45 protein-coding genes (2 of these 45 cut by a window edge) are annotated in these 57,671 nt (G+C 68.1%); 38 read left to right on the top strand and 7 right to left on the bottom strand.

The window, feature by feature from the left end:
- The 4 genes from DIE21_RS12025 to DIE21_RS12010 all read left to right on the top strand — a co-directional run.
- Positions 1–1,833, top strand: partial view of a tetratricopeptide repeat protein gene (locus DIE21_RS12025; protein WP_124497910.1) — the 3' portion only. 399 nt of this gene lie to the left of the window's left edge; 1,833 of the gene's 2,232 nt are visible here — the last part of the coding sequence; the start codon falls outside the window, past its left edge; the stop codon is at positions 1,831–1,833.
- A gap of 42 nt (positions 1,834–1,875) precedes the next feature.
- Entirely contained in the window at positions 1,876–4,128 is a 2,253-nt protein-coding gene (locus tag DIE21_RS12020; RefSeq protein ID WP_124497909.1) for a tetratricopeptide repeat protein, read from the top strand.
- The gene (locus tag DIE21_RS12015; protein WP_124497908.1) at positions 4,125–6,374 is read left to right on the top strand and encodes a tetratricopeptide repeat protein; all 2,250 of its coding nucleotides are present in this window, start codon (positions 4,125–4,127) and stop codon (positions 6,372–6,374) included. The genes DIE21_RS12020 and DIE21_RS12015 overlap by 4 nt, the downstream gene beginning before the upstream one ends.
- 284 nt (positions 6,375–6,658) lie before the next feature.
- Positions 6,659–19,297, top strand: coding sequence for a filamentous haemagglutinin family protein (locus DIE21_RS12010; protein ID WP_185642761.1), 12,639 nt, complete (start codon positions 6,659–6,661; stop codon positions 19,295–19,297).
- 48 nt (positions 19,298–19,345) lie between these two features.
- Here DIE21_RS12010 and DIE21_RS12005 read toward each other — a convergent pair whose 3' ends face one another.
- Positions 19,346–19,810 carry a hypothetical protein gene (locus tag DIE21_RS12005; RefSeq protein WP_124497907.1) on the bottom strand — a complete coding sequence of 155 codons (465 nt, stop codon included), beginning with the start codon at positions 19,808–19,810 and terminating at the stop codon, positions 19,346–19,348.
- Between the two features lie 130 nt (positions 19,811–19,940).
- A complete protein-coding gene (locus DIE21_RS12000; RefSeq protein WP_124497906.1) occupies positions 19,941–21,257 on the bottom strand; it encodes a substrate-binding domain-containing protein in 1,317 nt (438 codons plus the stop codon).
- A 639-nt stretch (positions 21,258–21,896) separates the two neighbouring features.
- Here DIE21_RS12000 and gspF point away from each other — a divergent pair.
- A complete protein-coding gene (gene gspF / locus DIE21_RS11995; protein ID WP_124497905.1) occupies positions 21,897–23,114 on the top strand; it encodes a type II secretion system inner membrane protein GspF in 1,218 nt (405 codons plus the stop codon).
- An 8-nt stretch (positions 23,115–23,122) separates the two neighbouring features.
- Here gspF and DIE21_RS11990 read toward each other — a convergent pair whose 3' ends face one another.
- Complete coding sequence (locus tag DIE21_RS11990; RefSeq protein ID WP_124497904.1) at positions 23,123–23,566, bottom strand: general secretion pathway protein GspC; 444 nt, start codon at positions 23,564–23,566, stop codon at positions 23,123–23,125.
- Positions 23,567–23,642: 76 nt separating this feature from the next.
- Here DIE21_RS11990 and gspH point away from each other — a divergent pair, with 76 nt between their 5' ends.
- The 5 genes from gspH (at position 23,643) to DIE21_RS11965 (ending at position 27,148) form a co-directional block, all read left to right on the top strand.
- Positions 23,643–24,170, top strand: coding sequence for a type II secretion system minor pseudopilin GspH (gspH, locus tag DIE21_RS11985; protein WP_124497903.1), 528 nt, complete (start codon positions 23,643–23,645; stop codon positions 24,168–24,170).
- 166 nt (positions 24,171–24,336) lie between these two features.
- Entirely contained in the window at positions 24,337–25,077 is a 741-nt protein-coding gene (locus DIE21_RS11980) for a secretin and TonB N-terminal domain-containing protein (RefSeq protein ID WP_124497902.1), read from the top strand.
- A gap of 6 nt (positions 25,078–25,083) precedes the next feature.
- Positions 25,084–25,632 carry an RNA polymerase sigma factor gene (locus DIE21_RS11975; protein ID WP_124497901.1) on the top strand — a complete coding sequence of 183 codons (549 nt, stop codon included), beginning with the start codon at positions 25,084–25,086 and terminating at the stop codon, positions 25,630–25,632.
- 11 nt (positions 25,633–25,643) lie between these two features.
- Entirely contained in the window at positions 25,644–26,639 is a 996-nt protein-coding gene (locus DIE21_RS11970; protein WP_124497900.1) for a FecR domain-containing protein, read from the top strand.
- Positions 26,640–26,896: 257 nt separating this feature from the next.
- A complete protein-coding gene (locus DIE21_RS11965) occupies positions 26,897–27,148 on the top strand; it encodes a DUF4880 domain-containing protein (RefSeq protein ID WP_260432446.1) in 252 nt (83 codons plus the stop codon).
- A gap of 207 nt (positions 27,149–27,355) precedes the next feature.
- On the opposite strand, the gene DIE21_RS11960 is transcribed toward DIE21_RS11965, so the two are convergent.
- Positions 27,356–28,180, bottom strand: a complete 825-nt coding sequence (locus DIE21_RS11960) for a hypothetical protein (protein WP_124497899.1) — start codon at positions 28,178–28,180, stop codon at positions 27,356–27,358.
- Between the two features lie 164 nt (positions 28,181–28,344).
- Between DIE21_RS11960 and DIE21_RS11955 the strand changes: the two genes are divergently transcribed.
- Positions 28,345–30,027 (top strand): type II toxin-antitoxin system Phd/YefM family antitoxin, encoded by a 1,683-nt coding sequence (locus tag DIE21_RS11955; RefSeq protein WP_124497898.1) that lies wholly within the window; start codon positions 28,345–28,347, stop codon positions 30,025–30,027.
- Positions 30,028–30,086: 59 nt separating this feature from the next.
- Here the strand turns inward: DIE21_RS11955 and gspK are convergent, their stop codons facing one another.
- The gene (gene gspK, locus DIE21_RS11950) at positions 30,087–31,082 is read right to left on the bottom strand and encodes a type II secretion system minor pseudopilin GspK (RefSeq protein ID WP_124497897.1); all 996 of its coding nucleotides are present in this window, start codon (positions 31,080–31,082) and stop codon (positions 30,087–30,089) included.
- A gap of 33 nt (positions 31,083–31,115) precedes the next feature.
- Complete coding sequence (locus DIE21_RS11945; RefSeq protein ID WP_124497896.1) at positions 31,116–31,688, bottom strand: hypothetical protein; 573 nt, start codon at positions 31,686–31,688, stop codon at positions 31,116–31,118.
- Between the two features lie 688 nt (positions 31,689–32,376).
- On the opposite strand from DIE21_RS11945, the gene DIE21_RS11940 reads away from it, so the two are divergent.
- From DIE21_RS11940 to DIE21_RS11855, 18 genes are all read left to right on the top strand, one after another.
- On the top strand, positions 32,377–33,534 hold the full coding sequence (locus DIE21_RS11940; protein ID WP_260432444.1) for a TIGR03032 family protein: 1,158 nt from the start codon (positions 32,377–32,379) through the stop codon (positions 33,532–33,534).
- Positions 33,531–34,178, top strand: a complete 648-nt coding sequence (cysC, locus tag DIE21_RS11935) for an adenylyl-sulfate kinase (RefSeq protein WP_185642759.1) — start codon at positions 33,531–33,533, stop codon at positions 34,176–34,178. The genes DIE21_RS11940 and cysC overlap by 4 nt, the downstream gene beginning before the upstream one ends.
- Before the next feature lie 195 nt (positions 34,179–34,373).
- The gene (locus tag DIE21_RS11930) at positions 34,374–35,996 is read left to right on the top strand and encodes a ShlB/FhaC/HecB family hemolysin secretion/activation protein (protein ID WP_124497894.1); all 1,623 of its coding nucleotides are present in this window, start codon (positions 34,374–34,376) and stop codon (positions 35,994–35,996) included.
- Positions 35,997–36,063: 67 nt separating this feature from the next.
- Entirely contained in the window at positions 36,064–37,869 is a 1,806-nt protein-coding gene (locus DIE21_RS11925; protein ID WP_124497893.1) for a DUF2341 domain-containing protein, read from the top strand.
- Positions 37,870–37,888: 19 nt separating this feature from the next.
- Positions 37,889–38,296, top strand: a complete 408-nt coding sequence (locus DIE21_RS11920; RefSeq protein WP_124497892.1) for a biopolymer transporter ExbD — start codon at positions 37,889–37,891, stop codon at positions 38,294–38,296.
- A gap of 9 nt (positions 38,297–38,305) precedes the next feature.
- Entirely contained in the window at positions 38,306–39,004 is a 699-nt protein-coding gene (locus DIE21_RS11915) for an energy transducer TonB (RefSeq protein ID WP_124497891.1), read from the top strand.
- Between the two features lie 92 nt (positions 39,005–39,096).
- Positions 39,097–40,911 (top strand): putative porin, encoded by a 1,815-nt coding sequence (locus tag DIE21_RS11910; RefSeq protein WP_124497890.1) that lies wholly within the window; start codon positions 39,097–39,099, stop codon positions 40,909–40,911.
- 12 nt (positions 40,912–40,923) lie between these two features.
- The gene (locus tag DIE21_RS11905; RefSeq protein WP_124497889.1) at positions 40,924–41,613 is read left to right on the top strand and encodes a hypothetical protein; all 690 of its coding nucleotides are present in this window, start codon (positions 40,924–40,926) and stop codon (positions 41,611–41,613) included.
- Positions 41,614–41,683: 70 nt separating this feature from the next.
- A complete protein-coding gene (locus tag DIE21_RS11900) occupies positions 41,684–42,253 on the top strand; it encodes a YbjN domain-containing protein (RefSeq protein WP_124497888.1) in 570 nt (189 codons plus the stop codon).
- A complete protein-coding gene (locus DIE21_RS11895; RefSeq protein ID WP_124497887.1) occupies positions 42,250–42,690 on the top strand; it encodes a hypothetical protein in 441 nt (146 codons plus the stop codon). Before DIE21_RS11900 ends, DIE21_RS11895 begins: the two co-directional genes overlap by 4 nt.
- A gap of 88 nt (positions 42,691–42,778) precedes the next feature.
- Positions 42,779–43,669: a peptidylprolyl isomerase gene (locus tag DIE21_RS11890; RefSeq protein WP_124497886.1), complete on the top strand. Its 891-nt coding sequence runs from the start codon at positions 42,779–42,781 to the stop codon at positions 43,667–43,669.
- 8 nt (positions 43,670–43,677) lie between these two features.
- Positions 43,678–44,502: a hypothetical protein gene (locus tag DIE21_RS11885; protein ID WP_124497885.1), complete on the top strand. Its 825-nt coding sequence runs from the start codon at positions 43,678–43,680 to the stop codon at positions 44,500–44,502.
- A 56-nt stretch (positions 44,503–44,558) separates the two neighbouring features.
- Positions 44,559–44,921 (top strand): hypothetical protein, encoded by a 363-nt coding sequence (locus tag DIE21_RS11880; protein ID WP_124497884.1) that lies wholly within the window; start codon positions 44,559–44,561, stop codon positions 44,919–44,921.
- 100 nt (positions 44,922–45,021) lie between these two features.
- Complete coding sequence (locus tag DIE21_RS11875; RefSeq protein ID WP_124497883.1) at positions 45,022–46,431, top strand: Do family serine endopeptidase; 1,410 nt, start codon at positions 45,022–45,024, stop codon at positions 46,429–46,431.
- A gap of 52 nt (positions 46,432–46,483) precedes the next feature.
- Complete coding sequence (locus tag DIE21_RS11870; RefSeq protein WP_124497882.1) at positions 46,484–46,969, top strand: YbaB/EbfC family DNA-binding protein; 486 nt, start codon at positions 46,484–46,486, stop codon at positions 46,967–46,969.
- Between the two features lie 180 nt (positions 46,970–47,149).
- Positions 47,150–48,061, top strand: a complete 912-nt coding sequence (locus DIE21_RS11865) for a serine protease (protein ID WP_185642758.1) — start codon at positions 47,150–47,152, stop codon at positions 48,059–48,061.
- Between the two features lie 78 nt (positions 48,062–48,139).
- Positions 48,140–48,619, top strand: a complete 480-nt coding sequence (gene tecA / locus DIE21_RS11860) for a type 6 secretion system effector deamidase TecA (RefSeq protein ID WP_124497880.1) — start codon at positions 48,140–48,142, stop codon at positions 48,617–48,619.
- Between the two features lie 217 nt (positions 48,620–48,836).
- The gene (locus DIE21_RS11855; protein ID WP_124497879.1) at positions 48,837–49,730 is read left to right on the top strand and encodes an IclR family transcriptional regulator; all 894 of its coding nucleotides are present in this window, start codon (positions 48,837–48,839) and stop codon (positions 49,728–49,730) included.
- 117 nt (positions 49,731–49,847) lie between these two features.
- Here the strand turns inward: DIE21_RS11855 and DIE21_RS11850 are convergent, their stop codons facing one another.
- On the bottom strand, positions 49,848–50,927 hold the full coding sequence (locus DIE21_RS11850; RefSeq protein WP_124497878.1) for a porin: 1,080 nt from the start codon (positions 50,925–50,927) through the stop codon (positions 49,848–49,850).
- Positions 50,928–51,376: 449 nt separating this feature from the next.
- Between DIE21_RS11850 and DIE21_RS11845 the strand changes: the two genes are divergently transcribed.
- The 9 genes in view from DIE21_RS11845 to DIE21_RS11805 are tightly spaced (at most 60 nt apart) and all read left to right on the top strand, a layout consistent with a single transcriptional unit that may run on beyond the window.
- Entirely contained in the window at positions 51,377–51,694 is a 318-nt protein-coding gene (locus DIE21_RS11845) for a non-heme iron oxygenase ferredoxin subunit (protein ID WP_124497877.1), read from the top strand.
- Position 51,695: 1 nt separating this feature from the next.
- A complete protein-coding gene (locus tag DIE21_RS11840; protein WP_121857174.1) occupies positions 51,696–52,007 on the top strand; it encodes a recombinase-like helix-turn-helix domain-containing protein in 312 nt (103 codons plus the stop codon).
- Between the two features lie 60 nt (positions 52,008–52,067).
- Positions 52,068–53,138 (top strand): aromatic ring-hydroxylating dioxygenase subunit alpha, encoded by a 1,071-nt coding sequence (locus DIE21_RS11835; protein WP_124497876.1) that lies wholly within the window; start codon positions 52,068–52,070, stop codon positions 53,136–53,138.
- Complete coding sequence (locus DIE21_RS11830; RefSeq protein ID WP_124497875.1) at positions 53,131–53,901, top strand: SDR family oxidoreductase; 771 nt, start codon at positions 53,131–53,133, stop codon at positions 53,899–53,901. The genes DIE21_RS11835 and DIE21_RS11830 overlap by 8 nt, the downstream gene beginning before the upstream one ends.
- A 34-nt stretch (positions 53,902–53,935) precedes the next feature.
- Complete coding sequence (locus DIE21_RS11825; RefSeq protein WP_124497874.1) at positions 53,936–54,463, top strand: cupin domain-containing protein; 528 nt, start codon at positions 53,936–53,938, stop codon at positions 54,461–54,463.
- Between the two features lie 18 nt (positions 54,464–54,481).
- The gene (locus tag DIE21_RS11820; RefSeq protein WP_124497873.1) at positions 54,482–55,393 is read left to right on the top strand and encodes an alpha/beta fold hydrolase; all 912 of its coding nucleotides are present in this window, start codon (positions 54,482–54,484) and stop codon (positions 55,391–55,393) included.
- Complete coding sequence (locus tag DIE21_RS11815) at positions 55,390–56,247, top strand: IclR family transcriptional regulator (RefSeq protein WP_124497872.1); 858 nt, start codon at positions 55,390–55,392, stop codon at positions 56,245–56,247. The genes DIE21_RS11820 and DIE21_RS11815 overlap by 4 nt, the downstream gene beginning before the upstream one ends.
- A complete protein-coding gene (locus DIE21_RS11810; protein ID WP_124497871.1) occupies positions 56,244–57,041 on the top strand; it encodes an SDR family oxidoreductase in 798 nt (265 codons plus the stop codon). The genes DIE21_RS11815 and DIE21_RS11810 overlap by 4 nt, the downstream gene beginning before the upstream one ends.
- Positions 57,034–57,671 carry the start of a thiamine pyrophosphate-binding protein gene (locus DIE21_RS11805; RefSeq protein ID WP_124497870.1) on the top strand. The gene runs 1,033 nt beyond the window's last position, so the window shows 638 of its 1,671 coding nt (coding positions 1–638); the start codon lies at positions 57,034–57,036; its stop codon lies off the right edge, out of view. The genes DIE21_RS11810 and DIE21_RS11805 overlap by 8 nt, the downstream gene beginning before the upstream one ends.

Below are 57,671 nucleotides of genomic sequence, written 5' to 3'. Positions count from 1 at the left end.
ACGCTGATCGGGCTGCGCCGCTACGACGACGCGCTCGCGTCTTTCGATCGTGCGCTCGCGGTGTCGCCGCTCGTGCTCGACGCGCTCTGCAATCGCGGCGGCGCGCTGCGCGCGCTCGGCCGCTTCGACGAAGCACTGGACACCTACGATCGCGCGCTGATGGTCGATCCGCGCTCGTTCGAATCATGGTTCAACCGCGGTCTCGTGTTGCGCGAACTGCATCGGCCGGCCGATGCGCTGTACTGTTTCGAGCGCGCGAACGCGATCCGGCCCGGCGTGGCCGCGATCCTTGCCGAACGCGGTCGCACGTTGATCGATCTCGACCGGCCGAACGACGCGCTGGCTGCCTTCAACGAAGCGATCGCGGCCGAACCCGCGCGGCTCGACGCGCTGTACAACAGCGCGGTCGCGCTTGAACGGCTCGGCCGCGCGGACGAGGCGCTCGCCCGTTGCGAGCGCGTGCTGGCATTCGACCCCGGCCATATGCGTGCGCATGCGAGCCGCGGCAATGCGTTGCTGCGGCTCAAGCGCTACGACGACGCGCTCGACAGCTATGCACGCGCGCTCGCGCTCGACCCGCATTCGGTCGACACGCTGTGCAATCGCGGCACCGCGTTGCGTTACCTGAAGCGCTTCGACGACGCGCTGGCCTGTTACGACGCCGTGCTTGCGCGCGACGACCGTTTCGCCGAAGCGTGGACGAACCGCAGCAACGTGTTGCAGGACCTGCACCGCTACGACGACGCGATGGCGTCGCTCGACCGCGCGATCGCGCTGCGCCCCGACCATGCGACCAACTGGCTCAACCGCGGCAACCTGCATTTCGAAACGGCGCGGCCGGACGATGCGCTCGCCGCGTACGACCGCGCGATCGCGCTGCAGCCCGACCATGCGGAGGCGCATTTCGCGCGCGCGTCGCTGTATCTGATCGAAGGCGACTTCACGCGCGGCTGGCCGGAATACGAATGGCGGCTGCGCGACGCGCAACTTGCGCGGCACTACCGGCCGTTCACGCAACCGGCGTGGCATGGCGACACGCCGCTCGACGGCAGGACGGTGCTGATCCATGCGGAGCAGGGCTTCGGCGACACGCTGCAGTTCTGCCGCTACGTGCCGCTCATGGCCGAGCGTGGTGCGCGCGTGATATTCGAGGTGCAGCCGCCGCTGCGCGCGCTGATGACGTCGCTGCACGGTGCGGCCCACGTGATCGCACGCGGCGAACCGTTGCCGGCGTTCGACTGCCAGGCGCCGCTGCTGAGCCTGCCGCATGCGTTCCGGACCGACGAAACGACGATTCCGCGCAGCGGCGCGTATCTCCACGCAGACCCGCGGCGCACGTGCGAGTGGGACGCATTGCTCGGCGAACGGCGCCGGCCGCGGATCGGACTCGCGTGGGCCGGCAATCCGGAACACCGCAACGATCACAACCGCTCGATCGATTTCGCGCATTTCGCGACGCTGTTCGACCTCGACGTCGACTGGATCAGCCTGCAGAAGCCCGTGCGCGAAGCGGACCGTGCGTTGCTCGCACATGCGCCGGTGCGCGGTGTCGACGATGAACTCGGCGATTTCGCGGATACGGCCGCGCTGATCGGCGCGCTCGATCTCGTGATCGCGGTCGATTCCGCGGTCGCGCATCTCGCCGGTGCGCTCGGCGCGCCGGTCTGGGTGCTGCTGCCCGATCCGGCGGAGTGGCGCTGGATGCGCGCACGCGGCGACAGCCCGTGGTATCCGTCCGCGCGGCTGGTCCGCCAGCCGGCGCCGGGGAACTGGGCCGGCGTGATCGACGCGGTGCGTGTCGCGATCGGCGGCATCGATGCAATCGTGCGATAGAGACCACGCAACAGAACAGAACCACCAGCCAGGGGCCACACGATGACATCGAACGGGGAAGGGACGACCCTCGCGAGCGCGCCGGCCGCGCCACGATCGCCGGATCGCCGTCCGCCCGACGCCGCGCAGCTCGAACGGCTGCTCGTGCGTGCCCGCAACGCGCATCGCGACGGCGCACTGCAGCATGCGGAGCGTGCGTATGCGGAACTGCTCGCACTCGATCCCGACCATCCGGAGGCGCTGCACCTGCTCGGCGCGGTGCGCTTCCAGCAGGGGCGCCTCGACGACGCCGAGCCGCTGATGCGGCGTTCGGTCGAGCGTCAGCCGGTGCCGCTCGCGCTCGCGAACTATTCCGCGGTGCTGGCGGGGCTCGGGCGCGAGCACGATGCGCTCGCGCGCCTCGACGAGGCGCTCGCGATCAATCCCGCGCATCAGCGCGCGCTGTTTCAGCGGGCGGGCCTGCTCGCGCAGCTCGCGCGATGCGACGAAGCGTGCGCGGCCTACGACCGGCTGCTCGAACTCGCGCCCGGTTTCGCCGACGGCTACGTGAAGCGCGGCGACATGCTGCGTGCGCTCGGCCGTCACGACGATGCGCTGGCCGATTGCGACCGCGCGATCTCACTCGCCGGGCGCACGTTCGATGCGATGCGCGGGCGCGGTCTCGCGTTGCGCGAGCTCGGCCGCTTCCGCGATGCGGCGGACAGCTACGGTCACGCGCTTGCGCAGACGCCCGGCAGCGCCGACGTGCTGTTCCTGCGCGGTGTCGCGTATCTGGATCTGCACGATCCGGAGCGTGCGCTCGCGGATTTCAATGCGGCGATCGCGGCGAGCCCGACCTTCGTCGATGCGATCTTCAACAGCTCGGTCGCGCTTGAACAGCTCGGCCGGCACGATGAGGCGCTGGTGCGCTGCGATCGTGTGCTCGCGATCGAGCCGCGCCATGCGCGGGCACTCGCGAACCGCGGCAATGCGGCGAGTCATCTGGAACGCTATCGCGACGCGGTCGACAGCTATGCGCGTGCGCTCGATGCCGAGCCGGGTAGCGCCGGCGTGCTGTGCAACTACGCGAGCGCGCTGATGCGCGTCGAGCGCCACGACGATGCGCGCGACATGTGCGACCGCGCGCTGGCGCTCGATGATAGCTATGCGCCCGCGTGGTTCACGCGCGGCCGCGTGCAGCTCGAGACGCACCGCTACGAGGCCGCGCTCGACGATTTTCTGCGCGCGCTCGATGCGACGCCGCGCGACAAGCTCGCGCATTTCCACAAGGGCAACGCGCTGCGCGCGCTGCGGCGCCACGACGATGCGCGGCAGGCCTATGCGGATGCGATCGACATCGATCCCGACTACGTGCACGCGCACTGCATGCGGGCGTTCCTGTGCCTGTCGATCGGCGATTTCGAAGCGGGCTGGGCCGAATACGAATGGCGCTGGCGCGATACGCAGCTCGATGGCAGCCGGCGCCATTTCGCGCAACCGAGATGGACGCGCGAGATGCCGCTCGACGGTCGGACGATCCTGCTTTACGCCGAGCAGGGGCTCGGCGACACGCTGCAGTTCTGCCGGTACGTACCGCTCGTGAAGGCACTCGGTGCGCGCGTCGTGGTTGAATCGCCGGTCGAATTGAAGGCCATCCTGGCGACGCTCGACGGCATCGATACGATGGTCACGCGTGGCGAGCCGCTGCCGCCCTTTGACCTGCATTGCCCGCTGCTGAGCCTGCCGCTCGAGTTTCGGACGGACCTTGAGTCGATTCCCGCCGGTGTTCCGTACCTGCAGGCCGGCTCCGCGCGTGTCGAGCACTGGCAGGGCGTGCTCGGCGCGTCGGACCGCCCGCGTATCGGACTCGTGTGGTCCGGCAATCCGTTGCATTCAAACGATCGGAACCGTTCGATGACGCTGACCGAGCTGCTGCCGCTGCTCGATGACCGATACGAGTGGATCAGTCTGCAGAAGGTGGTGCGCGACGAGGACCGTCCGGTGCTCGAATCGAGCCCGATCCGATTCGTCGGTGATGAACTTCGGGACTTTGCCGATACGGCGGCGCTGGCTCAATTGATGGACTGCATCGTCAGCGTCGATACGTCGGTTGCGCACCTCGCGGGTGCGCTTGGCCGGCCGCTTGCGCTGATGATTCCGCATACGCCCGATTTCCGCTGGCTGCTCGACCGGGACGACAGCCCGTGGTATCCGTCCGCGCGGCTGTTCCGCCAGCCGGAGGGCGGGCAGTGGGCACCGGTCATCGAGCGGATCGTGGCCGAACTGCCGGCGATCATGGGCGGAGAGCCGCGATGAATGCGCGTCCGGCCGCCGGCATGGCGCTTGGCGCAGGCGCCGGCTCGCTGCGCGCAGCGCTCGACGATGCGTTGCGCAATGCGCGCGCGCGACTGGAGCAACGTGACTTCGCCGGCGCGAGAAGACTCTACGAAGGTGTGCTGACGATGTCGCCGGACAACGTCGAGGCGCTGCATCTGCTCGGACTTGTTCATCTGCGACTCGGCGACACGATGCGGGCGCAACCGCTGATCGCGCGATCGATCCAGCTGGGCCTGAACCAGCCGTGGAATCTCGCGAATCATGCGGCCGCGCTGACCGGCGTCGGCCGTCATCGAGATGCGCTCGAGGCGGCCGATCTGGCGCTCGCGCGGGATGCGGATCATGCGCCGTCCCACGCGGCGCGCGGCGACGCGCTGCTTGCACTCGAAAGGTACGAGGAGGCCATCGCGGCGTACGATTGCGCGCTGACGCGTGCGCGCGATCTTGCGGCATCCTGGATCAAGCGCGGCGAGGCGCTGCGGAAGCTCGGACGGCCCGCCGACGCGCTGATCAGTGTCGAGCGTGCGCTGCACGTCGATCGGAACGATCCGGCCGCGCATGCGGAACGCGGTCATGTGCTGCGCATGCTGGGCCGGTGCGAAGAGGCGCTGCATGGTTACCAGCTCGCGATGGTCGTGCGCGGCAAGACACCGGACCTCGTCTATGCATGCGGGTATGTGCTGACCGAGCTGGGCCGTCCGGTCGAGGCGCTGGCGTGCCTCGACGAAGCGCTCGCCCGCACGCCGAACGACGTGCAGTTGCTGTACGCAAGCTGCGTCGCGCTCGACCTGCTGCATGCGCGCGACGAACTGTTGAAGCGTTGCGACACGATCCTTGGGCTGGATCGCAACCATGTCGCTGCGTGGCTTGGCCGCGGCAACGCACTGCTCGGGCTCGAGCGCCACGGCGAGGCCGCGATCGCATACGGCGAGGCGCTCGCGCGGGTGCCCGACGACATCGATGCGCTGCGCAATCGCGCCGCCGCGCTACGCGCGCTGGGCGCGTTCGACGACGCGCTTGCGCATTACGACCGGGCACTGGCGACCGCCGGCGCTCAGGCGGAACTCCTGTACAACCGTGCGCTGACGTTGCAGCAGCTCGGCCGTTACGACGACGCGCTCGTGAGCCACGCGGCGGCGGCCGACGCACCTGCCGATACCGCGCAGGCGATTGATACGCGAGCGGTTGCACGGCAGCAGATCGGCGAGCACGACGCGGCGCTCGCCGATTACGTGCTCGCGTGTGAGCGTGAACCGCACAACGGCACTGCGCGTCGTTCGGAGGCGTTCTGCCGGCTGCTGATGGGGGATTTCGAAACGGGCTGGCAGCAGCACGAGATGCGCTGGCGTGCGTCTGACGTGGTGCTGCACCGGCGTCATGCCGACCGACCGCTGTGGAATGGCGACGAACTGCTCGCGGGCCGGACGGTGCTGCTTCATGCGGAGCAGGGTTACGGCGATACGCTGCAATTCTGTCGATACGCAAGCCTGCTCCATGACCGGGGGGCGACGGTGCTTGTCGAGGCGCCCGCCGCGCTCGGCGAGCTGCTCGGCACGCTGCGCGGCGTGAGCCGGATCGTCACCGAGGATCAGCCGACCCCCGCATTCGACCTGCAATGCCCGTTGATGAGCCTGCCGCATGCGTTTCGCACGACGCTCGACACGGTGCCGGCCGACGTACCGTACCTGCGCGCCGATGCGCGGCGGCGCGACGCGTGGGCGCAGCGCCTCGATGCGATTTCGCCGCCGGGCCGGCTGCGCATCGGGCTCGCGTGGTCGGGCAATCCGCGCCACGCGAACGACGAGAACCGCTCGATACCGTTTGCCGCACTCGCACCGCTCGTCGCCGCGCACGACGCGACATTCGTGAGCCTCCAGCCGCAGATACGCGCACGCGATGCCGATGCTTTCGCCGCGAGCGGCGTGCTGTCGTTCGCGGACGCGCTGACGGATTTCGCCGAAACGGCCGCGCTGGCCGATACGCTGGATCTTGTGATCAGCGTCGACACGTCGATCGCGCACCTGGCCGGCGCGCTCGGGCGGCCTCTGTGGGTGCTGCTGCCGCGCGTGCCGGACTGGCGCTGGCTGCTCGAACGCGACGACTGCCCGTGGTATCCGTCCGCGACGCTGTTCCGGCAGGCGCGGCCCGGCGACTGGCCGGCGGTGGTCGCGCGGCTGGCCGACGCGCTCGGTACGCGGCTGCGCACGCATGCCGCGCTGGCGTGAACGGCCTTCCATGACAAAAGCTACGGACCATTTCACGGCGGCCGGAATGGTCCGTAACAGTCGCCACGTCGCTGCCATGCGTGCTTCGTATGGTCTCCGGATTCCAGCGGCCTGCTTCAGGCGCAACGACACGCGTGGGGCCCGACCGGCGCCGCGCGCAATTTCCTAGCATCGGGGTGGAAAGAATGGCGGCACGTGCACGTACGGATCGGCAACTTCACGCAGCGGCCTCGCGGCCGGTCCTGAAATCGGAGCTGAGCCCGCTCTACCGGGCGGTCGTGCTGATGCTCGCGGCGGGCGTGTCCGCGCATGCGCACGCGGCTGGCATCACGAACCTCGGGCAGGCCACCGCGCGCGCGTCGGGCGGCGGGGCCGGCGGCGTCGGCGGGATGCCGGGCGTGCCGAATCTCGGCGTGTCGCCGCAACAGGCGCTGCAGGCCAGCCAGCCGTCGATTCGCAACCTCGGCTATGCGGCGCATGCGATCGCGGCGCAGATCGCCGCGCAGCAGAATGCGGCGGCCGCCGCGGCGAAGCTGCCGTCGACCGTGCCGAACGGGCTGGCGCCGGGTGGGCTGCAGGTGGCGGCGGGCGCGTCGGGCGATACGAACAATCCGGTGCTGTGGTTCAACGCGAACGCGCCGACGCAGAGTACCGACGCGAACGGCCACGTGAACGTCGACGTGAAGCAGACCGGGCAGAACGCGGTGCTGACGTGGGAGACGATGAACGTCGGCCGGCAGACCACGCTGAACTTCGACCAGTCGGGCGGCACGCAGACCAATGGCGCGAACAACTGGGCCGTGCTGAACCGGATCAACGATCCGAGCGGGCGGCCGAGCCAGATTCTCGGCAACATCACCGCGCAAGGGGCCGTGTACGTGATCAACCGGAACGGCGTGCTGTTCGGCGCCGGGTCGCAGGTGAACGTGCATTCGCTGGTGGCGTCGTCGCTCGACGTGCTGAACATGAACAACTACAACCAGACCCTGCAGAACAGGATTCCGGTTGTGACGGACAGCACGCTTGCGCAGGATGCGGCGGGGATCGTCGCGAGCAACAAGCAGTTCCTGAGTCTGCAGGCGGGGACGACGGGCGGGCTCGCGTATCCGGAGTCGGGCAGTTCGACCGGGGTGACAGGTTCGTCCTACGTTCCCAACGAGGTGCTTGGTCTCGGCAATCAGGTCAATCTCACGTCCGCGAGCCAGTACCAGCCTTGGGGCGACGTCACCATCGAACAGGGCGCATCGATTACCACGCACGCGAACGGCAACGTCAGCGATGGCGGCTTCGTGATGATCGCCGCGCCGAACGTGACGAACGCAGGGCACATCAAGGCGACGGACGGGCAGGTCGTCCTGGCGGCTGGCGTTGGGGTTAGCCTGCGGCCGAACGCGTCCGGCAATGCGAATCCGCAGGTTCTTCTTCCTGAACTGAGCGGGAAGATCGTGTTGCTGGGGCAGAACGGCGGGACGACCGACATCACGCCGGCCGGCACGCTGACCAATACCGGCATCGTCGAGGCCGCGCGCGGCAACGTGAACCTGCTCGGCAGCCGCGTCGCGCAGAACGGCGTGGTGGGCGTGACGACGAGCGTCAACGTGCCGGGCACGATCACCATCTCGACGGTTGACGAGTACAGTTCGAACAACCCGGCGGGCACTGCGTACTTTGGACTGGGTCGTGTAACCGGTGGTGCAAGCCAGGGCGATGGCGGGAACGATGTGCATCGCGCGGGCCTGCTCAGCTTCGGCCCCGATTCGGTGACGGCGGTGATGCCGGACGGCAACGGCCAGACGACGCCGTCGACGCCCGGCGCGACCTTCACGCCGGGCAGCATCGGGATGACGGCCGGCTCGGTGTGGTTCCAGGGCGGCTCGCTGATCGAGGCGCCCGGTTCGAAGGTCTCCGTCACGGCACTGACGCCGTCCGCATCGGGCGCGCAGGCGCCGGCTGGCCAGACGGCCGTGCCTGGCCGGATCTATGTCGACAGCGGTGCGACGATCGACGTGTCGGGCCTCGCGAACGTCGAGGTGCCGATCGCGCAGACGCTCGTGACGGTCGACCGCATCGGCCAGAACGAACTCGCGGATTCGCCTCTGCTGCGCAACGGCTTCCTGTTCGGATACAAGAATCTCGTGTTCGACAGCACGCTGACGGGCACGCGCAGCGACGGCGTGCAATGGGTCGGTAGCCCGATCCTGAACCTGTCTGGTTATGTGAATCTGATTCCGCGCACGGTCGACCAGCTGTTGACCAATGGCGGCTCGATCACGTTGTCGGGCAACGAAGTGATGACCGCGACCGGTTCGTCGATGAACCTGAACGGCGGCTACGTGCACGTCGACGGCGGAATCGTCAACACGACGCGGCTGGTCGATGCCAACGGTGCAATCGTGCCGATCGACAAGGCGAGCCCGTACGATACCTACGTCGGCATCGCGGGCCAGTTCACGGAATCCCATCCGCGCTGGGGCGTGACGAAGTCCTGGTACAACCCGCTGCAGACCGCGGGTGTCTATCAGAGCGACTACATCGTCGGCGGCAACGCGGGCACGCTCGATATCTACGGGCTGCAGTCCACGGTGCTGGACGGCGACATCAGCGCGCAGGCGTTCGGTGGCGCGAAGCAGATGCAGGGCAACAGCCTGCCGAGCGGCGGGACGTTCAACCTCGGCGCCGATCCGAAACTCGACGGCGCCGCGCTGGTGCATCTGACGTCGAACAACAGTGATGTCGCGTCGGGAACCGCGGGCCTGGTCGTACTGCAGGACAATGCGCCGCAGCTCGCCGACATCGCGCCGGGTTTCTCGATCGATACGCCGCTCGACAAGACGGCGCTGCAGGCGTTGCCCGCGAACGATCCGCGCAACGTGCTGACGACCACCGTGGTGCCGGTCGCGACGCTGAACAACGGCGGTTTCGCGAACCTGAACGTGACCGAGGACAAGAGTGGCGGCAAGGGGGTCGTCGTGCCGCAAGGCACGCAGCTGGCCCTGCAACCGGGCGGTTCCATTTCGCTCAACAGCGTGCCCATCGGCGCGGATGTCAATGTGGCGGGCAAGCTGATCGTACCGTCGGGCACGATTTCGATTGCGAGCGGCGGGAATATCGTTGTCGGACCGCAGGCGGTGATCAGTGCGGCCGGGCAATGGGTCAACAACGACGCGCAGGCCGCACCGGGCACGACGCCGGGCAATAGCCAGTTCATCAATGGCGGCAGCATCGTGTTATCGACCACCGAGCAGACGGTCGGAAACTCGGGCGACGGTTTCAGGGACGCGACGGGATCGATTCTGCTGCGTCCCGGTAGCGTGCTCGACGTGTCGAGCGGCGGCGAACTGCTGGCGAACGGCCAGTTGCTGATGCAGAACGGCATTCCGGTCGGACGCGGCGGCAACGTATCGCTGTCGGCCTACGCGGAGCCGGTCACCCGGCAGTTCGGTCATACGGGCGACGGCGGTCAGGTGATGCCGACCACGCAACCCGTCAGCGGTACGATCGCGCTCGGCGGGACGATCCTCAGCGACGGTTTTTCGGGCGGTGGCACGTTGGCGTTGCAGGCACTCGGCTTCCAGATCGGCGGCGATCCGAAGGCCGCCGCGCCGTGGGATGTCTATTTGCCGGAGCGCTTTTTCGCGCAGCAGGGTTTCGGCAAGTATGTGTTGAACGCATACTACGACGCGACCGTGGCGCCCGGTGCGGCCATCACGCTGACGCAACGCAATCTGATTCCCGATGTGCCGGCGCTTCAGCAAACCGCGACGGGCGCCAACCTGTCGACGTCGGGCCTGACAACGTCGGGTCGTCTCGACGACTATCACCGGCAGCCCACGAGCCTCGTGTTGACGGGCGGCAATGACGCGTCATGGATCACGCCGGCGAATACGGCACCGTCGTATCCGGGGGTGACGGGTGCCGTTACGTTGTCGTCCGGCGCGTCGATTCATGCGGATGCCGGCGCGAACATCGGCTTCGGTTCGCCGACACAGGTGACGGTGCTCGGCTCGATCGTCGCGCCCGGCGGTTCGATCACGCTCAGCGCGGATTCAGGCAGCACGTTCGCGCAGACGGGGCAATACGGCATATTCGTGCCGAGCGACAGTCGATCGGTCTGGCTCGGCTCGGCCGCCACGCTCGACGTGTCGGGCACAGCGCTCGTGAACCCGCTGGCGGCGCCGGTCAGGATCGGCACGGCCGTCGTCGTGCCGAATACCGGCAAGGTCCTGCCGGGTGGCTCGGTCACGCTGTCGAGCGACGCGGGTTACGTGGTCGCTCAGCCGGGGTCAAAAATTGACGTGTCGGGCACCTCGGCCAACTTTGACCAGTTGCAGTCGAACGGGACGTATGCGTCGCAGCCGGTGTGGAGCGATGCGGGTTCGATCACGTTGTCCGCCGGGTATGGGCTCTTTGCCGACGCGACGCTGGCTGCTCACGCCGGTGCCGCACAGGCGCGGGGCGGCGTGTTGACGATTCTGCCGCAACAGAACAGGGCCGGTACCGGTGAGGCTACGCTCGTCATCCGGCAAAGCGGCGAATTGACGCCGGTCGGGCTGGTAGCGGGGCAGAGTTTCAACACGGCGATCGATTCGACGACCGGGTTGCCGATTGGTCAGCCGACCGGTGTCATTCAGTTCGCCACCGACCGGCTGGACGGCTCCGGCATCGCGAATCTCGTCCTGGGCAGCGCGACATCGTCGGCGCCGCTGATTGCGTTCGCCGGAAACGTGAACCTGAGCTTGCCCGAGTCGGTGACGCTGAATGCCGGCCGGATCGCCGCAATCGGGAAGGACCAGCTCGCCACGCTCCTTTCTGCGCCCTCGACGACGCTTTCGACACTGCTCGCGCAGCCGTCGCAGCATATGCCCGGAACGACGGTCGAGATCGATGCGCCATATGTCGCATTGAACGGGCCGACGCTGACGTCGCGGTCGTCGGCGTTCGTGCCGGTCGCGACGGTTTCCGATGCAACGCTGAACGTGAACGCGTCGTTCATCGATCTGACGAACCAGTTTCAGCTCGACAACTTCGGGCAGGCGAACTTCACGAGCAGCGGGGATATTCGCCTCGGCTCGACGAACGCGCCCCAGACGTCGTCGACCGCCCTCGCTGCGGCCGGCATGCTCTATACCTCCGGCAACCTGACCTTCAAGGCGGCGGATCTCTATCCCGCGACCGGCAGCACGTTCATCGTCGATGCGGTCGGGCCGAACGATCCGGCCACGGGGAAGCCTGTCCCGACGACGATCACGTTCGCGTCGAACGGCGCGTCGGGCACGCCGCTGTCGGCCGGCGGCACGCTGCTCGTGGATGCCACGAATATCGTGCAGGGTGGCACGGTGCGTGCGCCGTCGGGTTCGCTCGTATTCGGTGTCGGCGATCCGGCCAGCACGGCGACGCAGGCGCAATTCAACGGCCTGCCGCTCGTTGCGACGGAATCGGTCAGGCTCGCGAACGGCGGCGTGACGTCGGTCTCGAACGACAACGCGGTCATCCCGTATGGCACGACGGTCGACGGCGTCGAATGGCAATTCAACCCGATGGCGGGCAACACCAAAGTCGCCGACCTGACCGCGCCGCCCGCGAAGTACGTCGGCGTGAACGCAGGCAACGTCGCGCTCGACAAGGGCGCGACGATCGACCTGTCGGGCGGCGGCGATCTGCAGGCGGCCGAGTGGGTGCCGGGGACCGGCGGCACGCGCGATGTGCTGTCGCAATACAACGTGAGTTATGCGAGCGGAAAGGGCGCCGCGGCCGTACCGGTCAATGCCGGCGCGGGCAATGTCTACGCGATTTTGCCGGGTGCGCAGTCGCCGGTGGCTGCCTACGATCCGGTGTTTGCGCAGACCGTCCAGCCGGCCACCAGCGCCTCTGGCACGGCGACCACGACGACCGCGACGCTCGGTGTCGGGCAGGCCGGCCTGAGCGACGGGATCGGCAGGGCGGTGTATCTGTCCGGCGTGCCGGGACTGGCCGCCGGCTATTACACGCTGCTGCCGGGCAAGTATGCGACGCTGCCGGGCGCGTATCGCGTCACGGTGGCGAGTACGGCCGGCGCCGTCGTGCCGGGCGCGAGCACCGTGCTGCCCGACGGGACGGTCACGACGGCAGGTTATTTCGCCGACGCGCTGACGGGCGGCCGCAACGCGACGCCGACGCTGTTCAACGTGCAGTCTGGCCCGGTCTGGCAGCAGTACTCGCAGTACACGCTGACGGGGGCGAACAAATTCTTTGCCACGCAGGCGGCCAAGCAAGGCAGCGTGACGCCGCCGTTGCCGGTGGATGGCGGTCAATTGGTGCTGGCGGCGACGAAGGCGCTTACGCTCGGCGCGACGTTGAACACCGCTGCCGGCCCCGGTGGCGCGCCGGCCGAGGTCGATATCGCGTCGCGGGACATTCAGATCACCGGCAGCGGCAGTGCCGCGCTGGCAGGCTATCTGCAGATCGGCGCAAGCGATCTCGATTCGCTGACCGCGGGCAGCCTGCTGATCGGCGGCACGCGTCAAGCGACGGCGCAGGGTGTTGCGATCACGCCGATCGCGAACAGCGTCGTCGTGTCGAACGACGGGAGCACGACGCTGAAAGGCCCCGAGATCCTGCTCGTCACGAAGGCGGACGGCAGCGGCACCGATCCGAACGCGCCGAACGGTTTGCGCGTCGACGCAGGCGCGTCGGTCGCCGCGCAGGGCGATTATCCGGCGGCGAAGGATCAGCCGCTTTCGATCGTCGGCGATGGCGCACTGTTGCGCGTATCGAACGGCGCGATGGCGCCGCTGACGCGCACGGGCGGGACGGGCACGGGCCTGCTGACCGTTGGCGCCGGTGCGACGCTCGCAGGTGGCCAGGCACTGATGCTCGATTCGTCCGGCGATCTGAAGGTCGATCCGTCCGCGGTGCTGTCGGCCAGGGCGATCACGGCTGACGGTTCGGCGATCACGTTCACGAACGCGAGCGGCGGCGCGGCCGCGAGCCTGCCGGGCTTCGTGGTCGATCCGGCCGGCCTGGCACAGTTCGCGAACGCGCAGCAGGTGGCGCTGCGCAGCTACGGTGCGATCGGCTTCGTCGGCGACGTGAACGCGACGTTCGGTAATAGCGTGGACCTGAGCGCGGGCACGTTCACGAGCGATGGCGGCCACGTGACGCTGAATGCGCAGCAGATCGCGTTCACGAACGAGACCGGGGCGCCGAACGGCGTGGCCGCGCCGGGCAACGGCGCGCTGACGGTCAACGCGAAGGAGATCGATTTTGGCACTGGCACGAAGACATTGAGCGGTTTCGGCGCGGTGACGATGAGTGCGACCGGCGGCATCGTCGGTCAGGGCACGGGTACGTTCGATTTCGGCGTACTGCCGGTGGCGCTCGGTGCGCCGGTATATCTCGCCGACACGGGCTCCGCGTCGACCGTGAAGACGACTGGTGCGCTGACGCTGAATGGCGCATCGGGCACGGCGCTGACGAAGACGCCGGTCGGCGGTGCGTGGCATTTCATCGGCGGCACGATCGCCGACAACGGCGCGGCGATTGCCGCGCCGGCGGGCAACGTGAGCCTGGAGGCGACCAGCGGCAATCTGACGATCGGCAGCGGCTCGACAGTGAGTTCGGCCGGCGTGGCGAAGCAGTTCTTCGATGTGACGCGCTATGCGCCGGCCGGATCGATCACGCTGACGGCCGACGCCGGTACCGTCGACGTGCAGGCGGGCTCGACGGTCGATTTTTCCGGCGCCAATGGCGGTGGCGCGGCAGGCAGCCTTGCGCTGTCCGCGCCGCAACAGGGCGTGAACCTGAACGGCACGATCAAGGGCGGTGCGGCGAACGGCTATGCGGGTGGCTCGTTCTCGCTGAATACGGGCGGCGCGGCGGATCTCGACACGCTGTCGAAGACGCTCGCGTCGAGCGGCGTGAACCAGTCGATCGCGATCCGCACGAACACGGGCAACCTGACGCTGTCGCAGGGCAACACGCTCGTCGCGCGTACGGTGCAACTTACGGCGGACGGCGGGGCGGGCAACGCGGCGGACACGGTCAACGGCAACGTGAACGTGTTCGGCACGATCGACGCATCGGGCAAGGCAGGTGGGGAGATTGACCTGTACGGTCGCAATGGGGTGGATATCGAAGGTACGCTGCTGGCGCGCGGCTCCGATCCGAAGCAGCGTGGCGGCAAGGTCGATATCGGCACCAGCGCGATGTTCGATCCGACCGTCGCGAATCCGTACAACGCGGCTTACGGCTACGAGAACATCGCGCGTGCGAACGCGGGGACGATCACGCTGGGGGCAAACGCGCTGATCGACGTGTCGGGCGGCACGGCCGGCGGGCTATCGGGCGGGACGGTGAATTTCCGTGCGCCGCTGCTCGCGGACGGCGGCGTCAACGTCGATCCGCCGGCGGCATTCAACGACGGCAAGGGCATTGTCGGGTCGCGCGCGACGACGCTCGAGGCTTATGCGGTATGGAGCACGACCGATGCGACGACGCATGCGCAGCACTTCGACGGCATCATCGATCCGGCAGGCTGGTACGACGGAAACGGACATCTGGTTGCCGGTACGTTCACGGCGCAGGGCACGAGCGGTGTAACGTTCAGCTTCACGCCGAATGCAAGCGGCGACGGTGGCGGCACGCTGACGAACAACTCGACCGGCGCGCAAGTGGTGCTGACGGGCAGTGCAGGCGATCAGGCGCAATTGCGCAACGGCGTGGCGTCGATCGGTTTCGGCGGGATGAACGGCACGTACTTCGCGCCGGGCGCGGCAAATGCCGATCACCAGACGTTTTACGGCCATCAGGTTGGCGGTGCGACCGCGACGACGCCCGGTACGCTGATGGGCTTCGTTCAGCATGGGCTCGACGCGCTGGTGGATCCGTTCGCGGGGAAGAACGTCGCGAACGTCCATGTGGTACCGGGCATCGAGCTGGACAATCCGAGCCGGGCGATCAACGGTGGCGACATTCAGGTGCTGACGAACTGGAACCTGGGTGCCGGCACGTCGCCGACGGATCTCGCGTTCCGTTTCAACGGGGACGCGCCGGTGGTGACGCTGCGCGCCGAGAACAACGTGAAGATCAAGGCGAGCCTGACGGACGGGTTCTTCCAGATCGCGAATCCGCTTGGCGGCGGGGGTACGATTCCGGTGCCGGCGTTGTCCACGTTGAGTGCGACGCAGTCGATTTACGACATGCCGTCCGGTTCATTTGGATATCACTACGGATACACGCTCGCCTACTTTGGAAAAAACGGATTTGGGTCCAATCGGAATCTGGCTTTTGGGCCTGGTCAGCCGACGGGCGGGACTCCGGATGAAATAGCGGAATACTATGCATTGTATTCAGCGTATGCGAATTATCTGACGGAGACAGCCACTACGATCAATTCCATGTTCCGATGGGATCCGACCAATGACAACATCGACATCATCAGCATTTTTCGAAGCACCGGTCAATCAGTGGCAGGTCTCACTGCTCCGATTGCGCCAACCGCATCGGAGCAGGCGGTCAATCCAGGCTCCTATCTGATCTATTTGAATCAATACAAGACATATCTTTTAGCGGCTGCCAGCTATCGCAACCAGCATCAACTCGATCCATTTCCGTTCGTGGACGTTGTTACACCACCGGCTGTGCAGCCTGTTGCGGTAATCTCGACGTCGACAATCAGCTTGCCAGCCGTAACCGATAACACTCCAGCACCGGTTGCAACCGCAGGGAATCCTGTCCCGCTTCAGTCCGCCTCTCTGGCTGGTGGAGCAAGCAGTTCCTTCCGCGTGGTGGCGGGTGCGGATCTGAGCAGCACGAATCCGCTTGCCGTACAGGCTGTGTCGGCTTCGACGAAATCGCCGGGCAACGGCAGTGTGACCTTCGACGGCCACACCGCTTACGTCGACGCCAACGGTTTGGCATTGATTGCGCCAACAGCGCTACGCACGGGTACGGGATCGATCGACGTGGCGGCCGCGAACGACATCGCACTGTTCGACGCGAGTTCGACGCCGGCGAACGATCCGAGCGTGATGGTTGTCCCCGGTGTCATTTATACGGCGGGTGCTCCGGCTGCCGGAGCGCCCGCGCAGGGCAGCGATGTCGCGATCGTGCATCCGTTGTGGACCGGCAAGCAGGACATTCTGGTGACGCCGGCCGTCAACCCCGACTCCGCCGGCGATATCACCATTCACGCGCAAGGGAACATCGTCGGTGCCGAGCGCTTGACGGATGCGACAGGTGAGGTGACAGGCCAGCAAGGCAGCGATATCAGCCAATTCTGGTGGCAGTGGATGCAGATCGGCAATCCGACGGGAACCGTCGGCGCGACGTTTCCTGCGATACAGACAGTCCGAACGTCGATCAATTTCGGCGCTTTCGACCAGGGCGTGCTGAGTTCTGGCGGCAACATTTCCGTGTCCGCAGGCGGGAATATTTCCGATCTGTCGGTGTCGCTGCCGACGACGTGGTATTTGACCGCGGCCAATACGGATAACCCGACGGTCAATACGGTCGGTGGCGGCAACCTGACGGTACACGCCGGTGGGGACATTCTGAGCGGCGGCTATTTCGTCGCGAAGGGCGTCGGCACGATTGCCGCGGACGGGAAGATCGGCTCGGATATCACGTTGCCGTCGCTGTCCGTCGGACAGCCGCCTGGTGCGCTGGATACGTTGCTTGCGACACAGGATGGCACGCTCGACGTGAGTGCCCGCCAGGGCGCCAGCATCGGACGCGTGTTTAACCCGTCGTATGTGCAGAGTAGCGCACTGTTGAACGCCTATGGGCAGTACGCGGACGCGCAAGGCTATTCGACGAATTCGGCTGTCAGTATCATGTCGACGACGGGCGACGTGGCAATCGGCACGCTGAGCGGGATCGACACGATAGGAGGCGGGGCGTCCAGCAACCTTCCCGGTCGCAACGATATGTCGTTCGTGTTACCGGCCTCGATGAACCTGACCGCGTTCACCGGCGGCATCACGGTGGCGTCCAGCGGCGAACTCGCGCCATCGCCGTCGGGCAATCTGAGCTTGATCGCGGATCAGTCGATCAACGTCTCCAGCCTCAATGGCCTCGCGAGCAGTGCGATAGGGGGTGCCAGCCCGGTGTTCGGCATGCTCGATATGGATCCTGCGTCGATGCCGTCCCCCACGAATCCTCATGCCAATGTGCCGCTCCTGACCGACAAGACGCTGGCCGCTCATGCATCCAGCGCGCTGCACGAAGACGATACCGTTCCGGCGCGCATCTATAGCCTGAATGGCGACATTGTCGACGGGATTGTGCAGACCACCGGCTTTTACGACCAACTCGTTCCTATCTCGATCGACAAGCCCACGTTCATCCAGGCCGGGCAAGACATCGTCAACCTCGCTTTCCAGGGGCAGAACCTGCGCAAGTCCGATGTGACGCGTATCGTGGCCGGGCGCGATATCTACGATACGCCGTACGCGGGTACCGTGAACGCCGTCGTTCCGGCACTGGTACTGGGTGGCCCCGGCACGTTCGACATCGAGGCGGGGCGGAACATCGGACCGCTGACCAACCAGATTGAAGTGAATCTTCAGGGTGTGCTTACCGGGATAAATGCAATCGGTAACGCGAATAACCCGTACCTGCCTCATGAAAGCGCGAACGTCAACGTGCTGTTCGGCGTGGGGCCGGGCGTCGATACTGCGACGTTCGTTTCGACATACATCGACCCGGCGAGCTCGGTGGCAGGGGTGCCCGGCACGACGCCCGCGCTGATCGCATTCGTGCAGCAGTACGAAGCGGGCCAGGCGGTCGACACGGGGCTGGTGAACGATCAGCCTGCAATCGCACCGCTGACGGCAGCGCAAGCGTGGTCGAAATTCAAGGCGCTTCCGCAGTATGTCCAGCAGCTCTTTGCCGAGCAGGTGCTGTTCAACGTGCTGGCCCGGGTCGGGGAGGACTACAACAATCCCGCGAGCCCGTATTTTCAGAAATATGCCAGAGGCTATCAGGCGCTCGATACGCTGTTCCCGGCTTCGCTGGGCTACACGGCCAACAGTCTCGGTGGCGGTAGCAATGGCGCGAACAAGCAGGTCGACACCGGCGATCTGGATATGCGCGGCACGACCATCCAGACGCAGCAGGGCGGCAGCGTATCGATTCTCGGCCCGGGTGGGCAGGCGCTGGTCGGGAGCACGTCCGCGCCGCCGCAGATCGTCAATGACAAGGGAACCGTGATCGCCGGCCCGGGGTCGATGGGTATCCTGACGCTCGAGAAGGGCGACGTGAATATCTTCACGGATCGCAGCGTGTTGCTCGCGCAGAGCCGGATCTTCACCGAGCAGGGGGGCGACATGACGATCTGGAGCTCGAACGGCGACATCAACGCCGGCAAGGGCGCGAAGTCGTCGGCCGATACCCCGGCGCCGCAATATCAGTGCGACGCGAACCACTATTGCACGGTCGATGCGCGCGGGCAGGTGACCGGTGCGGGCATCGCGACGCTGCAGAGCGTGCCGGGTGTGCCGCCGGGTACGATCAACCTGATTGCGCCGCGCGGCACGGTCGATGCGGGCGACGCCGGGATTCGGGCAGGCAACCTGAACGTCGCGGCGCTGCGCGTCGTGAACGCGGACAACATTCAGGTGACGGGAAAGGCGACCGGTATCCCGCTCGTGCAGGCGGTGAACACGGGTGCGCTGACGGCCGCGAGCGCGGCTGCGTCGGCGGCGACGCAGGTCGCGCAGGAAATGGCGAAGAACAACGCTTCCGGTGCGTCGGCGCGGCGCTGGACGATTTCGGTGCAGGTCGAGGGATTTGGTGATGCCGGCGGCGATGGGGCGAAGAAGCACAAGCAGCAGGTTGGCTACGACGCGTCAAGTTCCGTGTCTATTCTCGGTTTCGGACAGGCAGGGCCGTCGCAGCGGGCAGCGCTGACGGACGGTGAGCGTGCGCGATTGGGCAAGATCTGATGATGTGCAGTTGATGCGAGTGGCCGGCTTGATCGGAGGCTCGCTCCTTTATCGAGTCGTCAATGAGGATGTGATACGGACGTAGGTCGTTATGGTTGCAAGCATGAAAGACGCCGCCCGGGGGTGACCCCGGGAAGGTGTCGCGGAAAGCGAGAACGGATCGCAAACTTCCCTACGACCGGTAGCCGTGCCGGTACAGACTCTTCTCGACGAATGTGACGCTCGAAGCTGTGTACAGACCGCGGCTGGATGGCGCGTCAGCATCTTGTTGGCGTCTTCGTCGCCGACGGGAAGACAGATCACCGTGATCGACGTGTTGAACACGTAAGGCGAGCCCGTTTCGGGGTTGATCGCCTGGTTCCAGTTCGTCAATTTGCCTGGGAAGATGCCGCAGAGGTCAGTGTCATTCAGCGCGATGCAGTGGGCCCGATTTGGCGTTGTTTGATGCGTTGTTGTGCTGGGTAGGGTCGGGCCGTTAGCGATCGTGATCGGCGTGATGACATAGTGCGCCATGCGTGCTCGAGCGACGCTCGACCGGGCGCCGATGAGAAATACCGATTGGACGTGTAAACAAAAAAACCGCGCCCTTGACGATCCAGGGGCGCGGTCGAATCAACGGCGGAGTATCCGCCGTTAAATGGACTTAACGACCGGTCACGGTGCCCGTGCAGACGCTCGTGTTGCCGATGTCGAGGTTGTAGCCGCTCGCGTTGCTCAGGAAGTCGTTCGAGATGGCCGTCTGGTAGTTCGACGGAACCGTGTCGAAGCCGTTGCCGTGAACGATCGACGCGAAGCTGGCGTTCGTGAAGTGAGCGTTCAGGAAGTCATGCACGGCCGTCTTGACGTTCGAATCGGCGTAGCACTGGCTGAGGATGATCTGGCTGGTGCCGGAAACCGGATAGCCCGACCCCGGGTTGCCTGCATTGGGCACCCAGTTTGCCTGGTTGGAGGCGGTCAGCTTGGACGCGGGCGGTGCGAACGAACCCAGTGCCGTCGACGCGTTCGCGTACGTCGGTGCATAGTACGTGCCGTTCGTCGTGTTCCGGAGGCTTGCCACCGGCAGTTGCGTTGCGCCGGCCGACGTCGTGACCGTGCTCGACGGCGCGAGGTACGTGTTCGTGTAGTCCGGGCTCAGGTAGCCGACCGCGGCCGTCGTGGTCGCGGTGGTCGTTGCGTAAGTGACCAGTTGGTTGCGCACGCCGCCGCTACCCGAAGCCGCGACGAAATGCGAGCCCGACGGGAAGCCGGTCGGGAAGGAGGCCGTGAAGTTCGTCGAATCGACGAACGTGACGCCTGCGGCGGTGTTGGAGGCCGAGCAGACGGCGACCAGATGGCGGGTCAGCAGTTCGGTCGTGCCGCTGCTGTCCGAACGGTAGACGACGGTGATCGGCGCATTCAGCGCGTAGGTTGCGTTCGTTTCCGGATTCGTGACCTGGTTCCAGTTCGTCAGCTTGCCCGAGAACACGCCGCACAGGTCGTTGTCGTTCAGCGCGATGCTGTGCGCCTGACCCGGCGTCGTTTGCGGCGTCGTCGTGCTCGTCACGGCCGGGCCGTTGACGACCGGCACCGTGATCGGCGTGACGATGTACGGGATCTGGATCAGCGGGCCGTTGGTCGCGCCGAGGCCGGCCTTGTACGACGTGATTTGCGCGGTCGAGAGCGCCGCGTCGCTGTTCGCGAAATGGACCGTACCCGTGACCGTCGAGCCGAAGTACGTCGGCTGGTTGTTCAGGAATGCGTTCTGACCGGCACCCGAGCCGACCGAGTAGTACGTGAACGAGCCTTCGGCCGTGCCGAACAGGCCGATTTCGGTCGCGGTGTTGCCGATCGCGCCGATGGTCGGCGCGACGAGCGACGAACCGCCGCCTTGCACGTTCGGCGAGGCCATCGCGGCCGTGGCACCCAGACCGGAAACGAGGAGAGCGAGGACTTGACAGATCTTGCGCTTGCTGGATTTCATGAGAAATTTCCTTGGACGAAGATAAACGGGAACCCCTGCTACTGCGGTTGGAATACTTGTGGACCGCCGGGTAAATGTAGGGGGAAATCCGAATGACGCGTGTGAATTTTTCATAACGAATGGTGCGTAACATTTTGATCGAGTAAGCCATTGCGTTATTCGGATTGGTAAAGCAGCTATTCGATCTGGATTCAATGCGTATCGGGCATCCCGGATGTTGAGATTGAGCTGGGGAGCTTGCCCGAGGCGCTTGGGGCGGGCAGTTATAGCGTGCCGCAACGCGCTATCCCGACTTCAAGTCAGTTTCGTGGCGGATGCTACGGAACATTTCGCGCGATGTCTGTTGGACGAAGTTTTTGTCGTCACCTCGAAATAGAGTGGATATTTTAAATAATAAATTCAATCCATCTTTATCGAATCTTTAATGTCTGAACGGTAGTTGGTGTCATCAACGATGAAATCGTTTTTGCGTTATATGCACCCCACACCGCAGTAATAAACCCCGCCCAAAAAGGTAGCCCAACATCCGTCACAAATTTGCGCCGGTTCGCTCCTTAGTCTTCCCCGGGCGACTCCATCCGCCATGCCGCGCGAAGTCATCGAAGGAAGCAGTCGCGCACGTGACAGGAGAACTCCGGCATGTCGGCATTCCGCTACGAAGCGATCGATCCCACCGGCCGCACGCTGAAGGGCGTGCTCGAAGCAGACAGCGCGCGTTCGGGGCGTAGCCAGTTGCGCACGCAAGGCCTCACGCCGCTCGTCGTCGAGCTGGCCGCGCAGCGTCTGCACGGCGAGCGTCATCAACGCCTGTCACTCGGTCGCAAGCTGTCGCAGCGCGAGCAGGCGATCATCACGCGACAGCTCGCGAGCCTGCTCGTCGCGGGGCTGCCGCTCGACGAATCGTTGTCGGTGCTCAGCGAGCAAGCCGAGCGCGAATACGTGCGCGAGCTAATGGCTTCGATCCGCGCGGAAATCGTCGGCGGCCATTCGTTCACGAATGCATTGACGCAGCATCCGCGCGACTTCCCCGACATCTACCGCGCGCTCGTCGCGGCCGGCGAGCACACGGGCAAGCTCGGCGTCGTGCTGTCGCGCCTGGCCGACTACATCGAACAGAGCAATGCATTGAAGCAGAAGATCCTGCTCGCGTTCACGTACCCGGGCATCGTCACGCTGATCGCATTCGGCATCGTCACGTTCCTGCTGAGCTACGTGGTGCCGCAGGTCGCGAACGTGTTCACCAGCACGAAGCAGCAGTTGCCGACGCTGACGGTCGTGATGATGGCGCTGTCCGATTTCGTGCGTCACTGGTGGTGGGCGTCGCTCGCGGCGACGGTCGCGATCGGCTATGCGATCGGCAAGGTGCTGTCGCGCGACGGGCCGCGCATGCGCTTCGATCAGTGGCTGCTCACCGCGCCGCTCGCGGGCAAGCTGGTGCGCGGCTACAACACGGTGCGCTTCGCGAGCACGCTCGGCATTCTCACGGCGGCCGGCGTGCCGATCCTGCGCGCGTTGCAGGCGGCCGGCGAGACGCTGTCGAACCGCGCGATGCGCGCGAACGTCGATGATGCGATCGTCCGTGTGCGGGAAGGCTCCGCGCTGTCGCGCGCGCTGGCTCACACGAAGACGTTCCCGCCGGTGCTCGTGCACCTGATCCGCTCGGGCGAGGCGACCGGCGACGTGACGACGATGCTCGATCGCGCATCCGAAGGCGAGTCGCGCGAGCTGGAGCGCCGCACGATGTTCCTGACGAGCCTGCTCGAACCGCTGCTGATCCTCGCGATGGGCGGCGTGGTGCTAGTGATCGTGCTGGCCGTGATGATGCCGATCATCGAGCTGAACAACATGGTGCAGTGAGGCGCGGCTCAGCGCACGAACGCGTTGGCCTTCTCGGTGGCGGGCAGCGCGATCTCGCGTTGCAGCCCGTTGCGGTCGACGACGATCGAGCGTGCGCGCACCTCGGCGAGTGTCGCGGCTTCGCCGATCGCGGCACCGAGCGATACGACGCGCGACGCATCGCCGCCGATGCTGACGATCGCGGCCGCACGGCGCGCGTCGAACGCGAGCACGCCGAGCAGCTGGATCGCGTCGCGGCCGTCGTCGGGTTTCGCGCCGAAGAGGCGTGCGCCGGCCGAGACGTCGACCGGTGCGGGCGGCGCGGGTGCCGTAACCGGCGCATCGCCCGCGCTCAGCACGTGCACGGCCCAGAGCGACACGGCGACGAGCGCGGCCGCGGCGGCGAGCGTCGCGGCCAGAGGCGCGAGATCGAGGCGGGACGGAACGGTGCGGAACAGGGCGAGTGGTTTCATGACGATCGGTTCGGATAACGGATGATGGAAAACAGAACGGAAGACGCGTTCCATTCTTTGACGCAAGGGTGAATGCATGATGACGAGGCACGACGAAGCGCATACCTCGCACGCGAGGCGACCGCATGCAAGCACGCATCGCCGCCTGCAGCGCGGCTTCACACTGCTCGAGATGCTGGTCGTGCTCGTGATCGTCGGGATGCTGGTCGCGGTCGTCACGCTCGCGCCGTCGCGCAATCGCCGCACCGATCTCGCCGAGGAAGCGCAGCGTCTCGCGAACCTGCTCGAATCGGCCGGCGACGAGGCGCAGGTGCGCTCGATGCCGATCGCGTGGCAGCCGGTCGGCGGCGGCTACCGGTTCGTGCAGCGCACCGAAAACGGCGCGTGGGCGCCGATGACCGACGACCTGTATCGCGCGCGCCGCTGGGGCGCCGAGGTGACGGCCGTGTCGGTGCGCTATACCGGCGGCGGCGACGCACCGTCGCGCGTCGTGCTCGGCAGCGAGAGCATCGACGTGCCGGTGACGATCACGCTGTGGTCGGGCGACGTGCGGATGGCGGTCGTCGGCACGGGCATCGGCAACTTCGTCGTGCGCAGGCCGTGAGCGCGCGGCGCGCGAACGTGGCACACCGCATTGAGTCGATCCGCTGCACGCTTCACCTGACTGTCACAGTGCCCGCTCACAATCTGACGTTCGCTTGCGACCGAACCGCTCACGGGGGTGCGCGTTCCGGCACGCAGCGTGCAACTCCATTTCCGACCAGGGATTCATGACTCGTTCACGGGCGCCGACCGGTGTCCTGGCGCTCGTCGCGTGGCTCGCGTTCGTCGTGCTGTGCATGCGCGGCGCGCACGCGCAGGAGACCAGCTCCACCGGCCGCCCGCCAGGCAGCGCCGCGCACTTCGATCTGCCCGCGCAGCCGCTCGCGAAGGCCTTGCAGGACTTTGCGCGGCTCACCGAGCTGATCGTGCTGGCGCCAGCGCCGTTGCTCGACGGGCGCACGAGCGCACCGGTGCAGGGCGACTACGTGCCGCGCGACGCGCTCGAACGGATGCTGGCCGGAACGGGGTTGCGTGCGGAATTCTCGCGTGCGGACGAAGCGATCATCGTCGCGCGGCCGGCCGCCGAGGCGGTGCCCGCCACGGTCGACGCGCCGGCGGACGCCGCGCTACCGATCGACGGGATTGGTGATTCCAGCGAGCGGCGCGCGTTCGCGGGCACGCTGCAGTCGCATCTGATCGATGCGCTGTGCGCGCAGCCGGCGGCGGTGCCGGGCAGCTATCGACTCGTCGCGCAGGTGCGCATCGACAACAGGGGGGCGGTGGTGGCGGTCAACATGGTGGCATCGAGCGGTTCGGCCGCCCGCGACGCGGCGGTGATGCGCGCGCTGCGCGCGCTGAAGCTGGACGACGCGCCGCCGGCGGACCTGCCGCAGCCGGTCACGATCCTGTTGCGGCCGGCCGGCAACGGCGTGCACTTCCGCTGTCCGCCGACGGCGTCGCGAGGCTAGGCCGCCATGTCCGACACCACCCGCACCGGGCTCAGGAAGCTGCTGGCGACGCGCTACGCGTACCTGGTCAGGCGGCTCGAACGCGTGACGGGCTCGAAGGACGGCGCGGCCGACGCGCTGCACGAGACCTGGCTGCGCCTCGAGAATGCGAACGTGTCCACGCAGGTGACGAACGCGGACGCCTATATACTCGGGATGGCGAACAATGTCGCGATCGACCAGCATCGCCGCGAGCGCCGCCATCTGCACGACGACGACGTCGAGACGCTGCTCGAGACGCCGGACGAACTGGCCGATCCGGAGCGCATCGTCGCGGCGCGCCGCAAGGTCGACACGCTGAAGGAGGTGCTGCGCGGCCTGCCGCCGCGGCGCCGCGCGATCCTGCTGGCCGCCCGCGTGGACGGCCTGCTGAACCGCGAGATCGCCGAGCAGTTCGGCATTTCGTTGCGGCTCGTCGAAAGCGAGCTGAGCGCGGCGATGAAGTACTGTCTGCAGCGCATGCAGGAAGACGGTGATTCGTACACGGGCTCGCGAGGCGGGCCGCGTAAATTTTGAGTACCCGGACGATGACGAAAGCCCAGGCCGAACCCGCCCACGACGCACTCGACGAAGCGAGCGCGTGGCTGCTGCGTCTGCGCTCGGGCGACGCGAGCCAGGCCGAGGCCGACGCGTTCGAGCGCTGGTGCGCCGATCGTCCGCAGGCTGCCGCACTGCTGCGCGACACCTGGGGCTCCCTGCGCACGGCGGCGGCCGAACTCGCGCAGGAAGAGCGCACGGCCGCGGCCTGGGCAAACGTTGCAAGGCGCGAGCGCACGATGCGCACGGGCCGCCGCGCGTTCATCGGCTTCGCGGTGGCGGCGGGCGCGTCGTGGCTCGCGGTGCGCCCGCCGCTGCAGTTGTGGCCGTCGCTCGGCGACCTGGCCGCCGATTACCACACGGGCACCGGCGAACAGCGCAGCGTCGCGCTGTCGTCGCGCGTGACGGTGGCGATGAACACGCAGACACGCGTCGACGTGCTGCCCGCGAACGATGCCGCGCACGGCGTCGAAGTCGTCGCCGGCGAGGCGGAGATCGACGCGGCCACGCCGCCGGCCGGCCGCGCGACGCCGATCCAGCCCGTCACCGTGGTGGCGGGCGACGGCCGCATGCAGGCGACCGTCGCGCGCTTCAACGTGCGGCGTGCCGGGTCGCAGGTGTGCGTGACCTGCCTGTCGGGCACGGTCGCGCTCGCGCATCCGCGCGGCGCACGCACGCTGAAGGCCGACGATCAGGTCGTCTACGACGATCGCGGCGTGCAGCCCGTGTCGCGCGCCGATCCGGGCGCGGTCAGCGCATGGCGGCGCGGGATGCTGGTGTTCAACGGCGTGCCGCTGTCGGACGTCGTCGACGAAATCAACCGCTATCGTCCGGGCAGGGTCGTGCTGCGGCGTGCCGCGCTCGGCGCGAACCGGATGCAGGCGCAGTTTCCGATCACGCGGCTCGACGACGTGATCGACATGGTCGGCCGCCTGTACGGCGCGCACATCACGCGTCTGCCCGGCAATATCGTACTGCTGAGCTGAGCGGCTTCTCCCTCTCGTCTTCCTCCTCCTCCTCCGGCAGGCGACCCGTTCGCGCTGCCGCGGGCTGCCGGTGCGCTGCGGGTTGCGGCCCGCCGATACGACCTGATCAATGAGGGCCGGCAAACGCCGGGCTGCCGTTCGCGGCCGCCTGGTGGAGCGTCGTCGGATCCGAGGCGTGGGTGGCAAGCGCCCCGGCCATGCAGCGATGCGCGGTGCGGGGGATGGGTGTCGAGGGAGCTTCGGGCGGTGGCGTGATCATGAACGAATCGCAACGGGATGCGGATTCCGGCGACGCGCGCACGCGCGCCGACGCGATCCGCGAAGGCGCGGTGCGCTGGCTGCTGTGGCTGCGCACCGGCGATACGACGGAAGGCGAACTCGATGCGTTCCGGCGCTGGCGCGCGCAGAGCGACGAGCATGCGCGCACCGTCCGCGAACTGATCTGGATGTGGGCCGTGCTGGAGACGGTCGGTCGCCAGGAACCGGGCGGGCCGACGCGCACGCATTGACCGGCCGGCGATGCGGGCATTCCGGTCTGCGGCGGAATCGTTTTCATCCACGCGCATCCGGGTGCCACAAGAAATTCTGCGGGTTATGCGCGCCCGCTTCGACCTTGTATACGAGAGAGCGAGGGCGCCGTGGAGCGGAACCGGGGGCCGAAGCCGGCCTCCGGATCGCCGCCGGCGTGGGGCGTGGTGTGCGGCGAGGGCCGGCGGTCAGGACGTCGCGCTGCCGTCGAGGCCGGCGCGCGCGCCGCGCCACGCAGCGTCGAGCGGGTCGTCGGCGTCGCGCAGCGGTTCACGCAGAAACGGAAAGCGTTCGAAGAACGGTGCGGATTCTTGCAGGGCCACGATATGGTTGACCATCCATTGCAGCAGTTCGCCGCCGTGCCGGACCTGTTCCGGGCGCCAGTCCGGCATCGTCGCGAAGAGGGCCGCGAAGCCGCTCCAGCGCGACGGGCGGTCGTTGTCGCCGGGCCGGAAATAGGTGTTCATCGCGACGTCGTTCGCGTCGGTGAGTATCCCGACGAACAGCCCGTGCGGCGTCGGTACGCCGGTCTGCCGCCACTGTTCCGCGATCGCGAGCGAGCGCATCACGCGCGCCGCGACGAACGCGATATTCGTCTCGTGCTCGATCTCCGCGAGCGTCATCACGCCGTTGCGCTGCATGCAGCGCGCGACCGCGTGCGGCCGGATCACGTTCGACGCGAAGCTGCGCAGCACGAGGTCGGGCACCGTCAGCTGCAGCTGGAATTCGCGCAGCCCGTGCTCGGCGCTCATCGTCGAGAAGTTGACGAACAGGCCTTCGGCCCGGCCGAGCACGCCGACGTACGGATCGAGGCCGAGACGCGCGAGCTTCGGCGCGATCTGGCGGCCGAGCAGCCGCATCAGGTTGCGGCGGTTGCGCACGCCGGTGAAATCGTCGAGGGCGCGCGTGACGAGGTCGCTGATCTCCCAGCGGCGCTTGTCGGCGAGCAGGCGCGGGGAACGGCTCAGGTCGAACCGGGCGCGGCCGTGCGCCACGCGTGGATCTACGTACATGCCGGGGTCTCGTGCGTCGATTGCGGGCGGAGCGCCGCGACGGCATGCGGCCGCGCGCGTCCGGGTGCTCACGATGCTGCGGCGTCGATTGCGGCCCGTCAAGTGCGATCGTGCGGCGCAGACCGGTTGCGTGTGCGTCGCTGCAAGCGGCACGGGGTGTCCCGATGATGCGCGCGGTAGTGGAACGCTTCGTCGAACAGCGCCCGATGGCGATCATGACGCGGCTCGTACTGCAGTGCGCGCTGCACGACGACTGGCTCGACGCGAGCGCCGATACCGGCGGTGAGCCCGATGACGAGCCGATCCGCGAGGCGCTGTTCGCGCTTGCGGTCGATGCGATCGCGGCGCTCGCGGCGCGCACGCGCGCGCCGTTCGATGCGGCTGGCGTCGCGCCGATGGGCGTCGGGGCCGCCGTTGCCGCGTTGCACGACGGGATGAGCCGGTTGCGCGCCGGGTGGGGGCGCGCGCTCGTGAAGGACAGCGCGGAACTCTTGCTGCCGATCGCGGCGGCGCGTGCCGACGAGCGCGGATTCGGCGGGATGCGGCTGCGTGTGCTCGACGGCGCGGGCGACGCGTGTGCGCCCGGGCCGGCTGCCTGCGATTGCGGGCGGGCCTGCGACGATCCGGCGCGCGCTGCGGCCCTCGGCGGCGGCCCGCGCGTGCTGCCGGTCTACGATCCCGATCTCGGGTTGATCGTCGACCTGCTGCCGGTCGAGCGCGGCCGGCAGCACGCGCGGGCCTTCGTCGCCGCGCTGCTCGAAGCGGTGCGGCCCGGCGAGCTGTGGATCGTCGACGGATGCTTCGATACGGACGCGATTCTGTCGGGCTGGCCGCGTCGCGGCGGCGCGTTGATCCTGCGCGAGTACGGCCGCGCGACGGCGTGCCGGCCGCTTGGCGAATGGCACGACGCGGGTGAGTTCGACGACGGGTTCGTGCGCGAACAACCGGCAGGAATGACGGGTGACGGCGGCGCAACTGGTACGTTGCGGCGCATCGAATGGCGTCGTGCGGCGGCCGGCGGCGAACCGGGCGAACCGGGCGAACCGGGCGAACCGGGCGAACCGGTCGAAGCGGTGACGCTGCTGACGGATTTGCCGGTCGCGCGGTTCGATGCGGTGCAGATCGTGCAGTTATCGCGTCGACGCTGGCATGACGCGTTGCCCTTGCCGCTCGAACCGGTGCGGGAAGGCGCGCCGTTCGGCGATGCGCCGGCGCGTGCGTCGCTGCTCGCCTGCGGGATCGCTGCACTCGCGTATAACGCGTTCAGCGTGATGACGCAGGTGGTCGCCACGGCACTCGATCTCGACGCGCGCGACGCCGAGCGTCTTCCGTCGCATATCGCCGATGGCGCCGCGGCGATCTACGCGGGGATGATGATCGCGCTGCCGCCCGACTGGTGGCGCCGCTACGACCAGTTGCCCGCCGCCACCCTCGGCCAGATCGTGCGGCTGCTGGCCGTGCACGTCGACCCGCGCAGCGAGCGCCGCAAGCGCCGCGACAACCGGCTGTCCGCAAAATCGCAGGCGCTGCTGCGCGCGGCGACGCTCGAGCGGCTGCTGCACGACGACGGCGACGATGCCGCCACGAACGTGTTCAGCCTGCGCACGATCGCGATGGCGACGCGCGACTTCAGCAGCAATCCGTCGAAGGCGCTGCGGCATGCGGGCGAGGCGCTGGTGATGGTCACGAAATACAACCGGCCGATCGCGCTGCTCGTGTCGATCGACGACTGGAACCGGCTGCTCGGCGAAGTGCGCGAGACGAGCCTCACGCGGCTGACGTTCGATTGCGCGGTGACGCCGCAGGGTGCGCGTGCGGTCGGGGTGAGCGAGTCGTCGCTGGTCTAGATCGGCGGTTCCGCTCATGTGCGATTCGCATGCGCTCGCGCAATCCGTGCGGTCGGCATTCAGCTCGTGAGCCGCCGCACCCAGATCACCGACGTCCACGTGAAATTGCCGCTGCCGTAGCGCGCGATCAGCGTATCGACGCGCGCGTTGATCCGCGCCGAATGCACGCGGCAGTGCACGATGAAATAGCCGCTGCCGACGCCCACGGCCGAGCCGTCCGGCAGCGTCGGGTTGCCGCCCTGCGCGGGCAGCAGATACTCGGCGATGTCTCCGGTGCTGACGAAATACGCGGTGCCGCGCCGGTCGACGAGCCGTTTCGCCTGGCTGTTCGACAGCGTCGGAATCGCGGCGACGAGCACCGGCTCGGCCGCCGTGTTCGCGTTCACGACGGTGAGGTCGGGCAGCACCGTCACGAACGGCGCGAGCGCGTCGATCGCATGCGTGTCGTAGCCGGGAATGCGCGCGAGATCGTCGACCGACACGAGTTGCAGCGGCCAGCCGCCGGGGCCGTTCGTGTCGCGCAGCGAGCGCAGCATGTAGTCGGCCGTCTGTTGCGCGAGCGCGGGATCGAGCGCGAGTTCGCCGAGCAGGCGCCGGTAGGCGCGCACGCCTTCGGCATTCGCCTGCCACGGTTTGCCCGGCGCGATGCGTGACACGAGATTCATCAGGTTGAAGCGGGCCTGCGCATCCTCGACGTTTCCCGAGATCGATGCGCGCGCAAGCTCCGCGTTGACCGCGACCGCATCCGGCGGCAGCAGGTCGGACAGCGGCACGTCGGCGAACGGCGCCGACCACGGCTGGCCGACGAAGGTCACGTTCGACGTCGCGTTCTGCGCGCGCAGCGTCGCCCGCGCCCATTCGACGGCGGCGCGCTCGACCCACATCGTCTGCGTCGCGAGCCGCTGGTTTTCGACGTCGCGTGTCGCGACCTGCTGACGCCACAGCACGCTGGCCGCGAGCGTGGCCGCCAGCGCGACGACGAGCAGCACCGTCACGATCGCGATGCCGCGTGCGCGCGGCGCGCGTGCCGCGCCGGATCTTCCGTATCGATGCATTCGCGTGCCCCCGTTGTGTGGGCGCAACCGCATTCAGGCCTCGAACGCCAGCCACGCATGCGCGATGCTCGCATGCGCGGATGACGTGACGCCGAACATCGCGGCGAGCCCCGCGACCCAGAACGCGAGCGTCGCGGGACGCGCGTCGTCGCCGTCGAGCGCGAGCGGGCCGACCAGCGCGGCGATCGAATGCGAGCGCCACAGCAGCAGCGCGAACAGCGTGCAGCCGATCGCCATCGCGACGAAGAACATGCACAGCGCGACCGTCGAGCGCCGCGTGAATGGCACGCGGTGGTGGCGCTGGTTGGTCGCGACGATCGCCACGCCGTTCGCGACGGGCACGATCGCCATCGCGAGCGTCCAGAACAGCGGCTGGTCGCTCGACGCGTTGATCAGCAGCAGCGTGCCGATCGTCCAGATCGGCGGCGCCAGCAGCGTCAGTACGCACCACGACAGCAACTGCCATGCGAGCCACGGCGCGCGCCAGCGCAACGGACGGCGCGGCACGGCACGACCGGCGACGGCCGCGCGCAGCGGGTTCGGCGGCGCGGCCGCGCCGGACAGCCTCCCGGCGAGCCAGCGTACGAGCATCGTGGCGAATGACATGGATCGGACCCCGTCGTCGACGTGTTTTTCTCATTAGCTAGGACGGATCGGGGAGCGCGAAACCGCAGGTTTTCGTGATGTCCGGGCGTTTGCCGCGCTGCGGCCGCGCCGGCGCGGTTCCGCGTAAACGATATCGGGCGCGCTGTCGCACCCGGTCTCGTGAATATCTTCAGCGGAATGTCACAAAAACTTCCCGATAGCACCCGACGATTGTCGGGCCGTACGCGGGTGCGACGCGTTTTCGCGATCTGCCCACGCGGCGGCAACACGTTTGCCGGCGACCCGCGCACGCGCGACGCCGAAGAGCCGACACGGGCCGGGCAGGCGACATGCACACCAAACGGGGGCCACGCACATTCCTGCACGGCGTTCCGCGCGATTCGCGCGCGGGTTGCGCCGTGCGCGCATTGCAGGCCGCACGCTGTCGTCGACGCCGTCGGATCGGCGCCGCCGACAGCGCGTACACGCGGGCCGACCGGCCGGCTGCGCGCGCTCGGCGCCGCACCGGTCGGTCCACGCAAAAAAGTTTGCGGCAATGCGCATTTCGTTCCGTCTAGGTAGGTGAGTGTCGCGACCCGGCACGCGCGATCCGGCTCGCGGCCGGCGCGCGCATGCCGTGCGTGCGGACGGGCGAGTGCGGACTTCACCTTTATTCATCACGCGGCGCGAAGCCGACAGGTGCATCACAGTGGAACAGTTCGAGGAAGGCCGGCAGGGCGGCGACGCGCTCGCCGCATCGGAACGGGCAGCGGAAGCGATGTCGCCGGTGATCAACCTGCGCGACACGGGACGCTTTCTGCAGGTGCTCGAGGCGCTCGGCTGTTCGCTGGCGGTCAGCCGCCGCCCGTCGGGCGTCGCGGTGATCGGCGTCGACGCGGGTGTGCCGACGCTGTCCGCGTGCCTGCTGCCGCGCTCGATGGGGATGGCCGTATCCGGCAACCGGCTCGCGGTCGCGACGATGCATGAACTGATGGTGTTCGCGAACGTGTCGACGCTCGCGCCGCTCTATCCTGAGCGCCCCGGTCACTACGACGCGATGTTCGTGCCGCGCATGGCGTACTACACCGGAGATCTCGACCTGCACGACATGGCGTTCGACAGGCACGTCGTGCTCGCGGTCAACACACGCTATTCGTGCATCAGCGTGATCGACGGCTACTTCAACTTCACGCCGATCTGGCAGCCGCCGTTCGTGACCGCGATGCAGCCCGACGACCGCTGCCATCTGAACGGGATGGCGTTCAGCGACGGCAAGGTGCGTTTCGCGACGGCGCTCGGGATGACCGACGAGCCGTTCGGCTGGCGGCGCGGGATGGCCGACGGCGGCATCGTGATGGAGGTGCCGTCGGGCCGCATCGTCGCGTCGGGGCTGTCGATGCCGCATTCGCCGCGCGTGATCGGCGGTCGCCTGCACGTGCTCGAAGGCGGCCGCGGCCAGGTGCTGAAGATCGATCCGCAAACGGGTGCACGACGCGTGCTCGCGAAACTGCCGGGTTTCACGCACGGTCTCGCGGAATACGGCGGTGTGCTGTTCGTCGGACTGTCGAAGCTGCGCGACAAGCGCGGCCCCCAGGGGCTGCCGATCGAACGCGAGGCCGACGCGATCGTCGCGGGCGTCGCCGCGCTCGACGCGAACAGCGGCGCGGTGCTCGGCATCCTGCAGTTCTTCAACGGCGTCGACGAGATCTTCGACGTGCAGGTGCTGCCGAACGTGCGGCGCGCCGAGATCCTGAGCGCACCTCAATGGGCGGGGACGCCGTCGATCGTCACGATGCAGGGCGGATTCTGGCAAACGCGCCCGCGCGAGGACGACGAGCCCGCGAACCTCGGCGGGCAGGCACGATGAACCTCGATCGTTGCGGGTTTTCCGCGGTCGTTTCGTCCTTATCGATAGACGCGGCCAACGAGGCGCGCGGCGCGGCGCCGCACCATGCGGGCGGTGTGCTGTGGCTGACGGGGCTGTCGGGCGCGGGCAAGACGACGCTGGCCGATGCGCTGGCGCAGCGCCTGCGCGAGCGGCACGGGCAGGCGATGGTGCTCGACGGCGACCGGTTGCGGGCCGGACTGAATCGGGATCTCGGCTTTACCGAGCAGGACCGCTTCGAGAACGTGAGGCGCATCGCCGAGGTCGCGGCGGTGGCGAGCGGATCGGGCGTCGTCGCGATCGTCGCGGTCATCTCGCCGCTCGCGGCGATGCGCGACGCGGCGCGGTCGATCGTCGGCACGGCGTTCCGCGAGGTGTACGTGAGCACGCCGCTCGCCAGCTGCGAAGCGCGCGACCCGAAAGGGCTGTACGCGAAGGCGCGGCGCGGCGTGCTGCCGGGCTTCACGGGCGTGTCGTCGCCGTACGAGCCGCCGGTCGATGCGGATCTCGTGATCGACACCGATCGCGCGTCGCTCGCGGCGTGCGTCGATACGCTGGCGCGGTTTGCGTGCGCGCAGTTCGGTTGTCCGGCGGACGTAAGACCGGAGCAGGCGCGCCGCGACTGAGGCAGAAGCGGCAAGCAGGAAAAAGCATGGCGCACGGCTTGATAAGGATGACGAATAAATCGTCATCAAAGTGAAACGGGCGTTTGATAGCGGAACGGGCGGCTCGGGCAGCGCGACGGTTCCGCGATCCGGAACAACAAAGGGGAATGGCGCATGCCGCCGAGAGTAGACCGCAAGTCACGCGAACGATGGCGGATGGAATGCCGATGCCTGGCCGGTGCCGTGCTGGCCGGAGGATTGTGCGTCGCATCGGGTGTCCGCGCGCAGGAAGCTGCCGCGGCACCGGCCGCGAACGCGGCAGCGTCGGAATCGTCGACGCCGCAGACGTTCGACGTGAACGCGTTCGTCGTGCGCGGCAACACGACGCTGCCGACGCTCGAGATCGAGAAGGCCGTCTATCCGTTCGAAGGGCCGGGCCGCACGCTCGCCGACGTGAACGCGGCGCGCGATGCGCTGCAGAAGGCCTATCAGGAGCGCGGCTACCAGTCGGTCGTCGTCGAGCTGCCGCGGCAGCAGGTGAAGAACGGCGTGATCCTGCTGCAGGTGGTCGAGGCGAAGGTGGGCCGGCTGCGCGTCGACGGCGCGCAATACAACTCGCCGCAGACCATCCGCGACGCGGTGCCCGCGCTCGCCGAAGGCAAGGTGCCCGACTTCAACCAGGCGCAGCAGCAGCTCACCGACCTGAACCGCTCGGCGGACCGGCAGGTGATTCCGGTGCTCAAGCCCGGCGCGATGCCGCAGACGGTCGACGTGGATCTCAAGGTCGACGATCACAGCCCGCTGCACGGCACGCTCGAGCTGAACAACGACAACAGCCCCGGCACGTCGACGCTGCGCACGAGCGCGAGCCTCAGCTACTCGAACCTCTGGCAGCTCGGCCACGTGATTTCCGGCACCTACGTGATCGCGCCGCAGCATCCGAACGATGCGCGCGTCTATGCGTTCTCGTATCTCGCGCCGATCAGGGACACGCGCTGGAGCTTCCTCGCCACCGTCGTGCACTCGGACAGCAACGTCGCGTCGGTCGGCGGCACCAACGTGCTCGGCAAGGGCACGACCTACGGCTTCACCGCGATCTACGCGCTGCCCGCGTCGGACACCTACGCGCACTCGGTCAGCATCGAGATCGACCGCAAGCATTACGACGAGAACGTGAGCCTGGTGGGCCAGACGTCCACCGCGCCGCTGACCTACGTGCCGGTGACGTTCTCGTACAACGGCCAGCTGAGCCTGAAGCACTCGCAGACGTCGTTCTCCGCGTCGCTCACCACCAACATCCGCGGCCTCGGCAGCGACTGGGGCGCGTGGGACAACAAGCGCTACAACGCGACGCCGGATTTCGTGTACGGCAAGTTCGACGTGAACCATACGCAGCGCTTCGCGAACGACATGCAGGCCAACGCGCACGTGAGCGCGCAGATTTCGAACTCGCCGCTCGTGTCGAGCGAGCAGTTCGCCGCCGGCGGGATGAACAGCGTGCGCGGCTACATGCAGGCGGAAGACACGGCGGACAGCGGCGTGATCGCGTCGCTCGAGCTGCGCAGCCCGTCGCTGTCGAAGTGGCTCGGCGGCGCGATCGGCAGCCGCGTGAACGAGTGGCGCTTCCACGCGTTCTTCGATGCGGCGCACCTGTGGCTGCTGAGCCCGCTGCCGGAGCAGACGTCGCGCTTCAACCTGATGAGCGTCGGCGTCGGCACGCGGCTGCAGTTGATGAAGTACGCGAGCGCGGATTTCGAGGCCGGATGGCCGCTGAAGGCGGGCGTCTATACGCGGCAGTACAGCCCGCGGTTCGATTTCTACGTGCGGCTGGGGTTCTGACGGATTTTTTTTGACCGTGCCGGGGCGACGCGACGAGCGCCGCGCCCGCACATTCGGGGAGTGGATCGTGAAGCGAGTCTTGTTTTTCCTGTTGGCGGTGATGCTCGGCGTGCTGCCCGGCATCGCGAACGCATGGTGGCAGAACGACTGGTCGTATCGCAAGGCGATCACGATCGACGCGAGCCCGAAGGGCGCGAACCTTGCCGATTCGGCAGGCCGCGTGCCGCTCCTGATCCGCCTGCATTCGGGCAACTTCCAGTTCGACGGGCTGGCCGACAACGGCGCCGATATCCGCTTCGTCGCGGCCGACGACAAGACGCCGCTGAACTACCACGTCGAACAATACGACCCGGTGCTCGGCGTCGCGCTGATCTGGGTCGACGTGCCGAAGATGCCGGCGGGTGCGGCGGAAGCGATCTGGATGTACTACGGCAACAAGAAGGCGCCTGACGGCGGCAAGCCGGCCGAGACGTTCGATCCCGACTACACGCTCGTGTATCACTTCAACGGCGCATCGGGCACGCCGCCGAAGGACCTGACCGCCTATGCGAACAACGCGCAGAACGCGACGTTCCGCACGGTCGAGGACGGCATCGTCGGCAAGGGCGCGCGCTTCGACGGCAATGCGTCGCTGACGCTGCCCGCGAGCCCGTCGCTGAACCTGGCGGCCGGCGGCAGCTTCACGTTCAGCGCGTGGATCAAGCCTGCCGCGCTCGCGCCGAACACGCTGCTCTACAGCCGCCGCGACGGCGCGAACGCGCTGCTCGTCGGCCTCGACAACGGCGTGCCGTTCGCGCAAGTCGACGGCGCGGCGGGCAGCGCTGCGCCGGTACGCACGCCGGCCGCGGCGCCGGTCGCCGCGAACCAGTGGACGCATCTCGCGGTGACGGCCGACGGCAAGACCCTGACCGTCTATTTGAACGGCAAGCAGGCCGCGCAGGTCGCGGCGGCGCTGCCCGCGCTGAACGGCGTGGCGACGGTCGGCACGGATGCGGCCGGTGCACCGGCGGGATTTGCCGCCTACACGGGCGCGCTCGACGAGCTGCGGCTGTCGAAGATCGCGCGTTCGCCGGCCGCGATCGCGGTCGATGCCCTGGCCCAGGGTTCGGAGTCGAAGCTCGTTGCCTATGGCGCGGACGAGAAGCAGTCGGGCTTCGGCTTCGGCTACTTCGGCGTGATCGTGCAGTCGGTGACGGTCGATGCGTGGGTCGTGATCACGATCCTGCTCGGCATGGCGCTCGTGTCGTGGATCGTGATGTGGACCAAGGCGCGCTACGTCGGCACCGTCGACAAGGCGAACCAGTATTTCGTGCAGCGCTTTCGCGAAGTGGCGGGACGTCACCTGGTCGGCCTCGCGCACGTCGACGAGGCGAGCACCGAAGGGCGCCGGCTTTACCAGTCGTCGCTGTACCGGCTCTACAAGTCCGGCGTGCATGAAATCCACAGCCGGATGGACGGCAACGGCCGCACCGTGATCACGAGCGAGTCGATCGAGGCGATCCGCGCATCGATGGACGCGACGCTCGTGCGCGAGAACCAGCGGCTGTCGAAGTCGATGGTGCTGCTGACCATCGCGATCTCGGGCGGCCCGTTCCTCGGCCTGCTCGGCACGGTGGTCGGCGTGATGATCACGTTCGCGGCGATCGCCGCGGCCGGCGACGTGAACGTGAACGCGATCGCACCGGGTATCGCGGCCGCGCTGCTCGCGACCGTCACGGGCCTGTTCGTCGCGATTCCCGCGCTGTTCGGCTACAACTACCTGCTGATCCGCAACAAGAACGTGACCGCGAACATGCAGGTGTTCGTCGACGAATTCGTCACGCGCCTCGCCGAAGCCCATCGCACGCCGGATCACGCGGTGCTGGCCGACTGAATGCACGCAGGAGACCACCATGCAGGTTCAGGACGACGACAAGCCGTACGACGACATCAACATCACGCCGATGCTCGACCTCGCGTACGTGCTGCTGATCATCTTCATCATCATGACGACCGCGTCGGTGCAGGGCATCAAGGTCGATCTGCCGAAGGCGAGCTCGTCCGCGAGCCTCGCGAAGCCGAAGACGAAGGCGATCACGGTGGCCGATTCCGGGCAGATCTTCCTCGACGCGTACCCGGTGACGATGGACGAGCTCGAAAGCCGGCTGCGCACCGAGAAGGCGACCAATCCGGAGTTTCCGATCGTGCTGAAGGGCGACGCGGCCGTGCAGTACCAGAAGGTCATGGACGTGCTCGACCTGCTGCGCCGCCTCGACCTGTCGCAGGTCGGTCTCGTGACCGGCAAGGCGAAGCAGGGTTAGGGCCGCGCGATGGAGATGACCTACAACGGCGGCCCGCCGGACAAGGGCCCCGGCCGTTATGTAAAGCCGGTTGCGATCGCGCTCGTGCTGGCGGGGCTCGCCGCGCTGATCTGGCATTTCGCGGGCGATACCGCGGGCGTGAAGCGCGCGAGCGCGCCGCAGGTGACGACGGTGATTCCGCTGCCGCCGCCTCCGCCGCCGCCACCGCGGAAGCCGCCGCCCGAGAAGGTGAAGGAAGAGGTCAAGACGCCGGTCGAGCGGCCGACGATCGCGCCGAAGCCGTCGGAAGCGCCGAAGCCGTCGGACAACCAGCCGAAGCAGATGACGATGAACGCGCCCGCGCAGGCCGGCACCGACAGCTTCAACATCGGCGCGGGCGACGGCTCGGGGATGGTCGGCAGCGGCGGCGGCGGCAAGTTCGGCAATGCGAGCTATGCGCAGTACATGGTGTACGTGCTGCAGCGCGCGATCGAGCAGGACAAGGGCGTGCAGGAAGCCGGCGGCGCGCGCTTCGCGGGCAGCCTGAACCTGTGGATGGACGCGTCCGGGCGCATCACGAAGGTGACGGTCGCGCAATCGACCGGCGACGCGAAGATCGACGCGGCGGTGATCGCGGCGGTCGAGTCGCTCGGCCGGGTCGACGAGGCGCCGCCGCCCGCGACCGCGTATCCGGTGCTCGTCAGGCTGCAGGGGCGCAAGCCGGCATGACGACACGTGCGCGAATGGCGAATCGATCGATGGGGCAGGTCCGTCGCACGGACGCTGCCGGAAAAGAAACGGAAATTGTTCGGAGTGCTTCCATGATTCACAAGATGAACGGACGGGGTGCGCTGCCCCGCAACGGCGCGCTGCCCGCGCGTCTGTCGCGCGTCGGCGCGGCGGTGCTGGCGCTCGGGCTGACGTGCGCGTCGACCGCTCACGGGCAATCGCTCGAGGCGCAGGCGGCGACGGGCAAGGCCGCGCCGACCGAGAGCGTGGTGATCAACCTGATCAACCTGCTGGTGAAGCGCGGCGTGCTCACGCAGCAGAACGCGAACGAGCTGATCAGCGAGGCACGCACCGAGGCCGTGCAGGCGCGGGCCGCGCGCGGCTCGGGTGGGCCGGTGGCGGCCGGCGCGGGCGTGATCAATCCGCCGACGCAGCCGGGCGACGTTGCGGTGCCGTATGTGCCGCAGCTCGTGCGCGACCAGATCCGCGACCAGGTGAAGCAGGAAGTGATCGCGCAGGCGAAGGCCGAGAACTGGGCGCAGCCGAACACGTTCCCCGACTGGGTGTCGCGCATCAAGCTCGACGGCGACATGCGCGTGCGCGACGAATACCACTTCTACGGCAGCCGCAACGCGAACAACGTGACGAATTTCGCGGCGATCAACCAGGGCGGCGGGTTCGACATCAACCCGAACACCAACACGACGCAGCTGCCGACGCAGAACACCACGCAGAACCGCAACAACCTGCTGCGCTACCGCGCGCGGCTCGGCGTGACCGCGACGCTGTCCGACGAGATGATCGCCGGCCTCCAGCTCGCGAGCGGCAACGACAACGGCCCGGTTTCCACCACGGGGACGGCCGGCGGCGGCTGGGGCAAGAAGAACATCTGGCTGAACAAGGCGTTCTTCGCGTACCGGCCGACGCCGTGGCTGAACCTGACGGCCGGCCGTTTCGACAACCCGTTCTTCAAGTCGGACCTGGTGTTTTCCGACGACCTGATGATGGACGGCCTCGCCGCGAACCTGCGCCATGCGCTGCCGTGGAATCCGGACGTCACGCTGTTCGGCACGCTCGGCGTGTTCCCGATCCAGTACACGAGCGAGAACTTCCCGTCCAACAGCACCGACAAGGCCGGCAGCGACACGAAGTGGATGTTCGGCGCGCAGTTCGGCGCGGACTGGAAGATCGACGCGAAGAACCGGCTGCGCGGCGCGGTGGCGTACTACGACTTCCAGAACATGCGCGGCACGCTGTCGTCGCCGTGCGCGCTGTATCTCGGCGCGACCAGCTGCAGCACCGACAACCAGGCGCCGGCATTCATGCAGGGCGGCAACACGCTGATCGCGCTGCGCAACATCGTGCAGAACCCCAACCTCGCGCCCGGGATGACGCCGCAGCCGCAGCTGTTCGGGCTCGCGTACAACTACCGGCTGCTCGACCTGAAGGCGCAGTGGGATACCGTCATTGCCGACCGCTTCAAGGTGCGCCTGGACGGCGAATTCGTGCGCAACCTCGCGTACAACGACAACAAGGCGTTCGCCGCGGCATCGCTGCCGGTCAACAACTACGAGTCGACGTCGGTGAACGCGACGCGCGCCGACTACCGCAGCGGCCCGAACGGCTTCCTCGCGAAGGCGACGATCGGCGAGCCGGAGCCGCGCGAGAAGGGACAGTGGAACTTCTCGATCGCCTACAAGTACCTGCAGCCGGACGCCGTGCTCGACGCGTTCAACGACCCGGATTTCCATCTCGGCGGCACCAACGCGCGCGGCTACGTGATCGGCGCCGCGTATGCGGTCGCGCGCGACACGTGGGTGTCGGCCCGCTACCTGAGCTCGAAGGAAGTGTACGGGCCGCCGGTGTCGATCGACGTGCTGCAGCTCGAGCTCAATGCACGCTTCTGACCGGAGTCGCGGATGAACACGATCACTCGCACGATGTTCGCGGCCGGCCTGGCCGGCGCGCTGCTGCTGGCCGCCGGCGGCGCGCGCGCGCAGAGCATCGAGGACAAGCTGCGCAGCCAGCTGCGCTCGACCGTGCAGGCGCTGCGCCAGCTGCAGGATGGCCAGGCGCAGTTGCAGGCCGACAAGGCGGCTGCAGAGAAGCAGCGCGACGATGCGCTCGCGCAGCTGAAGACGCTGCAGGGGCAGCTTGCCGCGGCGCGCGGCGATTCGGGCGCCGAGGCGGCCGCGAAGCGCGCGCTCGCGGCGGAGCGGGCGGGGCGCGAGCAGGATGCGCGGTCGCTCGCGAAGTACAAGGCGTCCTACGAGGATCTGCTCGCGGTGTCGCGCGCACGCGATGCGCAGCATACGCAAGTGCAGAAGGATGCCGCCGAGCGTGACACGCAACTGAAAACCTGCGAAGCACACAATGCGGAGCTGTATCGCGTGGGCCACGAGATCCTCGACGCCTACGAGCACGTCGGGCTCGGCACGTTCCTGTCGTCGCGGCAGCCGTTCGCGCAGTCGGCGCGCGTGAAGTACGACGATCTCGCGCAGCGCTACGGCGATGCGCTGTATGCGGGCAAGTACGACCGGACTGCGCGTCCGGCCGTCGTGTCGCCGGCGTCCGCGGCGTCGGCGGGCGCCGCGACGGCGGCGCAGTGAGTGTGCGGTGCGTGCGGATCACGCACCCGCGGTTGAACCGATCGATTCGTTGAATACAAGGAACACGGACATGCAGGACACCCCTCTGAAGAACGCCGGCGACGCGCGCACGGCACACGACGTACCGCTCGAGACGATCAGCGCCGACCGGCTCGCCGACGTGCTGCGCGCCGCCGGCTATCGCGTGACGGCCGCCGAGCAGAACGGCGCGGTGCAGCTGATGAGCGCGAGCCAGGGGATCGGCTTCGCGGTGCGCTTCGGCAATCCCGCCGCCAGGCTCGCGCTGCAGGACACCGAGCCCGGCGCGCTGCCGTACATCGACTACACGCTGTCGTGCGTGCTGCAGGTGCAGGGCGACCTGCCGGCCGAGCTCGTCGCGAACTGGAACCGCACGAAGCGGTTCGCGCGGCTCGCGAGCCATGGGCAGTTTCTCGCGCTGGAGATGGACGTGGTCGTCGCGGGCGGCGTGTCGGAGCGCTACCTGCGTTCGACGATCGAGCTGTGGGACCGGCTGATCCAGGAATTCCTGCTGCACCTGCGCAACCGTCCCGCGATGGCCGAGCAGGAAGCGGCGGCGCGCGTGGCAGCCGGCGAACCGGCGGCTGTCCCGCCTGCCCGCGAGACTGCCGCGCAGTCATGATCGCGGCCAGCCGGAACGCCGGCCGCCTGATCGGCGCCGCGCTGCGCGCGCTGCTGCCGGGCAGCCGTCAGCCCGCGGCGGGCCCGCTGTCCACCGGGGATGCGCCCGTCGTGTGGTGCGCGTATGCGGAAGGCGTTGCACGGCGGCTGCAGGCGGCGTTCGACGGCGAGGACGCGGCCGCGTGCCGGCTGCGCGCGCACGTCGGGCGCTGGGCCGACCGGCTCGCCGATACGGGTGACGACGTGCCGGTGCTGCCGGTGCGCGCGTGGCTCGACCGGCGCGGGCACGTGACGCGGATCGACAGCGCGCCGGCCAGCGACCCGGCGGTCGATGCCGCGCTGCGCGATGCGCTGGTCGGCCGGGCGGTCGGTGCGCCGCCGCCGCGCGGCATGACGCAGCCGATCGTGATGCGCGTGGCGCTGTCGAGCGCGCGCTAGCGCGCGCCGGCGGCGGCACGGAACGACGCGGGCGCCGCGCGACGGACGGCGTGCGCGAATCAAGAGCAATCGAGAGGGCAATCGAATCATGATGACGAAGATGAACGCGCTGGCGATGGTGGCGGCCGGCCTCGTGCTGGCCACGCCGCTCGCCGCGCATGCGCAGGACGACGTGATCGCGAACGCCGCGCAGGCATCGGTCACGCAGGCCGATATCGCGGAGCTGCTGAAGGCGGTGAGCCCCGAAGGGCGCGAACGGCTCGCGGCCGATCCGGCCGCGCTGGACCAGGTCGTGCGCTCGACGCTCGCGCAAAAGGCCGTGATCGCCGAGGCGAAAGCGAAGGGCTGGGACAAGCAGGCGCAGGTGCAGCAGGCGGTCGAGCAGGCGCAGCGCGACATCGTCGTGCGCAGCTACCTGGCATCGGTGAGCGCGCCGCCGGCCGACTATCCGTCGGATGCCGAGATCCAGTCCACGTACGACAGGAACCGCGCCGCGTTCACCGCGCCGCGCGCGCTGCACGTCGCGCAGATCTACCTCGCGGTGCCGCCGAATGCGGATGCGGCGACCGTCGACAAGGCGCGCAAGCAGGCGGCCGATCTCGCGAACCGCGCGCGCGGCGGCGATTTCGCGGCGCTCGCGAAGGCGAACTCGCAGGACAAGGCGAGCGCCGCGAACGGCGGCGATCTCGGCTACGTGCCCGACTCGCTGATGCTGCCGGCCGTGCGGCAGGCGGCCGACGCGTTGAAGCCCGGGCAGGTGTCCGCGCCGGTCCAGACGCCGACGGGCTTTCACGTCGTGAAGCTGATCAACGTGCGCGCGGCCGCGCCGCGACCGCTGGCCGACGTGAAGGAGCAGGTGCGCGCGATGCTGCGCGCGCAGCGCGCGCAGCAGAACGCGCAAGCGTATCTCGCGAAGCTGGCCGCGAACGCGCCGATCAACGAAGACGCGCTGAAGAAAGCGCTCGCCTCCGCCCGATAGGTTCGCCCATGGCCTCTGTCCGTTCGACGCCGCGCGTCGATGCGCCCGACGTGCGCACGCCGGGGCGGCGGCGCGCGTCCGCCGCGGCCGATCGCCCGCGCATGCCGAAGGCAAACCCGTGGCCGGGCCGGCCTGGCGCGTGGCCGACACACTGTCCGCTCTGCTTCGGTGCGCTGGAGCCGCTGCCCGGCGCGGGCGGCTACGCGCGGCACCGCAGCGCGCGCTGCTCCGCGCAGTGCGTGCTGACCACGCGCCAGTACCAGCCGGACGAGCTGGCGATCCGCGGCTCGCGCGACGCACAGGTCGCGGCGCGCCATCGCGAGCGCTTCCTCACGCAGTGGACGCGTCATTACACGCTGATGCGGCGCGCATGTCCCGCGCTCACGATCGAACGCTTCATCGCGGTGATCGCGTGCGTGGACGTCGCGGATCTCTGGTCGTACCGGATGCTGCGCGACGACGATCTCGCGGCCGTGCTGCTCGCGCTGGCCGGCTTCCTGCGCGTGCCCGACATGCCGACCGACGCGCCGACCGACACGCTCGCGCCGACGGTGCGCTGGGTCCGCTTTTGGTTCGACGCGAGCGTGCGCGACGTCGGCGATCTGTGGGCAGCTGGCGCCGACGCGCCGCGGCTGTTCCGCGTCGACTATCGCGAACCGCTCGTCACGCCGTATCCGACCGGCGCGCAGGTGCATGCGTGGCAGCCGGTCGACGGGATGCGCGACGCATGGGCACGGCAGGCCGACGCGAACGAACCGGCGGTCGACGTGGCCGATCGCGCGGCGTTCGCGCGCTTTCTGGCGCGGCCGTCGGCAAGCGGGGCCGGCGCATGAACCGGTGCGCGGATGAACCTGGAACGGCGACGCAAGCTTCGCCGAAGGAGGCTCGAATGACGTGGCGACGAAACGGAATCGCGGCGCTCGCCTGTGTGCTGCTCGCGGCCGGCGCGCACGCGCAGGGCAATCGCGCGGCACCGGCGCAGCCGGGCTCGGGCACGAAGCCGGTGTGCGTCGATGCGGAAGTCGACGGTGCGCGCGCGCTGTCGTACGACTGCCTGAGCGACCAGCTGAAACCGAAGACCGAACCGCAGGCGGGCGCGTCGCAGACGGATTCGGAGCGACTGTCGAAACAGCCGTCGAATCGCGTCGGCACGTTCAACCTGTCGACCGAGCAGAATCGCTTCGGCGCGAACTGGGGCAAGTCCGTGACGCCGCAGCGCCCCAACGCACCGGTGGCCGTGCCGCCGAAGTGATGCGCTTGCGCAGCCGCCATGCGCGTGGTGCGGCGGACGACCGATCGGGGGCAGGCATGAGCCGGTGGCGCACCGGCGCGAATCGACGAGGAGCAGCAACGTGAAATCGGGCAAGCACATTGGCCGCACGGCGGCGCTCGCGGCCGGGCTCGCACTGACGCTCGCCTGCGCATGCGGCGCAGCGCAGGCCGCCGATCGCGCGCCGCAGGCCGACGGCGCGCCGACAGTCGCGCTGCCGAACTTCGCCGCGCTCGTCAAGCGTGTCGGCCCGGCCGTCGTCAACATCAGCGTCACGCGCGAAGTCACGCAGATGGGCATCCAGCTGCCGCCCGGCATCGCGCCCGATCACCCGCTCGCGCCGTTTCTCGCGCGGCGCGTGATCGGCAACCGCGAGGAGGTGAGCCTCGGTTCGGGCTTCATCGTCAGCGAGGACGGCGTGATCCTGACCAACCGGCACGTGGTCGGCGATGCGGCCACCGTCGACGTGAAGCTGACCGACAAGCGGCAGTTCAAGGGCCGCGTGATCGGCAGCGATCCGGTGTCGGACGTCGCGGTGATCCGCATCGACGCGCGCAACCTGCCGGTCGTCGCGACCGGCGACCCCGCGCGCACGGAGGTCGGCGACTGGGTGATGGCGATCGGCTCGCCGTACGGGTTCGCGAACACGGTCACGCAGGGCATCGTCAGCGCGAAGTCGCGCTCGTTGCCCGGTGAGCGCGCGATTCCGTTCATCCAGACCGACGTGCCGATCAATCCCGGCAATTCGGGCGGGCCGCTGTTCGACCTGAACGGCCGCGTGATCGCGATCAACTCGATGATCTTCTCGAGGACGGGCGGCTACCAGGGGCTTGCGTTCGCGATTCCGATCGACATCGCGCTCGACGTGAAGGACCAGCTGCTGCGCACCGGCAAGGTCACGCGCGGCCGGCTCGGCATTGCCGTGCAGGAGGTCAGCCAGGCGCTCGCGCGCTCGTTCGGCCTTGCGAACCCCGACGGCGCGCTGGTCACGATGGTCGAGCCGGACGGCCCGGCCGCGCAGGCGGGGCTGCAGGCCGGCGACGTCGTGCTCGCGGTCGACGGCAAGCCGGTCGCCGAATCGGCGGACCTGCTCGGCACGATCGCCGGCATGCGCGCCGGACGGCAGGCCGACCTGCTCGTGTGGCGCGCGGGCCGCGCGACGCACCTCGCGGCGACGGTCGGCGCGTTCGACAGCGGGTCGGCGTCGAACGGCGGCGCGCAGGCGGCCGCGCGCTTCGGGCTCGCGCTGCGCGCGGCGACCGAGCAGGAGCGGCAGAAGCTGGGCGTGAGCCAGGCGCTCGTCGTCGAACAGGTGAGCGGCCAGGCGGCGCGCGCGGGATTGCAGCCCGGCGACGTCGTGCTGTCGGTCAACGGCACGCCGGTCGCGAGCATCGGCGCGCTGATGACGGGGATCGAGGCCGCGCACGGCAACGTCGCGCTGCTTGTGCAGCGCGGCGGCTCGCGGCTGTATGTGCCGATCGAGATCGGATGAGCGCAGCCGGATACGTGGCGCGCGCAGGCGAACGGGAATGACGGGGGACGTGATGAAGCGAAGGCTGGAATGGACGGTTTCCGGATGGCCGCGGGCGCTCGCGTTCGCGTGCGTGCTGGCCGCGTGTGTGCCGGCCGCGGCACAGACCGCCGACGTGCCGCGGCCGTGGATCAGCTATGCGCAGCTCGTTGGCCACCAGTTCCAGGCGTGGCTCGAAGCCGACGGCGACGCGGCCGACCGGCTGCACCGGTATCTCGAGGCGCGCGTGCTGAACGCGAGTGCCGATGCGCCGCCGCCCGCGATCGTCGTGCGTGCGTGGATCGGCCCGAACGGCGCCGTCACGCGCGTCGAGTTCGCGTCGCTCGGCGAGCCCGACGCGGATGCGACGCTTCGGCAACTGCTGACAGCGGATCCGCTGACCGAACCGCCGCCGCCGGACATGCTGCAGCCGTTGCGGGTGCGCCTGCGGCTGACGCCGAATCTCGACGCGGCTGCTGCTGCGCCGGCGCCGGCGGCGTCGGCGGTACGCACGCCGTGATATTGCCTGCGCGGCGCCAGCATCTGCGTGCGGCGACGTTGCGCGATGGCGCGGTGGATTTCGCGCGGGCGTAGTGCCATGCATGTGACCTTCGCGGCATGTCGAGTGTCGGTTCGTGTGCGGGTGACGATGCGGATCGCTGCCTTCGTCGTGCGCCGAGCGCCGGTTCCGGTGCGGGCGGTGACGTGGATCGCCGCCTTCGCGGCGCGCCGGTCACCGGTTCGCGTGCGGGCGGTGATGCGGATCGCTGCCTTCGCCGTGCGCCGATCGCTGGTTGGCCTGCTGGCCGTGGGGCCGATCGCTGTCTTTGTCGCGCCCCGATTGCCGGTGTGCGTACGGCGTGTCGCGCGGATCGCGGCTGCGCTTGCATGGGCCGGCGGCGTACCGCTCGCGCCAACCGCGCAGGCAGACCCGCTAGCGCAACCGGCTCCGCTCGCGATCCGTCCACAACCCGATGCCCGCACGCTCGACGTGAATGCCACCGGCATCTTCATCAACGATGCCGGCGACGTGCTGACCGCGCGGCACGCGGTCACCGGATGCGGCAGCCTGTTCGTGATCAAGGATGCGCGCGTCGCGCGGGCGCGGGTGCTGGCCGTCAGCCCGGACCGCGATCTGGCGGTCGTCGGCAGCACGCTTCGCCCGCTGCTGGCCGCCGCGTTCGCGCGCACGCCGCCCGGCGGCGGTGCGCAACCGGTGTTCGCGGCCGGCTACGATGCGCTGCGCCGGATGCCCGATCGCGCGACGGCGGTCGTCAACGGCCTCACGCGGCCCGGCGCGCGCGCCGACGATCTCACGCTGATGCTGGCCGCGACGAACGGTGCGAGCGGCGCGGCCGTGCTCGACCAGGCGGGGCGCGTGATCGGCGTCGTCACGGATCGCGCCGACGTGTCGGCCGGCGACCCGCGCGCGGTCGCGACGCGCGCCGATGCCGCGCGCTACGTGATCGCGGTGCCCGTCGAGCCGGTCAAGGCGTTCCTCGCGGCGAGCGGCGTGCGCTACGACGAAACCGACGCGCCGCAGCTCGAGCCGATGCAGCCGCATGCGGCGCGCGCGGCGACGCTCGAGGTGGGAATCCTGTGCGGCGAGTGACGGGCTATCTCGTAATAAGATATGACGTCAAGGCGTTGGCGGGACGATGACACCTCTTCCCCTCGAAAGGACCCTCTCATGGACCTCACCCAATTGGGCGCGCATGTCGCCCAGTCCGGCATCGGCGAACGGCAGAAACATGCGCAGGCGTTGATGTACGGGATGGCCGACATCCTGGAATACGTGTCCGGCGGCGTCTGCTACGATGCCGCCGCCTTCGTGAGATACCTGCTGGCCGGGCACACGATCATCACGCCCGCGATGCTGCTCGATACCATCGGCCAGAACTGGCGGCCGCGCTTCAACTTCGAGGCAGGCCATGAATGGGACGGGCAGAGCGGCATTCCGGCGGGCACCGCGGTCGGCTTCTCGCGCAACGGCACGGTTTTTCATGCGGCGATCGCGGTCGGCGGCGGCCGGATCCGGGGCGTCAACGGCGGGCGCCTCGGAAGCGGGTGGATGTATGCGGTCGATCTCCCGCGCGTGCTGCCGCGCAACGACGACGGCACCTTCTCGTACGACCGGACCAGCATCCGCGTCTACCTGTCGCGCTTGTAACCGGCCGCGCGTCCGGCGATTTCCGCATGGCGTCCCGCCGTCTATCGCTGGTATCCTCTCGATCGTGGACGACTATTCACTGGATCGCGACGGCGTACGCGGCGTTCCGGCGATGCCCGCAGTGGCGAGCACGGGGCGTGCGCTGGAGTAGCATGACTGAATGTCCGCAGCGATCCACGACCTGTTTTGTGATCGATTTCCTTTCGTCCGTGTACCCATGGCCAAGACAACGATGAGCGGCGCACCCGAATCCGGCGCGGCCGGCGACGACGACACGTCGGGCGGCGCGTCGTCCTATCTCGTGCCGGGCCTCGAGCGCGGGCTGCGCATCCTCGCCGAATTCTCCGCGCGCGAGCCGGTGCTCGGCGCGCCCGAGCTGTCGAAGCGCATCGGCATCCCGCGCACGACCACCTTCCGCCTGCTGCAGACGCTCGAAGCGCTCGGCTTTCTCGAGCGCGTGAACGGCGACCGCTATTTCCGGCTCGGCGTCGGCGTGCTGCGGCTCGGCTTCGAATACCTGAATTCGCTGGAACTGACCGATCTCGGCACGCCCGTGCTCGAACGGCTGCGCGATGCGACGGGCCTGTCGACGCACCTGCTGATCCGCGACCAGCGCGATGTCGTGTTCGTCGCGAAGGCACAGAGCAATACGTCGATGTTCGGTTCGGTGAAGGTGCACGTCGGCACGCGGCTGCCCGCGCATGCGACCGTGCACGGCCACGTGCTGATGGGCGACCTCACGCGCGACGCGCTGCGTCAGCTGTATCCGGAAAAGCGGCTCGAACAGTTCACCGAGCGCACGCCGGGCACCGTCGACGAGCTGTACGAGCGCGTGCGTCATTACGCGCGGCTCGGCTACGCGGTCAGCGAGGCCGCGTTCGAGAGCGGCATCTCGGCCGTGACCGCGCCGGTGCGCGACCATTCGGGCGTGATCGTCGCGGCGATCACCGCGACGGTGCCGCGCTCGGAGATCGGCGAGGCCGGCGAAAAGGAGCGGCTCGTCGAAGCGGTGTGCGGCGCGGCGGTCGACCTGTCGCAGCGCCTGAACTACCGGCCGCTCGAAAGCGACCCGACGTTCGCGCACGCGCGCCACCGGGTTGCGATGTTCTGATCCGTCGAGCGAGCCGTATCGTACGGCTTGGGCAACAGCCAATGAACGCCAACGAAAAGAGCAGCCCGCGGGCTGCTCTTTTCGTTTCGGGCATCGGGCGCACGCGCCCGTCGCCGCTCAGAACGAGTGATGAATGCCGGTCAGCACGATCACCTGGTTCGCGGTGCTCGACGCGCCGGCCGTGAAGAACGCGGCCTTCGCGCCGCCCGAGCCGTGCTCGACCAGCACGTTCGCGTAGAGCTGCGTGCGCTTCGACAGCGAATAGATGTCGCCGAGCTCCACCTGCGTCCAGCGGCGGCCGGCGAGCGTCGTGGTCGCCGCGCCGCCCGCGATCGTGTTGAACGCGCTGCTGCGGTAATTCACGCCCGCGTCGTAGCTCTGGAACGTGTCGGAGAACCCGTTCGACTGCATCTTCACGCGCGTATAGAGGCCATGCACGAGGAAGTCGCCGAGCTGGTACGACGCGCCCACGCCGATGTTCTCGACCTTGTTCGCGAGGTAGCCGTTCGCGGTGTTCTGCCCCTGGAACGACGTGATGCCCGTCTGGCTGATCAGGATCGAGCGGTCGTGCTCGTTCGAGTAGACGGCCGACGCCTTGAACGGCCCGTTCGCATAGTTGAGCGCGACACCGACCGACTTGCCGGTCGAGAAGTTCGTCGTGTTGCCGAGCGCCATCGTCGCCGCGGCCGAGAAGCCGGCGAAGCTCGGCGAGCGGTACTTGACCGCGTTGTTGTACGGCACGTTGCCGGTCGCGGCGAGCCCGTCGATGTTGCCCGGGTGGAACGCATACCAGCTCATCGCGAGGTACGCGGTGCTGAGCGGATCGAGATAGTCGAACGTCAGCGGCGTCTGGCGGCCGAGCGTCAGCGTGCCGTAGCGCTCCGAGCTGAGGCCGACGAACGCCGCGCGGTTCCAGATGGTGTTCGCGGTCGCGAACTGGCCGTTGTTCGTATAGAAGCCGTTTTCGAGCTGGAAGATCGCCGACAGGCCGCTGCCGAGATCCTCCTTGCCTTTCAGGCCCCACCGGTCGGGCTGCGTGTTGCCCTGGATCATTGCCCACTTCGCGTGGCCGCCGACGTTGTTCACGTACGCGACGCCGGCATCCATGCTGCCGTACAGCACCACGCTGCTCTGCGCCCACGCGCCCGACACGGCACCCATTCCGATGACTGCTGCTGCTACCGCATGCTTGACCATTTGATCTCCTGACTCTCCGAACCTGATGAAAACGGCCCGTGGCGGCAGGCGCGGGGACGGCCGGCCGTCGCGCGTTTCCTGCCACCGGGGCGGGCATTTCTTGTGTTCCATATAAGGAACAACGTGCCTCTGATGGAATGGAGTATAGAGGCGCGGCGCGTCGTATCAAAAATAAATTTATCGGGTCTGATTGGGTTGAGGGCGATCCCCAACCTGGCTCGGGGAATCCTGGAAAAAGGACTTAAATCCCCGTGCACAAACAAAAAATCACATTTGACGAGATAGGCGGCGAGGGCCCGCCGTCGGTCGGTCGGTGTTTTCCCTAGGACATGCAGCTTTTTGTTTTACTCGTGGAAAGTCGCTCCTATAATCACCATCCATAAACTGCTGTTCCGGATATGGAACAAGTCAGGAGCGAACCGAGAGTCGATCAGAAGGAAGGGTGTGAGATGTCTGAACAATGGATTTGCGCCGGGCACGCCGGCGCGCTGTCGGAAGACACGCCGATCGAGTTCAAGCGGACCGACGGTGTCGAAATCGGGATCTACCGCGTCGGCGACGAGGTGTATGCGCTCGAGAACGTGTGCCCGCATGCGTACGCGCTGCTGACGCAGGGGTTCGTCGACGAGGGCACGGTCGAATGCCCGCTGCACGAGGCCGTGTTCGACATCAGGACGGGCGAATGCCTGAAGGGCCCGGGCGGGCGCGCGCTGAAGCAGTACGCGGTGCGCCTTGCGGGTGAAGAAATCCAAGTCAAGGTGGAATGACATGAAAGAAGCGACCGTCAACTTCAATCCCTTCCTGAAGCCGTGGGTGGCGCCTCAGCCGAACAACGTCGCCGGCAAGGGACAGATCGAGATCCCGGGCCAGGTCGAGAACCAGGTCTGGCAGAACCGCAAGGCCGCGCCGACGCAGTACGAGAACGATCTCGGCGATGCGCTCGAACGCGTGTTCGAGAGCGGTGCGACCGAGCTGGACGATGTCGTCGCGGGCCTGAACCGCATCGGCTTTCGCGCACCGGACGGCACCGCCTGGACCGCCGAGCGTTTCCGCGCCGAAATGGCCTCGCTCGCGGAATGACCGCAGCGACCGCGCCGGGCGCCTGAGCGCCGACCCGACAACCGCATCCGGAGCACACTGATGACGTCCCCCGACCAACACGAAGCCCAACACGACCCGGTCCGCGACTACCTCGACCGCGGCATCAAGAACTACTGGTATCCCGTCGCCCCGAGCTGGCAGGTGTCGAACGCGCCTGTCGGCCTCACGCGCCTGTCCGAGCAGATCGTGCTGTGGCGCGATCACGAGGGCAAGGTCCACGCGCTGGAAGATCGCTGCCCGCACCGCGGCGCGCGCCTGTCGCTCGGCTGGAACCTCGGCGGCAACATCGCCTGCTGGTATCACGGCATCGAAGTCGACGGCGGCGGCACGGTCAGCCGCGTGCCGGCGGTCGCGAACTGTCCGCTCGAAGGCACGAAGTGCGTGAAGTCGTATCCGGTCGAAGAACAGGCCGGCGCGATCTTCCTGTGGTTCGGCGACGAAGCGCACGGCGAACCGGCGCCGCTGAACCTGCCGGAAGAACTGGTCGCCGACGAGTACGGCCATTTCCTGTGCGTGTCGAACTGGAAGTGCAATTACCAGTACGCGATCGACAACGTGATGGACCCGATGCACGGCGCGTACCTGCACGCGACGTCGCACTCGATGGCCGAAGGCGACAAGCAGGCCGAGATGCGCGTGCGCAAGACGGAAACGGGCCTGATGTTCGAGAAGATCGGCCAGCGCGACGTGAACTTCGACTGGGTCGAGCTCGGCGAAACGGGCTGCCTGTGGATGCGTCTCGCGATTCCGTACAAGCAGAAGTTCGGCCCGGGCGGCAACTTCGGGATCATCGGCTTCGCGACGCCGGTCGACGGCGACAACTGCCAGGTCTACTTCTGGCGCACCCGCAAGGTCAGCGGCTGGCAGCGCGACGTGTGGCGCTTCATGTACCGCAACCGCCTCGAGGGCCTGCACTGGGACGTGCTCGAGCAGGACCGCTACGTCCTCGAAAGCCTCGCGCCGCATGCGCGCGATCACGAATACCTGTACCAGCACGACGTCGGCATCACGCGCGTGCGCCGGATGCTGCGCCAGCGCGCGCAGGAGCACCTGTCCGCGCTCGACGCGCACCGTGCGGCGCACGCCGCGGCGGAGCCGGCGAATGGCTGAGTCCGCACCGGTCGTATCGCTGCCGGGGCGCCGCGTGCTCGTCACGGGCGGCGCGCGCGGTCTCGGCGCCGCGTTCGTGAAGGCGCTGGTCGATGCGGGCGCGCAGGTCGCGTTCGGCGACGTGCTCGTCGACGAAGGCCGCGCGCTGGCCGCGCAGCTCGCGCAAGCCGGCCACACCGTGCATTTCCTCGCGCTCGACCTGGCCGATCCGGCGAGCGTCGACGCATTCGTCGCGCAGGGCGCGGCAGCCCTCGGCGGCATCGACGCGCTGATCAACAACGCGGCGATCACGAACTCGGGCGGCAAGCTGTCGACGGAACTCGACGTGTCGACCTGGGATGCCGTGATGAACGTGAACGTGCGCGGCGTGTGGCTCGTCAGCAATGCGGCGCTGCCGCACCTTGCGCGCTCGGGCCGCGGCGCGATCGTGAACCTCGCCTCGGACACCGCGCTGTGGGGCGCGCCGAAGCTGCTCGCGTACGTCGCGAGCAAGGGCGCCGTGATCGCGATGACGCATGCGCAGGCACGCGAGTTCGGCGCGCACGGCGTGACGGTCAACGCGATCGCGCCGGGGCTCACCGAAGTCGAGGCGACGGCCTACGTGCCGGCTGAACGCCATGCGTTCTACATGCAGGGCCGTGCGCTGACGCGCACGCAGGTGCCCGACGACGTGACGGGCCCGGTGCTGTTCCTGCTGTCGGACGGCGCGCGCTTCGTGACGGGTCAACTGCTGCCGGTGAACGGCGGCTTCGTGATGAATTGAATTGAAGTTTTCACTGGGAATGAAGGAGAGGACGATGGCGGACGCAGATCTCGAACGCAAGTCGTGGGACCAGCCGGAAGGCGCAAGCTTCGGCGACTGGATGGAAGGGCGTGTCGCGCGCCATGCGACGCGGCGCTACGACTGGGACGCGCTGAAGTTCCAGGCCGACTACGACCCGAAATATCGCCGTGCGCAGATGCGCTACGTCGGCACGGGCGGCACGGGCGTCGCGAAGGACGTCAACACGGTGCCGGCCGGCAACTTCACGTTTTCGACGATGGTCATCCCGGCCGGCAACATCGGCCCGAGCCACATCCACATCGACGTCGAGGAAATCTTCTTCGTGCTGCGCGGCAGGATGAAGGTGATCTGCGAGCGCGACGGCGAGACCTGGGAAGCAGTCCTCGGCGAGCGCGACCTGATCTCGGTGCCGCCGGGCGTGTATCGCACGGAAATCAACATCGGCGAGGAAGACGCGCTGATGTGCGTGATGCTCGGTTCGCCGAAGCCCATCACGCCGACGTATCCGCCGGATTCGCCGCTCGCGAAGATCAAGCGCTGAGACGGGGCGGAGCAAGCAATGCGTGTCATCGACAAACGTGAACGCGACCGCACCGCGGCGTTCGCCGCGCTGCTCGGGCAGTTTCCCGATCAGCGCTGCGCGGCCGGCGCGGCGGGCACGATCGGCTACCGTGAGGCTGGCGCAGGCGAGGCCGGCGCGCAGCATGCGGGCCACGCGCTGCCCGTCGTGCTGCTGCACGGGATCGGCTCGGGCGCCGCATCGTGGGTGCGCCAGCTCGACACGCTCGGCGCGTCGCGCCGCGTGCTCGCGTGGGATGCGCCCGGCTACGGCGTGTCGACCCCCGTGCACGGCACGTCGCCTGCGGCCGCCGATTACGCGGCGTCGCTGAACGCGTGGCTCGAGGCACTCGGCATCGAACGCTGCGTGCTGGTCGGGCATTCGCTCGGCGCGATCATCGCGGGCGGGTTGGCCCGCGTGATGCCCGCGCGAATCGCCGGCCTGCTGCTGATCTCGCCCGCGGGCGGCTACGGCAGCGCGCCCGCGCAAACGCGCGACACGCGCCGCGATGCACGCCTTGCCATGCTCGACGAACTCGGCCCGGCCGGGCTCGCCGAGCAGCGCAGCGGCAACATGCTGTCCGGATTCGCGAGCGAGGATGCGCGGGCGTGGGTGCGCTGGAACATGGCGCGCATCGTGCCGGCCGGCTATGCGCAGGCCACGCATCTGCTCGCGAACGCCGACCTGGCAACCGATCTCGCGGGCTTCAGGAGCCGCGCGGCGGTGGCCGTTGGCGCGCACGACGCGATCACGCCGCCTGCCGCGTGCGAACGTATCGCGGCCGCGCTGCACGTCGGGCTGCAGGTGATTCCGCAGGCCGGTCACGCCGGTTATGTGGAAGCGCCGGATGCCTATTCCGCACTGATCGATGCTTTTTGTCGCCAGTGCGATCAACAGCGGGGGCGGGCATGAGCGAACCGCTGCAACAACCAGAATCCGACACCGCGAAGTCCGAGGCCAGCTATGTGGTGCCGGGCCTCGAACGCGGCTTGCGCATCCTCGCCGAATTCTCGCCGCGCGAGCCGGTACTCGGTGCGCCGGAACTGTCCAAGCGCCTCGGCATTCCGCGCACGACGGTGTTCCGTCTGCTGCAGACGCTCGAATCGCTCGGCTTTCTCGAGCGCGCGGACAAGGATCGCAACTACAAGCTCGGCATCGCCGTGCTGCGGCTCGGCTTCGAATACCTGAGCTCGCTCGAGCTGACCGATCTCGGCCTGCCGGTGATCGAGAGCCTGCGCGATGCGACCGGTTTCACGACGCACATCGTGATCCGCGACGGCCGCGACGTGGTGTTCGTCGCGAAGGCGCAGAGCCAGTCGCCGGTGTTCAGCTCGATTCGCGTGAATGTCGGCACGCGGTTGCCCGCGCATGCGACGACCCATGGCCACGTTCTGATGGGCGACCTGTCGCTGAAGGAGTTGCGTGCGCTGTATCCGGACGGCAAGCTGAACCGGATGACGAGCGCGACGCCGGAATCGGTCGACGCGTTGTACGAAGTGATCCGCGAGGATGCGCTGCGCGGCTACGGCGTCAGCAATTCGTCGTTCGAGCGCGGCATCTCGGTGGTCACGGCGCCGGTGCGCAACGACACGCAGAAGATCGTCGCGTGCATCACGGTGACGGTGCCGCGGCCGGAGATCGACGCGGCGCTGATCGCCGACGGGCTGATCGACAAGGTGCAGCGCGCGGCGGCGGAACTGTCGCGGCGGCTCAATTACCGCTCGGACGACGAGCACACGTTTCTCAAAGCTTTAGGACTCCGATGATTGAGATCGATCTGACCGGGCAGGTGGCGGTGGTGACGGGCGGTTCGTCCGGCATCGGCCTCGCGACTGCCGAACGGTTCCTGCAGGCCGGCGCGTCGGTCGCGATTTGCGGCCGCGACGGCGAACGCCTCGCGCGCGCCGAAGCGAGGTTCGGCGAGCGATACCCGGGGGCGCAACTGCTGGCCGTGCGCTGCGACGTACTCGACGAAGCCGACGTGGCCGCGTTCGCGCAGGCCGTGTCCGAGCGCTTCGGCCGGGCCGACATGCTCGTCAACAACGCGGGCCAGGGCCGCGTGTCGACCTTCGCCGACACGACCGACGACGCATGGCGCGACGAGCTCGAACTGAAGTACTTCAGCATCATCCGCCCGACGCGCGCGTTCCTGCCGCTGCTGCGCGACGCGCAGGCGCCGAGCATCACCTGCGTGAACTCGCTGCTCGCGCTGCAGCCGGAGCCGCACATGGTCGCGACGTCGTCGGCGCGCGCGGGCGTGCTGAGCCTCGTGAAGTCGCTCGCGACCGAACTGGCGCCGCAGCGCATCCGCGTGAACTCGATCCTGATCGGCATCGTCGAGTCGGGCCAGTGGCGCCGCCGCCACGAAGCGCAGGCGCAGGCCGGCGAAAGCTGGGAGGACTGGACGGGCGCGCTCGCCCGCAAGAAGAACATTCCGCTGAACCGCTTCGGCACGCCTGACGAGGCAGCCTGGGCACTTTTTTATCTCGCAACGCATCTGTCGTCCTATACGACGGGCAGCCATATCGACGTTTCTGGAGGCTTTGCACGCCATGTCTAAAAAAACCACGGTTGGCGAGCTGATTGCCGCCTTTCTCGAGCAGTGCGACGTCAAGACCGCATTCGGTGTCATCTCGATCCACAACATGCCGATCCTCGACGCGATCAACTCGCGCGGCAACATCCGGTATGTCGGCGCGCGCGGTGAAGCGGGCGCGGTGAACATGGCCGATGGCCTGGCCCGCGTGTCGGGCGGCCTGGGCGTCGCGTTCACGAGCACGGGCACGGCGGCGGGCAACGCGGCCGGCGCGATGGTCGAGGCGCTGACGGCCGGCACCGCGCTGCTGCACATCACGGGGCAGATCGAAACGCCGTACCTCGACCAGGATCTGGCATACATCCACGAAGCGCCGGACCAGCTCACGATGCTCGACGCGATCTCGAAGGCCGCGTTCCGCGTGCGCACGGTCGAAACCGTGCTGCCGACGATCCGCGAAGCGGTGCGCATCGCGCAGACCGCGCCGACGGGCCCGGTGTCGGTCGAGATTCCCATCGACATCCAGGCCGCCGCAATCGAATGGCCGGACGACCTCGCGCCGGCGCACGTCGCGGTGCGCGAGCACGACGACGCACGCGTCGCGAAGCTCGCCGACGCGCTGGCGGCCAAGCGCCGTCCGCTGCTGTGGCTGGG

Source organism: Burkholderia sp. Bp9140 (assembly GCF_003853425.1).
In the GTDB taxonomy this organism is placed as follows: Bacteria; Pseudomonadota; Gammaproteobacteria; order Burkholderiales; family Burkholderiaceae; genus Burkholderia.
This window is presented reverse-complemented; position numbering and strand designations above follow the sequence as displayed.

Coding starts and splice junctions, on each gene's coding strand:
- DIE21_RS12020 (WP_124497909.1), top strand. CDS start 1,876: ATGACATCGAACGGGGAAGGGACGACCCTCGCGAGCGCGCCGGCCGCG.
- DIE21_RS12015 (WP_124497908.1), top strand. CDS start 4,125: ATGAATGCGCGTCCGGCCGCCGGCATGGCGCTTGGCGCAGGCGCCGGC.
- DIE21_RS12010 (WP_185642761.1), top strand. CDS start 6,659: ATGCTCGCGGCGGGCGTGTCCGCGCATGCGCACGCGGCTGGCATCACG.
- DIE21_RS12005 (WP_124497907.1), bottom strand. CDS start 19,810: ATGGCGCACTATGTCATCACGCCGATCACGATCGCTAACGGCCCGACC.
- DIE21_RS12000 (WP_124497906.1), bottom strand. CDS start 21,257: ATGAAATCCAGCAAGCGCAAGATCTGTCAAGTCCTCGCTCTCCTCGTT.
- gspF (WP_124497905.1), top strand. CDS start 21,897: ATGTCGGCATTCCGCTACGAAGCGATCGATCCCACCGGCCGCACGCTG.
- DIE21_RS11990 (WP_124497904.1), bottom strand. CDS start 23,566: ATGAAACCACTCGCCCTGTTCCGCACCGTTCCGTCCCGCCTCGATCTC.
- gspH (WP_124497903.1), top strand. CDS start 23,643: ATGATGACGAGGCACGACGAAGCGCATACCTCGCACGCGAGGCGACCG.
- DIE21_RS11980 (WP_124497902.1), top strand. CDS start 24,337: ATGACTCGTTCACGGGCGCCGACCGGTGTCCTGGCGCTCGTCGCGTGG.
- DIE21_RS11975 (WP_124497901.1), top strand. CDS start 25,084: ATGTCCGACACCACCCGCACCGGGCTCAGGAAGCTGCTGGCGACGCGC.
- DIE21_RS11970 (WP_124497900.1), top strand. CDS start 25,644: ATGACGAAAGCCCAGGCCGAACCCGCCCACGACGCACTCGACGAAGCG.
- DIE21_RS11965 (WP_260432446.1), top strand. CDS start 26,897: ATGAACGAATCGCAACGGGATGCGGATTCCGGCGACGCGCGCACGCGC.
- DIE21_RS11960 (WP_124497899.1), bottom strand. CDS start 28,180: ATGTACGTAGATCCACGCGTGGCGCACGGCCGCGCCCGGTTCGACCTG.
- DIE21_RS11955 (WP_124497898.1), top strand. CDS start 28,345: ATGATGCGCGCGGTAGTGGAACGCTTCGTCGAACAGCGCCCGATGGCG.
- gspK (WP_124497897.1), bottom strand. CDS start 31,082: ATGCATCGATACGGAAGATCCGGCGCGGCACGCGCGCCGCGCGCACGC.
- DIE21_RS11945 (WP_124497896.1), bottom strand. CDS start 31,688: ATGTCATTCGCCACGATGCTCGTACGCTGGCTCGCCGGGAGGCTGTCC.
- cysC (WP_185642759.1), top strand. CDS start 33,531: ATGAACCTCGATCGTTGCGGGTTTTCCGCGGTCGTTTCGTCCTTATCG.
- DIE21_RS11930 (WP_124497894.1), top strand. CDS start 34,374: ATGGAATGCCGATGCCTGGCCGGTGCCGTGCTGGCCGGAGGATTGTGC.
- DIE21_RS11920 (WP_124497892.1), top strand. CDS start 37,889: ATGCAGGTTCAGGACGACGACAAGCCGTACGACGACATCAACATCACG.
- DIE21_RS11915 (WP_124497891.1), top strand. CDS start 38,306: ATGGAGATGACCTACAACGGCGGCCCGCCGGACAAGGGCCCCGGCCGT.
- DIE21_RS11910 (WP_124497890.1), top strand. CDS start 39,097: ATGATTCACAAGATGAACGGACGGGGTGCGCTGCCCCGCAACGGCGCG.
- DIE21_RS11905 (WP_124497889.1), top strand. CDS start 40,924: ATGAACACGATCACTCGCACGATGTTCGCGGCCGGCCTGGCCGGCGCG.
- DIE21_RS11900 (WP_124497888.1), top strand. CDS start 41,684: ATGCAGGACACCCCTCTGAAGAACGCCGGCGACGCGCGCACGGCACAC.
- DIE21_RS11895 (WP_124497887.1), top strand. CDS start 42,250: ATGATCGCGGCCAGCCGGAACGCCGGCCGCCTGATCGGCGCCGCGCTG.
- DIE21_RS11890 (WP_124497886.1), top strand. CDS start 42,779: ATGATGACGAAGATGAACGCGCTGGCGATGGTGGCGGCCGGCCTCGTG.
- DIE21_RS11885 (WP_124497885.1), top strand. CDS start 43,678: ATGGCCTCTGTCCGTTCGACGCCGCGCGTCGATGCGCCCGACGTGCGC.
- DIE21_RS11880 (WP_124497884.1), top strand. CDS start 44,559: ATGACGTGGCGACGAAACGGAATCGCGGCGCTCGCCTGTGTGCTGCTC.
- DIE21_RS11870 (WP_124497882.1), top strand. CDS start 46,484: ATGAAGCGAAGGCTGGAATGGACGGTTTCCGGATGGCCGCGGGCGCTC.
- tecA (WP_124497880.1), top strand. CDS start 48,140: ATGGACCTCACCCAATTGGGCGCGCATGTCGCCCAGTCCGGCATCGGC.
- DIE21_RS11855 (WP_124497879.1), top strand. CDS start 48,837: ATGGCCAAGACAACGATGAGCGGCGCACCCGAATCCGGCGCGGCCGGC.
- DIE21_RS11850 (WP_124497878.1), bottom strand. CDS start 50,927: ATGGTCAAGCATGCGGTAGCAGCAGCAGTCATCGGAATGGGTGCCGTG.
- DIE21_RS11845 (WP_124497877.1), top strand. CDS start 51,377: ATGTCTGAACAATGGATTTGCGCCGGGCACGCCGGCGCGCTGTCGGAA.
- DIE21_RS11840 (WP_121857174.1), top strand. CDS start 51,696: ATGAAAGAAGCGACCGTCAACTTCAATCCCTTCCTGAAGCCGTGGGTG.
- DIE21_RS11835 (WP_124497876.1), top strand. CDS start 52,068: ATGACGTCCCCCGACCAACACGAAGCCCAACACGACCCGGTCCGCGAC.
- DIE21_RS11830 (WP_124497875.1), top strand. CDS start 53,131: ATGGCTGAGTCCGCACCGGTCGTATCGCTGCCGGGGCGCCGCGTGCTC.
- DIE21_RS11825 (WP_124497874.1), top strand. CDS start 53,936: ATGGCGGACGCAGATCTCGAACGCAAGTCGTGGGACCAGCCGGAAGGC.
- DIE21_RS11820 (WP_124497873.1), top strand. CDS start 54,482: ATGCGTGTCATCGACAAACGTGAACGCGACCGCACCGCGGCGTTCGCC.
- DIE21_RS11815 (WP_124497872.1), top strand. CDS start 55,390: ATGAGCGAACCGCTGCAACAACCAGAATCCGACACCGCGAAGTCCGAG.
- DIE21_RS11810 (WP_124497871.1), top strand. CDS start 56,244: ATGATTGAGATCGATCTGACCGGGCAGGTGGCGGTGGTGACGGGCGGT.